Below are 57,671 nucleotides of genomic sequence, written 5' to 3'. Positions count from 1 at the left end.
ATGCGTTCGACCGCCCGGGCCACGGCGCGCTGGTACTGGTCCTGGTTGGGGATCGACGCGATGGTGCGCGGGAAGCGGGCGCGCACCGGCGGCGCTTGCGGGGTTGCGGCGGGCAGGTTGGCCGGGCCGGTCGCCATCATCACGTGCTCGGGAATGAACAGGTGCGCCGGTGCGTCGGCCAGGAAGGGCACGGCGCCGATCATCACCGGCAGCGCGCTGCCGTCACGGCGCGCGCAGCGCAGCAGGGCGCTGGCGGCACCGGCCAGTGCGGACCCGGACTGCGGCGCCAGGATGCTGCGCTTGCCGCTGGCCAGCAGCGTGTGGCCGGGCGACGAAAACAGGGTGGCGCCAGCTTCGTAGTGCGCGCACAGGTCGGCCGCGCTGGAACGGCTCAGGTAGTGGCCGTGCAGTCTGTCATTCATAGTGAATATTCCTTGCGTTAGGAGGGCAGTCGGAGCGATTCGCCGGGTAGGCGGGGCCGAACTATAGATCAAAATGAGAATCATTTACAATGTAAATATTAATGCAAATGAGATTGATTCGCATTTGGCTGTTATGGTATGCTCAAGTTTCACGCCTGTCAACGATGACGAATGTTCATCACACCTGAAAAGACCTATCATGCTCGTACCGCACCTCGCCGCCCGCCAACCGGGCTTGCCACCGCATGCCGCGGCGGCCCTTGCCGTCCACGCCACTACCCGCGGCGGGCACGCATGAAGCGCGACCTCTCTCCGCTCTCGCACGATATTCCCGGCGCGCTGCCGTCGCCCGCCGAATTGCGCGCGCAGCTGCCGCTGCCGGACAGCACGGCGCTGCTCATCGGCGCCGCGCGCCAGAGCGTGCGCGATGTCCTCGACCGGCGCGACCCGCGCCTGATGGTGGTGGTCGGCCCCTGTTCGATCCACGACCTGCATGCGGGGCTCGATTACGCGCGCCGCCTCAAGGCGCTGGCCGATGAAGTGGCCGACACCCTGTTCGTGGTCATGCGCGTGTACTTTGAAAAGCCGCGTACGCGGGTCGGCTGGAAAGGGCTGATCAACGATCCGCGCATGGATGGATCGTTCCGCATCGGCGAGGGCCTGGCGCTGGCGCGGCGCTTCCTGATCGATGTGGCGGCACTGGGTTTGCCGGCGGCCACCGAGACGCTGGACCCGGTGTCGCCGCAGTACGTGGGTGAGTTGATCAGCTGGGCCGCGATCGGCGCGCGCACCACCGAGTCGCAGACGCACCGCGAAATGGCGTCCGGCCTGGGCGTGCCGGTCGGCTTCAAGAACGGCACCGACGGCAAGGTCGATACGGCGGTGAACGCGATCGCATCGAGCTCGCATCCGCATGCCTTCCTCGGCATCGATGCCGATGGCCGCGCGGCCGTGATCCGCACGCCGGGCAATCCGTATGGCCACCTGGTGCTGCGCGGCGGCGGCGGGCGTCCCAATTACGATGCGCACAGCGTGGCGCTGGCCGGGCTGGCGCTGGAAAAGGGCGGCCTGCCGCCGAATATCGTGATCGACTGCGCGCACGATAACTCGAACAAGAACCACACCTTGCAGGCACGCGTGCTGGACGACGTGGTGCGCCAGCGCCTGGCGGGCAACCGCAGCGTGGCGGGGGTGATGATCGAGAGTTTCATTGAGGCCGGCAACCAGGCCATCCCGGCCGAACTGTCCACCTTGCGCTATGGATGCTCGGTGACCGACCCGTGCGTCGACTGGGCCGAGACGGCCGCCATGCTGCGCGGCGCGCGCGCGGCCCTGCGCGCGAGCGTGGCGGCGCTGCGGGAGGGTAGCGATGTCTAAGCCGTCCCGCGCAATCCTGCTGGTCGCGGCGCTGCAGTTCGTGTATCTGGTCGACTTCATGATGGTGCTGCCGCTCGGGCCGGACCTGGCGCGCGAGCATGGCTTTGCACTCGACCGCCTGGGCTGGCTGGCGGCGGCCTACACGCTGGCGTCGGCGGTCTCTGGCCTGGTGACATTCCGCCTGCTCGACCGCTTCGACCGCAAACCGGCGCTGCTGCTCACCTTCGGCCTGCTGGCGCTGGCGACGCTGGCGAGCACCTTGTGCCAGGGCTTGCCGGCGCTGATGGTGGCGCGCGCGCTGACCGGCGCCTTTGGCGGACCGGCGGTGGCGATCGGCATGGCCATCGTGATCGACCTGACCCCGCCCGAACAGCGCGGCAAGGCGATGGCCAAGGTGATGCTGGGCTTTTCGCTGGCGGCGATCGCCGGCGTGCCGCTCGGGCTGGAACTGGCGCGCGCGGGCGGCTGGCAGGCACCGTTTTATATGGTGGCGGCGCTGGCGGCGCTGGTGCTGGTGGCGATGGCGTGCCTGTTGCCGGCGCTGGAAGGGCACCTGAACGCGCGCGAGAAGGTCTCGGCGCGCATCCTGCTGGCGCGCCCTAAAGTGCGCCTGGCGATCCTGCTGCAGGCCGGCAGCGCGTTCTCGGCGTTCCTGGTGATCCCGCATTTTTCCGCGTACTTCCTGCTCAATATGGGCTTTCCGCGCGCGCAGCTGGGCATGCTGTATTTTGCCGGCGGCGTGGTGGCGCTCTTGAGCGTGCAGCTGCTCGGCCGGCTGGCCGACCGCACCGGCCCGCTGCTGGCGGCGGGCCTGGCCACCAGCGCTTTCTGCGCGGGCCTGGCGCCATTCTTCGGGCTGGGCGCGGCGTTGCCGATCCTGTTCTTCGTGCTCTTCATGGCAGGCAATGCGGGGCGCAACGTGACCATGGCGGCCACCGTCAGCCAGGTGCCGTCGCCGCATGAACGGGCCGGCTTCATGTCGCTGCAAAGCCTGGTGCAGGATGTGGCCATCGGCGCGGCCGCGCTGGTGACCAGCTGGCAACTGGGCGAGGCGGCCGACGGCAGGCTCACCGGCATGGCGCCGGTGGCGGCGCTGGCGGCTGTGATCGCGGTATCGGTGGCGTTCGGACTGGCGCGGCTGGCCGGTGCGCGCCGCGCTGTTGCGCTGGAGTGACACGGAACGGGGCGCAGGCATCGCCCCGAAAAATTATCTTTCAATGATGCAATTTTTTGCGGGGACTGGTCTTATAATTATCGGCACTATTGACCACGCCCAAAGCCAGATGGAAAATCACCAGTCCTCGCAAATCCGTACCCTGACCTATGTGGAGAATGAAGACCATCCGGTGTTCGGCACCCTGGTCGAGCAGATTCTCCACCTGCTCAATTCCAAGCTGATTTTCAGCGATATCATCATTCACCAGAACAGTCCGCTGATGCTGCGCCAGCCGAAAGGGCTGGTGGCGGTGACCGACTCGCCGATCACCAAGGAAGAGCTGGAAGAGTTCTTCGAGGTGATCGAGCCGGATTGGGCCGAACGCATTTCCGACCGCGCCTTCGACCGCTCGATCGACCTGCACACGGCGCGCATCCGCGCCAACTGTTTCACGTTCCAGGGCAAGAAGCGGCTCGGCTGCGTGGTGCGGCGCTTTCCGCGCGAACCGCTGCCGCTCAACCAGCTCGGCCTGCGCGCGGCCGAGCAGGATTTTGCCCTGCTCACCAGCGGGCTGGTGCTGATCATCGGCGACACTTGCCAGGGCAAGTCGACCACGATCGCCTCGATGATCGACCAGATCAACAAGACGCGCTCGGGCCACATCATCACTATCGAAGATCCGGTCGAAACCCTGATACCGCAGCGTAAATGCATCATCACCCAGCGCGAAGTGGGCTTTGACGGCGACGTCGAGAGCTATTACCTCGGCGCGCTGGACGCGCTGCGCGAGCGGCCGGACGTGATCGTGATCGGCGAAATCCGCGATGCCCAGACCGCGCAGGAAGCGCTGGCGCTGGCCGAATCGGGTCCGCTGGTGCTGGCGACCCTGCATGCGCGCTCGACCGAACTGGGTTTGCAGAAGATGCTGCGCCTGCTGGGTAATTCAGACGCGCAGGCGCAAGCCCTGGCCAGTGCCCTGCGCGGGGTGCTGTGCCAGGCCTTGCTGCCGTCGCTGGGCGGCGAGCGCTATTACCTGGCCACCGAGTGCCTGAGCTCGAATCCGGAAGTGGTGCGCATGATCGAATCCGGCCGCGTGGCGGAAGTGCGCTCGCTGATGGATGGCGGCACCGGCAAGTTCAACGCGGGCTGCCATTCGATGAACACGGCGCTGGTGAACCTGCTGCGCGAGAAGAAGATCAGCGTCGAGGATGCGCGCAATGCCACCACCGACCGGATCGGGTTTGCCGACGCGTGCTATAGCGGGATGCTGGACGCTGCGTAGGGCTGGTTGCCGTTCTGTGGATCGAACCAGGAGGAGAAGGCGCGCGCGTTTTTCGCTTGCCGCCGCGCTTCGCCTGCCAGCCACTACCATGGGTAGCAGCAATCCCGACATCGTGTGGCTGAGCAAATAGCGCCGATGGCTTATATTGCCCGCCGCGCAGGGCGGCAGACAGGGCATCAGGTACAATGTCTGCGAGCGGCATCGCTGTCGCGCGGGAGTATTGAAATGTTGACTAATGAAATGAAGCGGCAGGTCTTCCTCAAGCTGCGCTCCGAAAACTATCGGGCAAGCCTTCGCCTCGAAGGCTTGGTTCAGCGTCCGCTAAGCGCCAATAAACCTGTGGTTGAACCAACGGCGGCGACGCTCACGAAGAAGAATGTCAGCTAAGTACGGGGTAGGCCAGGACGTTCAATATTGTTATCCGAAATCTAGCGTTCTGGTCAATAAGCTCGGCATCACCGATGAGGATGCCTTGGAAGTCGCTGAAATCGAGCTGACCCAAGCCCGCATCGAGCAGTACGAGCCGAATTTCGATGATATTTCCCTGCCGACCCTGCGCGCAATTCACTTCCATCTTTTTCAAGATATTTATGATTGGGCAGGCGACCTTCGGACGGTCGACATCAGCAAAGGCAGCACACGGTTCGCGCACGTCACCCGGATCGAGGCTGAGGCGGACAAGCTCTTTCTGCAGCTTGAGCAAGAAAACTATCTCATTGGTTTGCCGCGTGCGCACTTCGTCGCCCGGTTGGCGCACTACTACTGTGAGCTCAACGTCATACATCCGTTTCGCGATGGAAATGGGCGTGCGCAACGGTTGATGTTTGAATTGATTGGTATCAATGCTGGCTTCGAACTTCGCTGGGAGCCGATTGGGCGCACGGAATGGGTCGATGCCAACATCGCCGCATATAATTGCCGGCTTGACGCACTTGCCGCTCTCCTGGATCGTGCTCTTACTCCTTTTTGAGCACTGCACGCGAGGCGCACCGTTTTGGGCAAACATTGCGCAAGCCTTGCGCAACGACAGCTTGTTCGATGCGGAGTGCGGCGCATGGCATGCCCCGCCGCAACTCAATCGAGCGGCGCGCTGCGATACCTGTTGACCTCCGACGCCGTCACTGGCGGCGCCTTGTTGCCCCAGCTGCTGCGCAGATAAGTCACCACGGCCGCCACTTCATTGTCGTTCATGCTGTGGCTGTAGGGCGGCATGCCGTACGGGCGCGGATTGCCGGCCGTGCCCGGCGCAAAACCGCCGTTGAGCACGATGCGGATCGGGTTGACCGCTTCCTTCATGGTCAGCGCGCGGTTGCCGGCCAGCGGCGGGTAGTGCGGCGGCAAGCCCTTGCCGTCCGCGCCGTGGCATTCCACACAGCTCGCCTCATACAGCTTCTTGCCCTCCGCAATCACCTGGCCCACGCGCGGATCGCTCGATATCTCCACTGCGGGCACCGGCGTGGCCGGCAGCGACTTGAGATACACCGCCATCGCCGTCACGTCCTCGGTTTTCAAATGCTGCAGGCTGCGCTGGACCACCTCGGCCATCGGTCCGAACACGGTTGCGCGCGGCGAGACGCCGGTCTTGAGCAGGTCGACGATGTGCGGCACTTCCCAGCTGCCCAGGCCGGCTTCGGCGTCGGAGGTCAGCGATGGGGCGTACCAGCCGATCATCGGGATCAGGCCGCCCGCCAGGCCTTCTTCGCTGGCGCCAAAATTGTTGCGCGTGCTGTGGCAGGCGGCGCAGTGACCGAGTCCCTCGACCAGATAAGCGCCGCGGTTCCACTGGGCGTTTTGAGTGCTGCCCGGCACGTATTCGCCCGGTTTGAAATACAGCAGGCGCCAGCCGGCCAGCATGAGCTGCTGGTTGTAGGGGAAGGCGAGACGATGCGGCTGGTTCGGTGCCTTTTGCGCGGGGATGCTTTGCATGAAAGCGTACAGCGCGTCCGAGTCGGCGCGGCTGACCTTGGTGTAATTGGTGTACGGGAAGGCCGGATACAGCAGGCGGCCATCGCGCGATGTGCCGTTGTGCAGCGCGTTCCAGAAATCGTCGGCGCTCCAGGCGCCAATGCCGGTCTCGCGGTCGGAGGTAATGTTGGGCGCGACCAAGCTGCCGAAAGGGGTTTCCAGCGCGCGCCCGCCAGCGTATTCGGGGCCGCCGCGCACCGTGTGGCAGGCCATGCAGTCGCCGGCCTTGGCCAGGTAGGCGCCGCGCGCAATATTGTCGGCGCTCGGTGCGAAGGCGGCCGGCGACGACGCGGCGATGAAGTCCTGGCGCGGCCAGGCGATGGCCACGGCAATGCCGATCACGGCGCTCAGTGTCGCCAGGCTGATGAGTAGTTTGTTTTTCATGAATCGGTTCCTGGCTTAGTCCGGGGCGCTGCCGCATTGGATCGGCAAGGGGCGCGCGATGGCGCTGGCGGGGCGGGCGTCGGGCACTGCCTGCTGGGTGCCGAGCCAGGCGGTCACGGCGGCCACGTCGTCCATGCCGAGACGTTCGGTGATGACGGCCATGCAGTCGGGCGCGTGGGCACGGCGCGTCTTGTTGCGCCAGGCGCCGAACTGGGCATTGAGATAATCGGGCGGCAAGCCGACCAGCCCGGGAATCGATGGCGTCACGCCAGTCAGCTTGTCGCCGTGGCAGGCGATGCAGGCCGGCACCTTGATGGCGGGATCGCCCAGCATGGCGAGCTGGCGGCCGCGCGCGAGCACGGCGGGCGCGACGTTGGCCGCGCGCGCCGGCAGCGGCGGCAAATGGTCGTTGGCGAAGTGCTCGGCGATCTGGTGCAGGTAGGCGTCCGGCAGGTAATCGACCATGTAGGTCATCAGCGGAAACTGGCGCCGGCCCTCGCGAAAATTGACCAACTGGTTGTACAGGTAGCCGGCCGGCTTGCCGGAGATGCGCGGGAAGACGGCGTCGTTGACATCCTTCTTGGCGTGGCAGGAGGCGCAGGCGAGCAGGCGCTGCTGCATGGTATCCGGCAGCACGGCGGGGCGCTCGGCCGCGTGCAGCGGGGCCGACATTGCGGCGAGCGCAAGCGCGCCGAGCACGACCGTGCTGGTGAGGGTGTTTCGCATGGGTGATTCTCTGATAAGGTGACCGGTGACAATATGATAGCGCGTCGGGGCAGGGCGCGACAGGTGCAGTGCGCGGCGAAAAAGCGGATCAGCGCAGGCCTGCGCCAGACGGCGCCATTGAATAGAGGCAGGAATATCGGTCATGATCGACAAGCTGGACATCACGCATTTACGCATCCTGGATGCCTTGTACAAGCTCGGCAAGCTGTCGGCGGCGGCGGAGCACCTGGGCGTGTCGCAGCAGGCGATCAGCCTGCAGTTGAAGAAACTGAGGGAGATCCTGGGTGACCCGCTGTTTGTGCGGACCGGGCACGGCATGCTGGCGACGCCGTACGCGAACCTGATCGAGCCGCATATTCATCAGGTGCTGGTGCGGCTTCATGCTATCCCGCTGCCTGATTCGGCAACGCCCGAGACAATCAGCCGGACGCTGTCGATCTGCGCCACCGATTACACGCAAAAAGTCATCGTGGCCGCCTTGATCCGCGATTTGCGCGTGTCCGCACCGGGGGTGAACATCATCGTGGTGGACATCGAGGTCAATGACCTGACCGCGAAAATGCACCAGGGCGATATTGACGTGACGTTTACCGTCGATGGCTACGTGCCGGCCGGGCTGGTGTCGGAGCCGCTGTTCATTGAACAATACCGCTGCGTGTCGGCCGACAGCGCCATGCTGACGGGCGCGCCCATGGCGCTGGCGACACTGGTCGGGTACGACTTTCTTATCACCTCGCCCGGCACCGGCAGTTTCAAAGGGTCGGCCGACGCGTGGTTCGAGCGGCAGGGCTTGCGCCGCAAGGTGGTGCTCTCCGCGCCGTCCTTTTTCATGGCGCAGGAATTCCTCAGGCAATCGGACATGCTGGCGTTTCTGCCTTCGCGCCTGCTGCCGGCCGCAGGATTGTTCGACATCCCCCTGGAAAAATACCCGCCGGGGTACGAAGTGGTGGCGGCCTGCCATCCGAGCGCAAACAAGGATCCCTTCATGCGCTGGCTGCTGGCGCGGGTGAAGCACTTGCTGGCCGCCTGAATGCCATGCCAGCGCCGGGGCCCTCGCTCACCATGGCGGCGCTTGTATCGCTTACAAGCGCAGCCCGATTGATCGGCCGCGAGCGCGCCAGCATACTGCGGCCTCATTCATTGTCCAGTGAGGTCGCTCATGCACATCAACCACATCAATCCGGCAGCCTTGTATGACGGCGCGCCGTTCGGCATGTCCCAGGCCACGGTCGACCCCGCCAGTGGCCTTGTCTTCGTGTCGGGACAGGTCGACTGGGATAGCAATTACCAGATAAAACACGGCGACATCGAAGCGCAGGCCGACAGTGCGGTGCAAAACCTGCTGACCGTGCTGGAAGCGGCCAATTCGTCGGTCGACCAAGTCCTGCAGCTGCGTGTGTATGTCAGAGGGGAGCTGGGCGAGCACATGGACAAACTGGTTCCTGTGATGGCGAGGTACTTCGGCGCAGCGCGGCCGGCGCTGACCGGGATCGGCGTCGCTTCGCTGGCGTCGCCGGAGACCCTGATTGAAATCGAGGCGGTGGCCCGCGTGCGCGTGCGCTGAGGAAAACCGGAAATTTCTCTGGTCTTATGATTTTTGCATGATTGTGCGCTAAAATCGGGGCCTTTTCGTCCCGCATGCCATCTTCCCATGAGCAACCGCTTCCTGAAGTTATCCGTTCCCCTGTGCGTCCTGCTCGCCGCGTGCGGCAAGTCGCCCACGCCGGCGCCGGCCACTACCAGCCCGGACGCGCCAGCGGCGTCCACCTCGGCCGCCAGCGGCGAGAGCTGGGAAGTGGTGCTGCTCGAACGCGACCAACCGCCCAATCAGCTGATCAGGATGATGCATGACGCGGCTTACCTGCCGTGCGTCGAAGTGGCCAAGCTGCTCAAGGTGGCCGTCAAGCCGTTCCCGGTGGTGCCCGATAACTATGGCCACCGGCGCGTGACCCGGATTACCAATGGCAGCTCGACCGTGGTCAAGACCGAGTCGCTCGGCGGCGACGAGTCGTCCTCGATGGATCCCAGGACCGGTTGCGTGTACAGGCTGCCGTCCGAAAAGATGGTCTCGGTCTCGCTCAGTCACGCCGGCAAGTCGACCCAGATCGACGACGGCAAGGTCACCTCGGGCGAGGAGATTCCCGAGTGGCCAGCCTTTGCGCCGCGCGGCAAGGAAACCACCGAGTACACCCAGGCGCGCACCGTGAACGGTGTCGAGCTGCGCTGCCTGCCGCCGAACTTCTGGACCATGAACACGAATAAGTATCTGGATTTGCGCGAGATGTGCGTCTACAAGACCGACAAGGTGCTGGTCGACGAGTCGGGCGATCCGCTGATCCTGCTGTCGCACGCGTACGCCAACGTCGTCAATCCGAAATATGCCTATACGGCGATCGTGGAGCCGCTCTCGCTGCGCCGCATTCCCAAGAGCGAGAAGGACCCTTACCAGGTGAGTAACTGGGGCAAGTAATGAGCAAGGAATGAGCAAGGAATGAACAAGTAATGCCAAGGCCCGCGCGCGGCGGGCTCGCGATCAGGGCGCGGTTTTGGCCCTTGCCTGGTCCGAACGCCAGCGCCGGTACACGCGCAGCGCCACATGGGCATCGTCCGCGGCGTACAGGATCTGCTTGTCGCTCAGGCGCGGCAGGGACCAGTTGGTGGTGGTGATCTTTTTGGATTTTTGCAGCTTCTGGCCGAAAAAGCGCGCCACCGCAGTCTTGGCGCCCAGGCTGTTGCGCTCACCCTTGCGCAGTGCGTTCGACAGGTCGAGCACGTTGCTGGTGTCGATGCCGAGCTTGCTTTGGAGGCGCAGGATGTCATCCTTCAAGCCGAAACCCACCTTGAGGATGGACTTCGATTCGAGCACGGCCTTGAGCACGTCGAGCGCCGGCTTGGCGCCGATCTGGAACAGGTAAGCGACTTCGTCAGTCGCCAGCTGCACCAGATGCGGGCCGGTCGACTGTTCTCCCTTGAGGAAGGTCGGCTTCGATTCGGTATCGAAGCCGAGCACGTCCGTGGAAGAGAGCGCCGCCAGCGCCTCGGCCGCATCCTGGTCGGACTTGACCATGCGTACGTCGGCGAGCGTGATGCCGTCGTACGGCGGCAGCAGCGCGTCCGGATCGGTGATCATCGGGCCCGGAATCAACCGTTGCGCGAGAACTTGGAGGCGAGCTGGAGCAGCTTTTCCTGGCGCAGGCGGTTCGCTTCGTCCGCCTGGGCGGCGTCGCGTTCGGCTTTCTTGCGCTCGGCTTCTTTCTTGAAGCGCTGCTGCAGCGTTTCCTTGGCGTGGGTGCGGTGGATGTCAGTCACTTCCGCACCGGCCACGCCGTCGAGGTCGTAACGCACCGTGGCTTTTTCCATTGCGCGCAGGTAGCGCAGGGAACCCGTGTGGATGCCCAGCGCGGCGCGCATGGTCTTGCGGTCGAGGCCGGGAACGCGCGCCAGCAGCTGCTTGTCGATGCCGATGGCCAGCGGCAGGCAGTCGCGGAAAGCGGGGAACTGTTGTTGCAATTGCTTGAGCAGGGAGCGCGCGCTTTGCGCGGGTGCCGGAGCCGGGGTCGGCGCGGTGACGGGAACGTCCGCGGACTCGGCGGCAAGACTAGTTGTATTCATTGACTTCATTGTAAGAGCTGGAACCGGAAGGATAGCATGCGACCATAGGCGCGTGCGCGGATTTTATTCGCTGTGGACCTATCCGCAGATGTGCGGATGACCCGGAAATCGTGTATGATCCACCTCTTGCCCTGCGCGCGGGTTGACGAAGCGCAGAAGGTTCAGTCAGTAGGAAGAGGGCGTCACGGCACCGGCGGTGTGGCAAGGGATTATATTCCTGGCTTATATCTGGTATTCGATATATCAATTATCGCGATATCTCGCATTGGTGCATAATAGTGACTGTCTACTCTATTCTTCATCTGAAAATAGATTCAAGCCCGTTTTGCCACGGGCTTTTTTTCGTTCCGCCATGCACAGCGCCATTTTGATCATAGCACACGCACCACTGCACCCCCGCACGGGGCACGCCCGCCAGGGCCATCGATGCATACGGTCGTGCTTGCAATTCGGCTACATCGCCCTTAGCTAGGGCCATCCTGATACACGTTCCATCGAGCGCGGTACGCCGGGCTCGGGTGGATTATTGACTGGAGTTTTAATGAAGAACACCGCTAAGACCTTAACCCTGACCGCCACCAAAGCGCCGCGTAAAAGCAGCGCTCAACTGGCTGTACCGAAAACCGCGACCTCCTACTTCCTCGAAACGGAAGCGGCGGCCAAGGTCACGGTGGTCAAGAAGGGTTCGCGCCTGGCCGCGGTGATGGCTGCCGCCGATCCGGTCGAGCAGGTCGAAGTGGGCATGCCCGCCGAAACCCTGCAGGACGCAGTATCGTACTCCGCCGACGCGTACTCCGCCGACTCCGCGCCTGCGGACGCTGCCGCCGTGCCTGTTGTCGTGCGCAAGCGCTCCAAGCTGGCCGTGCGTCCCGATCTGGCTGCCGAAGTGCATGCCGAGCTGGTGCCGGGCATGAAAGTGGCGCCGAAAGCGCGCACCGCCGTCAAGAAAATGGATCCGGAACCGACCATGATCCTGACCGCCGGCCAGGCCGTCAGCCAGACCACCGACGCCGCCGCGCTGGCCGCGATCGATACGTCCGGCTACCTGCTGCCATCGGTCAAGGTACCGGGCCGCCGTGGCCGCAAGCCTAGCGAATTCACGCCCGAGAACGACGAAGTCGCCGCGCTCAACGCAGTTGAACGCGCCGAACTGAAAGCCGTTTCGAAAGCCAAGGAACGCAAGGCCAAGGGTGGCGTGAACGGCATGCTGGCGGCCGACCCGAAAGCCTCGGAAGCGGATATGGAACGGCGCCGCCAGCAGATCAAGAACCTGATCAACATGGGCAAGGAGCGCGGCTACCTGACCTATGCCGAGATCAACGATCAGCTGCCGGAAAACATCATCGATCCGGAAGCGGTCGAAGGCATCATCGCCACCTTCAACGACATGGGCATCGCCGTCTACGAGCGCGCGCCCGACGCTGAAATGATGCTGCTGACCGACACGGTCGCCACCGCCACCAGCGACGATGAAGTCGAAGCGGCTGCGGCCACGGCGCTGTCGACGGTCGATTCCGACTTCGGCCGCACCACCGACCCGGTCCGTATGTACATGCGTGAAATGGGCGCGGTGGCGCTGCTCACGCGCGAAGGCGAGATCGAAATCGCCAAGCGTATCGAAGGCGGCCTGAAAGACATGGTCCAGGCCATTTCCGCTTGCCCGACCACGATCGCCGAAATCATCGCGCTGTCGCACAAGATCGCCAACGACGACCTCAAGGTCGACGAAGTGGTCGATGGCTTCGTGGACCACAACGAGAGCTCGGCCCCGGCCGCGCCCGTGGTGCACGCCGCGCCATCGGAAGATGACGAGGAAGAGGAAGAAGAAGTCGAGGAAGAAGACGGCGACGCGAATGGCGGCGCGGCCGGCTTCTCGGCCGAACAGCTGGTCCAGCTGCGCAAGAACGCGCTCGACAAGTTCAAGATCATCGAAGTCGAATTCGACAAGATGGCCAAGGCCTTCGAGAAGGAAGGCTACGGCACCAAGAACTACGTCAAGGCGCAGGAAGTCATTTCCAACGAGCTGCTGGGCATCCGCTTCACCGCCAAGGTCGTCGAGAAGCTGTGCGACACCCTGCGCGGCCAGATGGATGAAGTGCGGCATATCGAAAAAGCCGTGCTGGCGATCTGCGTGGACCGCTGCGGCATGCCGCGCGCCCACTTCATCAAGGTGTTCCCGGGCAACGAGACGGACCTGGCCTGGGTCGACCGCGAAGTCGACTGCGCTTATCCGTACAGCGTGGTGCTGAGCCGTAATGTACCGGCGATCAAGGAACTGCAACAGCGCATGATCGACCTGCAGGCACGCGTGGCGCTGCCGCTGGCCGACCTGCGCAAGATTAACAAGCAGATGGCCGCCGGCGAAAAGCGTGCGCGCCACGCCAAGCGCGAAATGACGGTTGCCAACTTGCGTCTGGTGATTTCGATTGCCAAGAAGTACATCAACCGTGGCCTGCAATTCCTCGATCTGATCCAGGAAGGCAATATCGGCCTGTTGAAAGCGGTCGACAAGTTCGAGTACCGCCGCGGCTACAAGTTCTCCACGTATGCCACCTGGTGGATTCGCCAGGCCATCACGCGTTCGATCGCCGACATGGCGCGCACCATCCGCGTGCCGGTGCACATGATCGAAACGATCAACAAGATGAACCGCATTTCGCGTCAAATCATGCAGGAAACGGGCAGCGAGCCGGACCTGGCGACCCTGGCCTTGAAGATGGAAATGCCGGAGAACAAGGTTCGCGAGATCATGAAGATCGCGAAAGAGCCGATTTCGATGGAAACGCCGATGGGCGAGGATGGCGATTCGCAACTGGGCGACTTCATCGAAGACAATGCGACCCTGGCGCCACTGGATGCCGCATTGCACGCCTCGATGCGCAATGTGATCAAGGAAGTGCTCGATTCGCTGACCCCGCGCGAGGCAAAAGTGTTGCGTATGCGCTACGGTGTTGAAATGTCGAACGACCACACGCTGGAAGAAGTGGGCAAGCAGTTCGACGTGACGCGCGAGCGGATTCGCCAGATCGAAGCGAAGGCCATGAGCAAGCTGCGCCAGCCATCGCGTTCGGACAAGCTCAAGAGCTTCCTGCACAACCATTAAGGTACGTTTTCCGTGTCGGCCCTTGGCCGCTGCGGCAGCAAAAAACCGTGTCCATCCTTCGGGGTGCGCACGGTTTTTTTACGTTCTTGCCAAAGCTTCTCGCGCGCGCGGTCAGCGTCGCCTTTTCCTGCGAACGTCGCTGCACCCAGCCCAGCCCAGCCCAGCCCAGCCCCGTCGCTCCCGCGAAGGCGGGAGTCCAAGTTCGATACCCATGTGCTGCTTGGCGCGCATAAAGGCATTCCGGAAACCATCCCCAACGATCCCGAGATAGAAACCTGGCTCTGGCGTCCCCCTTTTCGGCCGCAAGGCGATACCACTGGAGCGCGATCTTATGATTGGCTGGCACCCCGTACCCACCGGGTACAGATACCCCAGCCGCCTTGCCGACGCCACGCCGCCTGCGTTGGCCTTGGCGGTCAGTTCGCGCTGGACCGTCGCGTAGTCCTGAACCATTAAAGCCGATTCGCCTGCGCTCCGGCGGGAGAGGGCCTGGCCGGCGGACAGGAACAGTGAGAGAGGTCGATCATAGTGTCGCCCTAGGTTCAAGCCGGGACGCAAGAATATTTGTGGGCCTATTACCCGAAATCATGGATTGATGGTTACTATGTTGAGCTTCACCTTAACCCCACAGATCGATGCCTATGCCACACACTAGCCCATCCGCGCCACACTCCCGCCGCGTCACACCGCTTGGTGCGCTGCTGGCGGCAGCCTCACTCTATGCGCTGGCGCTGGCGCCGGCGGCCATGGCGGAGACGACCATGAAATGGGCGGCCGCCGCGTTTAGCGTCAAGGATCAGCAACCGGTGGACGGTGTCGAATTTACGTTCGAGTTGACCGATACCCGCTCAGGTCTCAAGACGCTCAGAAACTGCGTCACGCCCGCCGATGGCGTGTGTTCGCTGACCGTGCCGGCGTCGAGCAGCTTCTTTGCCGGCAAAGCCAACATGAACGCCGTGGTGACGTATAAGAAGGCAGGATTTCAGGACACGGCACACATCAGCTGGAAGGATACCGACAAAGGCAAGACGGCTTTCTTCATGCTCACCCCCGTCGGCTATGCTGAGGAACAGTCCCAGGCTGCGTTGATGCGCGAACAAGAGCAGGCGCGTGCCTCAGCGGCGGCCCAGCTGGCACGGGCCGAGCGCAGCCGGCGCATAGCCAGCGCGCACGAGGCCGCAGCGGTCGTCTGCAAGAACAAGGCGCAGTGCGACAAGGTCTTTGCGCTGGCCGAGATCTATGTCAGCGAGCACTCCGCGACCAAGATCCAGACGGCGACGGCGACCACCATCACCACCTACAACCCGACTTCGGCCGAGCGGGCGTCGCTCAACGCGCGCCGGCTGCCGGGCAAGGGGGACAGCTCGACGGTTTCGCTGCAGGCGCTCTGCAAGGATGAGCTGCTTTACCCCTCCGATGCGTGCGTGGATGGCGCGATCGCGACGTTGAACGGCTTCGCCGGGTATGTGCAATCGATGCTCAAAAACTGATGAACGGCATGGGTGGTCGAGGAGACAGCGTTCTCAAGCGACTCGTACTATGAACTGAAAAGTACAAGCGATGCGGCATGGCAAGACGAATGGCATTCATTCGAAAGCGCGCTCAAAACTGAGGCGCGCTACTTCAGTTGCAAGGCAGCCGCGCAGTTCGCTTCAATTTTTTGAAATCTGGATGAGCTTCGACCGATGTATCACGAAGCATATGGCGTGTGAGCGTTGTGGCCTCAGCTCTCAATCGTTTCCAACGAGATCGACCAAGCGGCTTCACCGTGTCTGTCATAAGGCACCGCATTTTGGTTTGATCCTGAGACCAGATTAGCGCACTTCTGGTGCTTATCGCCTTGTTGAATAGGGTATGCGTGCATTGCCCCGAACCCTGGGCGGGTGTGATGCCCCCAAAGTGCACTTCCTGGCACTGCCGTGCGTAATGCCGATGACATCGGTGGTGTTTCCTGACGATCACTGCGAACGCAGCCACAGGCGGCTCAATGAACTTGGGGGGGCGCATGCGTTCCCGCCTTCGCGGGAGTGACGGTAGAGGCGGAGCAACGGTGGGAAGTGACGGTGTAAGCGGGACCAACACCCAAAAAAATGCGCATCCGGAAGTCCGGACGCGCAAACAGGGGTAGTCGATAAAGCAGGCCGAACCTGTCGCGCCTGCGCTATCTGCTTTCATTGTACATACGTTTTTGCAGCGACCTCATCGAAATATTATATTTTTTGAATTGTTGTATTCACGCCAATCCAGCTTCCGTCGCATGGCTTTCCAGCGGAATCATCATGGCCAGGGTGGTTCCGCCGCCCGGCCGGCTGTCGATCACCATCTGCCCGCCGAACACATCGACCCGCTCACGGATGCCGCGCAGCCCGAACGAGGCCACCTTGGCTGCATCTCCCGGTCCCATGCCCACGCCATTGTCGACGATGGTAATGGTCAGGTATTCCACACCGATGTCCAGCCCCACCTCCACATGGGTCGCTTTCGCGTGCCGCAAGATATTGAGCAGGCACTCCTGGATGATGCGGAAAATGACTTCGGTACGATGACTGTCCGGCGGCGGTCCTTCGCCCTCGCTCACGCTCAGCGAGGTGGCAATCCCGCTGCGTTTCTCGAACTGCTGCACCAGCCACTCGGCGGCCGCCGGCAAGCCCAGTTCCAGGGTGCTTGGATGCAGGTCGTTCATGATCGCGCGCACCGAGCGGATGGTCAGGTCGATGGTGTCGAGCACGTCGCCGACCTTGCGCTTGAGCAGGGGATGGCGCTGGCCGGCGCGCGCGTGCAGCATTTCCACGTCGAGCTTGAGTGCCATCAGGTTTTGCCCCAGCTCGTCGTGGATGCCCTTGGCGATGCGCTTGCGTTCTTCTTCCTTGATCGTTTCAAGATGGGAACTGAGCTGGCGCAGCTCGCGGAACGATTCGGCCAGCGCATGTTCGGCCATCTGGCGCTCGGCCACTTCGATGCGCAACTGGGTGTTGCTGTGCTCCAGTTCGGCCGTGCGCATGCGGATGCGCACTTCCAGCCCGATCTGTACCGCCGCCAGTTCCAGCTCGGCCGCCTTGCGTTCGGTGATGTCGGTCAGCATCAGCAACGTGCCCTCGGCCACGCCTTCGTCGCCCAGCATCGGGCGCCCGCTGACGATGGCCCAGCCGATGCTGCCGTCCACCCGGCGGTACGACAGGTCGTAGGTGCAGCCGACATGGGCGGCGTCGGCGCTGATCATTTCGTCCAGGTCACGGCGCGGATTGTCGCCCAGGAAGTCTTTCATCGGCAGCCCCCTCATGCGGCCCGGCGTGGTGCCGAACATCTGGGCCAGGCGGGCATTGGCAAAGGTGGTGCTCGATTCGCCATCGAGCGTCCAGACCCCTTCGTGGGCGGTGTCGATGAAGTGGCGGTAGCGGCTCTGGGCGGTGTTGCGCGCCATGGCCAGCGCGCGGATGCGCAGGCTGACCACGAGGGCGGTGCCGGCCAGCGCAATGGTGAGGGAAAACAGCCAGCGCGGTACGGCGTGCGCGTCGCTCAGGGCAATCAGCGCCACCACCGACGCCAGGATCAGGACGATGGCGGCTACGGTCAGGCAAAGCGACTCCACGCTCCACGTTTTCATGCGCACCCCCCCTCGTGTTTCAGTCAGGTTGTCGGTCGGTTCATTCTATGCCAGCTTTTGGGAAACAGCATTATTTGTATTCGACAAGCGAATCAGGCGTATGCCTGGTGCATGGCAGGCCCGGCGCGTTGGAAAATTGCATAGAGGAAAGTTGTTGATTGCTCAAAAGGGGTTTGCTGCCAAACTTCACGGCGCATCCCCCTTCCACGCCAACCAGAGCCAGATTGCCACCATGATTCCACGTCCGCTTTACGTCGCCCTGATCCTCGCCGCTGCCCATGGCGCAGCTCACGCCCAGGTCATCAAGTGCAAGGACGCCAGCGGCCGCACGAGCTATCAATGTACGCCTTGCGCCCCGGAGCAGGGGGCGCGCGAGCAGAAAATGGCGGCGCCCGCGCAGAAGGCGGCCAGCGCCGCCGCGCCGAACAAGGAGCCGGTGTCGTCCGGGCAGGCGGACCTGGCGGCCGTCAACGAACGCATGCGGGTGCGCATGTGCGAGATCTATCGCAAGAATGTGAGTGTGCTGAAGGATTCTGAAAAAATGATTGTCCCTGATGGCAAAGGGGCCTTGCAGGTGGCCGATGCCAGGCGCCGGGCGGCGGAGATCGCGCAGGCCGAGCAACGCGTCGCCGAGAACTGCAAGTGACAAGCGGGCGGCGCGCCAAGGCGGCGCGCCAAGGCGGCGCGCCGCCCGGGGCAGGCGCTTAACCCGTATTGCGCAGGCCGGCGGCCACGCCGTTGATCGACAGGTGGATGCCGCGGTGGACCCGTTCGTCGACCTTGCCCGGTTCGCCCGACAGCGCGCGGTGGCGGTGGATCAGCTCGACCTGCAAGTGATTGAGCGGATCGAGGTAGGCGAAGCGGTTCTGGATCGAGCGCGCCAGCAGCGGGTTGCCGGCCAGGCGTTCATGGGCGCCGGTGATCATCTCCAGGCAGCGCAAGGTGGTGCCGTGTTCGGCCGCAATGCGCTTGAAGATGCGCTCGCGCAGTTCCACGTCGGCCACCAGGCCGGCGTAACGCGAGGCGATCGCCAGGTCGGTCTTGGCCAGCACCATGTCCATGTTCGACAGCAGCGTGGCGAAGAACGGCCACTCCTTGAACATGGCTTGCAGGGTCGCGATTTTTTCTTCGCGCTCGCCTTCCTCGATCCATTGCGTGATGGCCGAGCCGAAGCCGTACCAGCCCGGCAGCAGCAGGCGGCACTGGCCCCATGAGAAGCCCCAGGGAATGGCGCGCAAGTCTTCGATGCGCTTGGTCGACTTGCGCGAGGCCGGACGCGAACCGAGATTGAGTTCGGCGATTTCGGCGATCGGCGTGGCCGAGAAGAAGTAGTCGGTGAAGCCCGGCGTTTCGTAGACCAGGTTGCGGTAAGCCTTGTAGGCGCGTTCGGACAGGCCGGCCATGATGGCTTCGAAGCCGGCCAGCTGCTTGGCCTTGGCGCCTTCGGCGGCGTGCGGCATCAGGCTCGCTTCGAGCGTGGCGGCGACCAGCAGCTCCAGGTTGCGGCGGCCGATTTCGGCGTTCGAGAACTTGGAGGCGATGATTTCGCCCTGCTCGGTCAGGCGGATCTGGCCATTCACGGTGCCCGGCGGCTGCGCCAGGATCGCTTCGTAGCTTGGACCGCCGCCGCGTCCGACCGTGCCGCCCCGGCCATGGAACAGGCGCAGCTTGACGCCGGCATCAAGGAACACCTTGACCAGGTGGATTTCAGCCTTGTACAGCTCCCAGTTGGAGGTCAGGAAGCCGCCATCCTTGTTCGAGTCCGAGTAGCCGAGCATGACTTCCTGCAGCTGGCCCTGGTGCGCGATCAGTTCCTTGACCAGCGGCAGCGCCATCCACTCGTTCATGATGCCGGCCGCGCGCTGCAGGTCGGGAATGGTCTCGAACAGCGGGATGACCATGGCGTCGAGCTGCTTCTCGCGTGTTCGCAAGAGCCCCGTTTCCTTTTGCAGCAGCAGCACTTCGAGCAGGTCGGACACGGTTTCGGTGTGCGAGATGATGTAGTTGCGGATCGCGCGCTTGCCGTAGCGCTGGCGGATATCCTTGGCCGCGCGCAGGATCGCCAGTTCGGACGCGGTTTCGTCGCTCAATTCGGCGTACGGCGAATACAGCAGGCGCGGTTGCGCCAGTTCGGCCAGCAGCAGCTGCACCTTTTGTTCTTCGGTAAGCTGGGTGTAGTCGGCTTCGACGCCGGCGCCGGCAAACAGCTCGGCTAGCACGCGTTCGTGCACGTCGGAGGTCTGGCGCATGTCGAGCGAGGCCAGATGGAAGCCGAAGATGGCGGCGGCGCGCTGCACCGTGGACAGGCGCGGGCGGACCAGGAGCGTGCCGTGGTTGGCGCGCAGCGAGTCGGCCAGCACTTGCAGGTCGGTGCAGAATTCGGTGGCGTCCAGGTAGGGCGCGGCGTGCCCGACTTCCTTGCGCAGGATGTTGGTCGCGCCCAGCGCGCGCGCGCTGGCGGCCAGGCGCGCGTAGATGCCGATCAGGGCGCGCCGGTATGGCTCGTCGCTGCGGTGCGGCGACTGGTCGGGCGAGGCGTCGGCCAGCGCTTGCAGGGCCGGGCTGGCGCCCACCATCAGGGTCGAAATCGACAGTTCGGCGCCGAGCGCGTGCACTTCGTCGAGGTAGAAGTCGAGGATGGTGGTGGCTTGGCGCACCAGCGCGTGCTGCATGGTGCCGGCGTTGACGTTCGGGTTGCCATCGCGGTCGCCGCCGATCCAGCTGCCCATCTGCACATACGAGTTGTCGTTGTCGGGCGCCGCGCCGTCGGGATAGTGTGCGGCGATTTCTTCTTCGATGTCGTCGTACAGGCCGGGCAGCTCGCGCAGGAAGGTGATGCGGTAGTAGGACAGGGCGTTATCGATTTCGTCGGCCACGGTCAGCTTGGAATAGCGCAGCATGCGCGTCTGCCACAAGGTCGCGATGCGCGCGTGCAGCAGGTGCATATTGGCCACGCGCTCGCGCGGGGTGAGCGGCAGGTCGCGTTCGGCCAGCAGGCGCGCGATGTCATGCTCGGCGTCGAGAATGCTCTTGCGCTGCACTTCGGTCGGGTGGGCCGTCAGGACCGGCGCGATCAGGGCGTCGCCGAAAAAGGTGCGCACGGTGTCGCTGCCCACGCCGGCCGCTTTCAGCTTGGACAGCGCGAAGCTCACGCTGCCCTGCTGCGGCGCCGAGCCGGCCAGCAGGTGGGCGCGGCGGCGGCGGATGTGGTGCTGGTCCTCGGCGATGTTGGCCAGGTGCGAAAAATACGAAAACGCGCGCACCACCGAAATGGTTTGCTCGCGCGTGAGCTTGTGCAGCAGGGCGGTCAGGTCCTGGCCGGCCTGGGCGTCGTCTTCGCGCCGGAAACGCACCGCAGTCTGGCGGATGGTCTCGACGACGTCGAACACGGCTTCGCCTTCCTGGTCGCGCAGCACGTCACCGAGCAGGCGGCCGAGCAGGCGGATATCTTCTTTCAGCGGAGCGTCCTTGTCGAGGACTGGAGGGTTTTCTTGTGCAGCGGATGAATTTACCATGTTGGACCACAGAGTGAAAGTTGGTGCAAAGGCTTCTGGCCAGGTTCTGCAAAGGGGACGCATGATAAAATTTGTGATCTTATGCAGGCGCCGATGACTGCCATAACCGGTTTGAGGTTTTACGACAGTGAAAGAATCCGTTTTGAAAGCAACTGAATTGAACCAGCAGCCCTCCAAGCTCATTATCGCTTCGCGCGAAAGCCGGCTCGCCATGTGGCAGGCCGAGCATGTCCGCGCGCAATTGGCTTTATTATATCCGCAGTGCAGCATCGAGATTCTCGGAATGACGACGCGCGGCGACCAGATCCTCGACCGCACTTTATCAAAGGTCGGCGGCAAGGGCTTGTTCGTCAAGGAGCTGGAGGTGGCGATGGCCGAAGGGCGCGCCGACCTGGCCGTGCATTCGCTCAAGGATGTGCCGATGGACTTGCCGGAAGGTTTCGAACTGGCCGCCGTGCTGGAACGCGAAGACCCGCGCGACGCCTTTGTGTCGAACGATTTCGGCAGCCTGGACGAGCTGCCGCCGGGCGCGGTGGTGGGCACCAGCAGCCTGCGGCGCCAGTCGCTGATCGCGGCGCGCCATCCGCACCTGGTGATCAAGCCGCTGCGCGGCAATCTCGATACGCGCCTGGGCAAGCTCGATCGCGGCGAGTATGCCGCCATCATCCTGGCCGCCGCCGGTCTCAAGCGCCTCGGTTTGCCCGAGCGCATCCGCTCGCTGCTGGACCCCGAGCACTCGCTGCCGGCGGCCGGACAGGGCGCGATGGCGATTGAAATCGTCTCCAGCCGCACCGATGGCGTCGACCTGCGTGCCGTGCTGGCGCCGCTGAACCATTTGCCGACCGCGCAACGCGTGGCGGCCGAACGCAAGGTGTCGAAAGTGTTCGGCGGCAGTTGCCAGATTCCGCTGGCGGCGTTCGCCACCATCGACGACGGCGTGATGCACTTGCGCGCCATGGTCGCCACGCCGGACGGCAAGCGCAGCGCGCATGCCGAGCTGCGCGGCCCGGCCGACGATCCGGAGCTGCTGGGCCAGCAGGTGTCGGACTTGCTCGACAACCAGGATGCGCGCGCGATCCTGGCCGCCTGCAAGGTCGATGCCGGCGCCGATGCCTGACGCGGTCATCATCACGCGCCCGCTGGCGCAGGCCGGCGCCCTGGCCGCGCAGGTGAGGGCGCTCGGGCGCGAGGCGGTGCTGCTGCCGCTGCTCGAGATAGCGGCGCTGGACGACCAGGGGCCGCTCAAGGCGGCGCTGGCCGGCATGCACGATTGCGCCATGGTGGCGTTTGTGTCGCCCAACGCGATCGATGCCGCGTTTGCCCACATCAGCGTGTGGCCGACCTGGGTGACCCTGGCGGTGCTGGGCGAGGGTAGCCGCGCCGCGCTGGAACGGCATGGCATCAACGACCATACGGCGACCATCGTCAGCCCGCGCGATCCAGCCCGCAGCGACTCGGAAAACCTGCTTGAGACGCTCGACCTGGCGGCCCTGGCCGGCCAGAAAGTGCTGATCGTGCGCGGCGAGAGCGGGCGCGAACTGATGGCCGATGGCTTGCGCGCGGCCGGTGTGCTGGTCACCACCGTGGCCGCTTACCGGCGCCATGTGCCGGTGCTGACCCCGGAACTGGCGCAGCAGCTGCGCGTGCTGATGGAAGGCGACAACGACTGGATCATCACCAGTTCCGAGGCGCTGCGCGGACTGGTGGCGCTGGTGCGGGAGATGGACGATCCCGCCCTTGTGGAAAAAATGCAACAACAGCATCTGATCGTGCCGCATGCCCGTATTGCCGAAACGGCAAGCACGCTGGGCCTGTGCCGTTTGACGCTGTGCGGATCAGGCGACGAACGTCTGCTTGCCGCGTTACAATCACGAGCATGAACGAATTGCCTACATTACCTGAACACAGTGCAGCGCCCGGCGCTGCTCCCCATGCCGACCAATACAGTGCACCAGCGGGGGCGCGCGCGCGCTCGTCCGGTGGCGACAGCATGACTGAAATCCTGCAGCGTCCGATGACGGTGGTGGTGATCCTGCTGGCGCTGCTGCTGGCCGCGCACGCCTGGTCGACGCGCAGCAACCTGCTCAAGCTGCGCATGGAAATGGCCAACCGCCTGCAAAAGGGCGAAGTGGTCAATACCGAAACCAGCACCCTGGTGCGCACGGTGCAGGACCAGACCAAGGATTTGCAGGCCAAGGTCAGCCTGCTGGAAAACCGCCAGGTCGAAGCCCAGAGCCAGCAATTGGCGCTGGAACAGCTGTACCAGGATTTGTCGAAGAACCGCGACGAATGGGCGCTGGCTGAAATCGAGCAGGTACTGTCGACCGCCAGCCAGCAGCTGCAACTGGCCGGCAATGTGCAGGGCGCGCTGATCGCGCTGCAAAACGCCGACCGTTCGCTGTCGCGCTCGGACAAGCCGCAATTCATCACGATCCGGCGCGCGATTGCGGCCGATATCGACAAGCTCAAGGCCCTGCCGGCGCTGGACCTGACCGGCGTGGCGCTGCGCCTGGACAATGTGATTACCCAGGTTAATACCCTGCCGATGCTGGCCGACGAAAAACCAGCCCTGCCGGCCAAGCCGGTCAAGGTGGCGGCCGCCCCGGTGGCGCCGAAAGCGGGCGCCGCGCCGGCCACGGCAGCGGCCCCGGCGCCGGTCAAGGACTCGATGCTGGTGCGGGTGCAGGACGTGTGGCAGAGCTGGACCGGCGAAATGTGGGATGAAATGCGCCAGCTGATCCGGGTGCGCCGCGTCGATACGCCGGAAGCGCTGATGCTGTCGCCCTCGGAAACCTATTTTGTGCGCGAAAACGTCAAGCTGCGCCTGCTGAATGCACGCATGGCGCTGCTGGCGCGCAATGAAGTGGCTTTCCGCAACGACCTGGTGGCGGCGCAAGATGCCCTCGCCAAGTATTTCGACACGCGCGCCGGCACCACCCAGGCTGCGCAAGCGCTGCTGCGCCAGGTCCAGGCCAGCAACCTCGCCATCGAGATGCCGTCCCTGTCCGACAGCCTGAACGCCGTGCGCAACTACAAAGCGAAGCCATAACATGCGTCTTCTTCTCTGGTTAGTCGCGCTGATGGCCGCGGCCATCGGCATTGCCGTGACGGCACGCTTCAATCCGGGCAACGTGGTGTTTTTCTACCCGCCGCACCGGATCGACATGTCGCTCAATTTCTTCGTGGTGGTGGTGGTACTGCTGTTCATCGTCATGTACGCCTTGCTGCGCGCGCTGCGCGCCACGGTCGGCATGCCGGGCCGGGTCGCCGCCTACCGCCAGCGCAAACGCGAGCGCGATGGCAACAAGGGCTTGCGCGATGCGCTCAAGGCCCTGTTCGAGGGCCGCTTCGGGCACGCCGAAAAAGCCGCTATCCGGGCCGCCGAACTGCCGGAAAACGCCGGCATTGCGGCCCTGATCGGCGCCCGCGCCGCGCACCGCATGCGCCAGGGCGCGCGGCGCGACAACTGGCTGGCCGGCGTGGTGCATGACAATTCGCTGAAAACCGCGCGCCTGATGACGATGACCGAACTGCTGGTCGACGACCACCAGCCGCAGGCGGCGCTCGACGCCGTGGCCGAACTCAATGCCAGCGGTACGCGCCACATCCACGCGCTGCAATGGTCGATGAAGGCGCACCAGCAAGCCAAGAACTGGCCGGAAGTGCTGCGCCTGGTGCGTTCGCTCGACAAGCACAAGGCGCTGCATCCGGCCCTGTCGGCGCGCCTGCGCGAACTGGCCTACGACGCCTTGCTGTCCGATAGTTCGCACGATGCCGAATCGATCCTGCGGGTGTGGTCCACCGTGCCGAGCGCCGACCGGGTCAAGCCGTACGTGGCGGCGCGCGCGGCGGCGGCCCTGAATGCACGCGGCCTGCACGATGAAGCGCGCGCCAGCGCCGAGGAAGCGCTGCGCGCCGACTGGGACGACCGCGTGGTGCGGGCTTACCGCGATGCGGCGGCGCAGGCCGGTTCGCCGGCGCTGCTGGCCCAGATCGAGCATTGCGAAACCTGGATGAAGCAGCGCCCGACCGATGCCGAACTGGCGCTGACGCTCGGTTCGCTGTGCCTGAAGCAGAAACTGTGGGGCAAGGCCCAGCGCTATCTGGAACAGGCCCTGTCGGACGCGACCGAGCCGCGCATGGTGCGCGAGGCGCACCTGAAGCTGGCGCAGATGCACGAAGCGCTTGGCCAGCAGGAAGAGGCGAATGCGCATTTCAGGCAGTGCGCGCTGGCCAGTATTTTGTAGGCCTTGCGGTTGACCGAAGGCCGCTTGTTCAGTCGATACGGCGAATTCGTCGCCCGCGCAAGGCGGTCCCGGGTGGCGAACTCCGCAGTCAACGGCTGAACGACGAACTTGGGCCCCCGCCTGCGCGGGGGCGACGGTTTGGAGGTCGGCGGTACTGTGTGGTTCGCCGATTTTTGTGCGTTCGCCGGGCGTTTCCGGGCGTCGCCGCCGGTTTCCTGGGCGTCGCCGACCGATTCCTGAGCGTTTTCGACCGATTCCTGGGCGTTCCCGGCCGATTCCTGAGCGTCCCCGGCCGATTCCCGGGCGCCTTGAGCCGATTTCGTGGGCCTCTCCAAGCGATTTCGTGCCCGCTTCCAAGCGATTTCCTGCTCTCCTCCAGCCGATTTCCGGTGGCACGACAGCCGATCCTGCCGAGCAAGGCGCGCGACTGCGCTTGCTGCAATGCACAAGCCCGCGTGAAACTTCGTTATAATGTCGGCCATTGACCCCCTCAGCAATCTAAGGATATCCCATGAGTTTGAATAAAGTCTCCGCCGGCCGCGATGTGCCGAATGATTTCAACGTGATCATCGAAATCCCGATGAATGCCGATCCGATCAAGTACGAAGTGGACAAGGAATCGGGCGCGATTTTCGTCGACCGTTTCATGGGCACCGCCATGCACTACCCGTGCAACTACGGTTACGTGCCGAACACGATCGCCGACGACGGCGACCCGTGCGATGTGCTGGTCATCACCCCGTTCCCGCTGATTCCTGGCGTCGTGGTACGTTGCCGCGCCATCGGCGTGCTGAAAATGACCGACGAAGCCGGCGGCGACGCCAAGGTGCTGGCGGTTCCTGTCGATAAGATCTTGCCGATCTATAAACACTGGCAAAAGCCGGAAGACATGAACGAACTGCGCCTGCAGCAGATCCAGCACTTCTTCGAGCACTACAAAGACCTGGAGCCAGGCAAGTGGGTCAAGGTCGAAGGCTGGGGTGGTCCTGAGGATGCCAAGGCAGAGATCATGAACGGCATCGCCGCGTTCGACAAAGACAAAGCCGCCAAGGCGTAAGCCTTTCAGCGCGTGGCCAATGGCAGCGAGCTGCCATTGGCCACGGCTGCGGTGGTATCCGACGCGCTCCCCAGGGAGCGCGTCGTGCGTTTACAGCCCGGTTTTCAGCAGTTGCGCATGCTTCACCAGCTGCGCATGCTTCACCAGCCGCGCATGCTGCACCAGTCCCGCATGCTGCACCAGCCGCGCTTGCTTCACCAGCTCCGCATGCGCGCACCGCGCATTGAGCAGCGGGGCAATCACCAGCCTATATCCTGCAGCAACGGGTACGTCAGGTCGTGCGGCGGGATGACGTCGTGCAGAAGGTCGGTGTTGATGGCCGGCTCCATCAGCTGGTTCGGCCTGGTATCGACGGAATAGTGCGACACCGACGAGCCCGGCGAATATTCTTCCGGACTGTACATGCGTATCCGCCTGACCAGGTCGGTGCCGGCCAGTTTGTCGGGATTGAGGCCGAGGCTGGCCGTCACGCCCGACGAGGTGCGCGAACGACGGAGCATGACCGACTTGAGTTGCTCGCCAGTCGCCTTGTCGATGCGCACGGCGGGAATGCGCACGGCCGGGTCGATGCCGCCCAGCGGGCTGACGGGGTCGCTCGTGTTTTCCATCACCACCATGCCGCGCGCGCCCGCGTTCTGCAAGATGCGGGCCTTGGTCACGAAGGTGCAGGCGCCACGGTCGACCAGGGCGATGTTGCCCCGGACCGCCAGCGCGTTGGCGGGACTGAGCGGGGTGCAGGCCAGGCCGCTGCCACTGGCCTGGTCGACCACCGGCATCAATTCGCCCGCTACCGCGTTTTGCCCCAGTTGCGGCCCGAACGAGGCCTCGCCCACGTCATGGCTGCCGCCGGCCTTGCCCGCAGCCATGCCGCTGACCATCAGGTTGGGCTGGGCGGCGAGCACCTGCGCCGTGACTTTGTAGACGCGTTCGCCGTTCCACGACAGGGTAGCGCCGCCAATGGCCGAGCGGCGGCGCTCGTCATCTTTCATGTTGATCCAGGCTTTGTTATTCCGGGTATCGATCAGGAAATAATCCCAGATCGATGGGATGCCAAGGAAGAACTCGCCGGTGCTCTCGTCGGTGAAGTTCTGGAAGCCCAGGCCATGCGCCAGTTCGTGCAGCAGTACCGCCACCAGGTCGATCTGGTCGCCCGCCTTGCGGTCCAGCCCCAGGTAAAAGCCGGAGCCGGGCATGCAGTCGGGAAACAAGCCGAGGCGCGAGTTGAAACGCGCGCGGATATGCGCTTCGCCCGGCGTGGCCAAGTCGGTGCGGGCCAGCTTGCTCGCCAGCGCACCCGGATACCAGGTGTTCGCCTTGGGTGCGTTGGGGAAGTCGGCAAACACTTCCAGCGCACCCGCCGAGCCGAGCACCGCGCCATCGGCGTTGCACGGCAGCGGCTCGAACGAGGCGGCCACCCGCACCGGGGCCGGGCTGGTGATGGTGCGGCCCCAGATGTCCGCCGCCTGCTGGAACGCGATGAGGCGTTGGGCGCCCAGCGTGCGCCCGCTGTTGCCCCCGACCGGCTGTACCGGCGTGGGATCGTTGAAGCCGATGTTGGGCGCGTTGGTATTGACGATCGTGATGGTGGCGGCCGCGTGGGCGCCACCGATGGCGCAGCAGGACAAGGCCAGAGCCAGGGCGGCGGCGGCCTGCCGCAGGAGGGGACGCTCATTGCTCATTGCTGTGCTCCTCCACGGGTGCCGCATGCTCGTGGACGGCGTGCCGCGCGGCGGCTTCGCCTTCCACGCAGCGCTGGACCAGCTTGCCGTCGGCCGTGCGCGAGACGACCGAATACACCACGCCGCGCCCGCCCAGGGGCGCGCTGCGGGTACCGTCGGCACGCACCCGGACCTGCGGCTGGGGATGCGCGATCTGTGGCTGCACCAGGCTGCCGTCCATGGCGCGCAGCTCGGCCGCGGTGGCCGGGCGCAGTTGCCCGGTTTGCTTGTCGCGCACCACGGCCATGCCGTCCGTTTGCGCTGCGACCGTGGCCGCCGTCGAGAAGGCAGCCAGCGCGCAGCAGGTGATCAGAGTTTTACTCAACATGTCGGAAGTCTCCTGGTTTCGTTCATTGTTAACTGCCGTCGGCGCAGCAATGCCAGACTGCCCACCCCGACCAGCAGCATCAGCCAGGTGCCAGGTTCGGGCACCGTAGTGACTAAGACAGCGTCAAGGCCGATATAGTTCGCCGCCGAGGCGTCGCCAACGTAACGAAAGGCGAAACGGCCCTGGCCGTTATAGTCGATGCTGGAAATGACCTGTTGCCACACCGTGGGATAGTCTGCAATGCCGCCGAGAATGCCGAGCACGGTATTGAAGCCGCCGGGGTCGCTGCCGCCGCCAGGGGAAAAGCGCACTTCGAGCGTGTCGCCAAAGCCGGACGCGCTGGCCGAGCGCGTGAAAAACGAGAGTTCGCTGGGGCCGATCAGGGTCACGACCGGGGTGATCAGCCAGTTGTCGATGCTGCCCATGCCGTTTTGCGCGCTCAGGTAATTGGCCGCGATATAGGAGGAGGGCGGACCCGAGGGAGCCGGAAAGACGCCGGGGTTGCCTTGCGACCAAGGCTGGCCCGGCGGGACGCTGTTGTTGGTGAAGGCCCAGTTGTTGAGGGTGCCGATATCGTTGAAGTTTTCGTTGATGACTACGATGGGTTCGATGGCGTGCGACGCAGCGGGCAGCGCGGCGGCCACGGCGAAGGCCGCCGTGGCAAGCAGGGTAGGAGGTAGTTTCATCGTCGTTCTTTCAGCAGTTGCCAGCAGGATGGCACTTCCACGCGCTCTGGCAGGCAGCGAGGCCACGGTTCATCCCATGATAGGAGTGGAACAGGCGCCAGCATTGATGTGTGCTTAATGTGCGAAGCAGATTGAAGGGCAATTGCAGGGAACGTCATCGAAGATGCGCGGCGAAGCGGGTTCAACCGGCGAGGGATGGGGTGGAACTGCACGTCCCCGGCGCGGCGGGGACGTGCGCGGGAATGTTCAGTTACCGGCTGGCCGTGCAGCAAGCTTTCGCAAACGCAGTTTCCCCACGATGCCGACAGGGAAAAAGTAGATCGACAGCACGAACAGCACGCCCAGCCACAGCATCCAGCGGTCGGGATGCAGCGCCTGCGCCAGCAAGGGCACGCCTTGCAGGGCGGCCGAACCCTCGGCCATCAGCGCCTTGAGGTAATTCTGCGCAATGATGAACAGGGTCGCGCCGACCACCGCGCCATACATGGTGCCCATGCCGCCGATCACCACGATCAGCAGGATGTCGGTCATCACCTCGAAGCCGAGCATGGTTTTCGGCCCCACGTAGTGCAGCCACAGCGCCATCAGCGCGCCGGCCAGGGCTGCCACCAGCGCCGCCAGCACGTTGGCCCAGATCCGGTACAGCACCGTGCGGTAGCCCAGCGCCTCGGCGCGGAATTCGTTTTCGCGGATCGCTTGCAGCACCCGGCCGAACGGCGAATTGACCAGCCGCAGCAGGAACAGGAATAGCAGCAGGCAGCCGCCGAACACGATGTAGTAGGTAATCAGCTTGCCATCGATGGCGCGCCCGAACAGGTCGGACTCGAACAGGCGAAAGCCCGGCGTGAGCAATTCCGGCACGCTGAAGGTCTTGCCGTCCTCGCCGCCGGTCAGGTCGGACAGTTGCGAGGCCAGTACGGCAAACGAGGAGGCCACCGCGAGCGTGATCATGGCGTAGAAAATGGCGCGCACGCGCAGCGCGAACAAGCCCACCACCAGGGCCAGCACCAGCGTCAGCAGCAGGGCCAGCAGCAGGCCGGTGAAGGCCGCGCCCCAGGTCGGCTCGCCGCTCGCCAGCCCCAGCCCGACCCCGTACGCGCCGATGCCGAAGAACATGGTGTGGGCGAAGGAAACGATGCCGGTGTAGCCGAGCAGCAAGTCGTAGGAAGCCACCAGCACGATGTAGATGCAGATGGTGGCGGCGGTGTTGAGCGGACGCGCGCCGCTGGTGAGAAATGGCGCCAGCGCCAGTCCCAGCAGGATCAGCAGCAGGGTGGCGGACAAGGCCCGGCTGCGCGGCAAGTCGCCGGATAATAATTGATTGAGCATCGTGCTTCCTTAACGCCTCAGGTTGGAATACAGGCCGGCCGGGCGCCATAGCAAGATGGCGATCATCAGCGCGATGTGCGACACCAGCGCGAACTTGGGCGCCAGGAAGCCGGCATAGTTGGCCACCAGCGCCATCAGCAGCGCGCCGATGAAGCAGCCGCCGACCGAGCCCAGCCCGCCGATGATGATGACGATAAAAATCATCACCATGATTTCGCCACCCATGGCCGCGTTCAGGGTTTCCTTGTACAGCCCCCACAGCACGCCGCCCAGGCCGGCCAGCGCCGAACCGGCCGCGAACACGGCCACGAACAGGCGCCGGATGCGGTAGCCCATGGCCTCGACCATCTCGCGGTTTTCGACGCCGGCGCGGATCAGCAGGCCGATCTTGGTGCGGTTGAGCACCAGGAACATGGCCACGAACACCAGCAGGCCGATCACGACCGCCACCAGCCGGTATTTCTCGACCGCCGCGTCGCCCAGCATCACGGCCCCGCGCAGGCTGGCCGGCAGCGGCAGGGGAATCTGCTCGGCGCCCCAGATCACGTTGATCAGCTGCTCGGCCACGATCATGCCGCCCATGGTGATCAGGATTTGCTTGAGATGCTGGCCGTACACGGGCGCGATGATGATGCGCTCGAAGGCCCAGCCGAGCAGCGCGGTGGCGAGCATGGCCACCGTGATCGCCAGGCCCAGCACGCCCAGGTTGATCAGCAGCGAATCGACCTCGAGCCAGCCGCGCATGGGAATCAACACCATGGTGGCGGCGTAGGCGCCGACCGAGACGAAGGCGCCGTGGCCGAAGTTGAGCACGTCCATCAGCCCGAACACGAGCGTCAGGCCGCTGGCCATGATGAAGATCATCATGCCCATCGCCAGGCCGGCGATGGTCAGGGTGACCCAGGTGGGAAAGCTGCCCACCAGCGGCAGCATGAGCAGGATCAGCGCCGGCACCAGCAGCAGCGGCGCGAGGTCGCGCCTGGCGGCCGGCAAGGGCGCGTCGGCCGGGGCAGCCGGGACGGCGGGCAGCGCGGTGGCGGCGCTCACCGGAGGCGATTTGGTGGTCACGTGACGGGTCTCCGTTTTCATGATGGATGCAGGTTCATTGATGGGAGCTCAGTGCCAGCCCGAGCAGGCGTTGCTGCAAGTCCTCGTTCTCGACCAGCTCGCGCATGGCGCCGGCGTGGACCACGCGCCCGTCATCCATCACCGACACCGTGTCGCCCAGGTGCTTGACGAAGCTGAAATTCTGCTCGACCAGCAGGATGGTGGTGTCGGTCTGCTTGAGTTCGCGGAAGGCGGCGATCAGGCTCTGGATGATGGCCGGGGCCAGGCCCTTGGTCGGCTCGTCGATCAGCAGCAGCTTGCGCGGTTCGACGATGGCGCGCGCGATCGCCACCATCTGCTTTTGCCCGCCGGACAGGTTGCCGGCCGGGTAATGCCAGAATTTCTTGAGTGCCGGAAAGAAGCCGAAAATCCACTCGACCCGCTGCTCGTCGAGCGGCCCGCTGCGCGCGGCCAGGTAGAGGTTGTCGCGCACGGTCAGGTCGGAAAACACGGCCATCGATTCGGGCACGTAGGCGATGCCGAGGCGGGCGATGTCGGGCGTGGGCAGGGCGGCGATGTCGTGCCCGTCGAAGCGCACCGTGCCGGCGCTGGCTTTCCACAAGCCCATGATGGTGCGCAAGGTGGTGGTCTTGCCGGCGCCGTTGCGTCCCAGCAGCACCGACAGGCCGCCGCGCGGCACCGTCAGGTCCACCCCTTGCAGGATGTGGTACTCGCCGATGTGGGTGTGGACCCCGCTCAGCTGGAGGAGTGGTTCAGGCATGGCTTCACGCATGTTCGGGCGTCCCCAGATAAGCTTCCTGGACGATGGCCGAGGCCATCACCTCGGCCGGATTGCCGTCGGCGACCAGGGCGCCGTTGTGCAGGACGATGATGCGGTCGGCCAGCGAGCGCACCACGTCCATCTTGTGTTCGACCAGCAAGATGGTCTTGTTGCGCTCGGCCTTGACCTGGTGGATCAGGTCGAGCACGACCGGCACTTCGTCCACGCTCATGCCGGCGGTCGGTTCGTCGAACATCATCACCGTCGGTTCCAGCGCCAGCAAGATCGCCACTTCCAGCTTGCGCTTGTCGCCGTGCGACAGGGCCGCCACGCGCGTGTCGCGGCGGCCGGCCATGGCGACCCGCTCCAGGTAATAGTCGGCGCGCACGATCAGGTCGCTGTGGCTGGACCAGCGCGAAAACATGTTCATGCCGATGCGCGCCCGGCTTTGCACCGCCAGGCGCACGTTTTCGGCCACCGTCAGGTGCGGGAACAGGTTAGTCAGCTGGAAGGCGCGCCCGATGCCGAGTGCGGTGCGTTTGGCCGCGCCGTGGCGGGTGATGTCGGCGCCATCGAGCAAGACCGTGCCCGATGTGGCCGGCAGCTGGCCCGACATCAGGTTGAAGTAGGTGGTCTTGCCGGCGCCGTTGGGGCCGACAATCACGGTCAGGGTGCCGGGATAGAAATCGGCGCTGACCTTGTCGACCGCCACGTGCCCGCCGAAGCGGATGGAAAGGTCGCGCGTCGACAGCGACGGCATGGCCGCCGGCGTCATCGCTTGTTCCTCACCGGAAGCGGCATCTCGCTGGCCGGGATTTCGCGCACCAGTTCCAGCAAGTCCCACTCGTTCTTCTGGTCTTTCTTGATGCGGAAGTGGTACATCGGCTGCAGCGCCTGGTGGTCTTCCTTGCGGAAGCTCATCTTGCCCTTGGGCGTCTCGAAGTCCATGCCTTCCATGGCCGTGATTAGTTTCTCGGTATCGCCCGAGTTGGCCTTGGTCAATGCCGTGACCACCGCGCTGGCCGCCGCGAAACCGCCGGCGGTGAACATGTCGGGCGGGGCCTTGAAGCGCTTGCTGTGTTCAGCCACGAACCAGTCGTTCATCTTGTTTTTCGGGAAGCCGTGATAGTAATAGATGGTGCCCTGGGTGCCGGCGAAGTTCTTCCAGGTTTTCATCACCGGCAAGATGTTGCCGCCGGGCGCCAGATTGACACCGTAGCGCTCGGGCTTCATGTCGGCCAGCTTGTTCATCGGGTTCGGCCCGGCCCAGACGATTTGCAGCAGGCGCGGCTGCGGCTTGTCCTTCAGGGCGTCGAAGATGCGCTGGGCCGGCGCGGTGAAGTCGCTGGTGGCCTGGGGCGCATATTCCTCGTGCACCACCTGGGCCTTGCTGCCGGTCGCCGCCAGCGCTTCGCGCCCGGCCTTGACCGCATCCTTGCCGAAGGCGTAGTCCTGCGCCAAAAAGGCCACGCTGCCGGCCTTGAGGGTGCTGGCGGCGGCCAGCGCATCTTGCATCGAGCTGCGCGCGGTGCGGAAAATGTAGCGGTTCCATTTGTCGCCGGTGATGGCGTCGGCCACGGCCGGCTCGACGATCAGGATTTTCTTGTATTCCAGCGCCACCGGCAGCATGGCAATCGCCGAGCCGGACGAGGTGGTGCCGACCGCGATATCGGCCTTGTCGTCGCCGTAGGCTTCGGCCAGCAGGGTGCGTCCCAGGTCGGGCTTGCCCTGGTCATCCTTGACGATCACCTTGAGCTTGCGCCCGTTGATTTCCATCTTGCCGCCGGTGAGGTACTCCAGGCCCATCATGAAGCCGGTTTCGGTTTCCTTGGCATAGGTTTCGAGGATCCCGGTCTTGCCCGCGATAAGGGCGATTTTCAGGTCGGGCGCGGCCATGGCCGGCGCTGCCAGGGTGGTCGCGAGGGTGGCCAGGACGGCGGCTGCCAGGGTGTTGAGTTTGTACATCGTGTCTCCTCTTGGGAATGCTGCTTTATACTTATGTGGTGGGGCTGATACGGTTCAGTCTACCTGGCTCAGGAAGCGTTCGATCGCTTGCCGGGCCGGGGCTTCGGTCAGCATCGGCGCGTGGCCGACGCCGGGCACTTCGGCGTACTGCATGCGCGGCGCGGCGCGCTGCATGTAGCTGGCCTGCTCCTGCTCGACCAGGTCGGACAGGCTGCCGCGCACCAGCAGGGTGGGGCGGTTGCGCGCCAGGCGCCGGAACGCCAGGCGCGACATCCACGACGATGGTTTGAGCTTGCCGGTTTGCAGGGGCAGGGCGATATTGGGGTCGTAGTGCAGCACCAGCTGGCCGGCATCGTTTTCGCTGAACGCGCGGCGGGCCCACTTGTTCCACTCGGCCATGTCGTTCGATGGAAAGGCGGGCTGGTTGATGTCGCGCATGTACTCGGCCGCCTGTTCCCACGTTCCCATGGTGGCGCCCTTGCCGGCATAGGTGGCGATGCGCGACAAGCCTTTTTGCGAGATCACCGGGCCGACATCGTTGAGCACGGCGGCGGCGATCAGGTTCAGGCGGCGCAGGGCCAAGGTCATGGTGATGATGCCGCCCATCGAGGTGCCGACGAACACGGCGCGCTCGATGCCCAGGTCGTGCGCCAGCTTGATCACGTCGCCCGCGTAGACCGCCGGGTTGTAGTGGGCCGGGTCGGGGTCGCGCGCGGACTGGCCGCGCCCGCGCACGTCGAGCGCCAGCACGCGCCGGCCCTGGCTGGCGATCCATGGCGCCAGCTCGTCGAAGTCGCCCGAGTTGCGCGTCAGCCCATGGATGCAGATGACGGGCAAGCGCGCCGGCCCGCTGTGGCCCGGATAGTCGCGCGCGTACAGGGTCAGGCCGTCGTCGCTGGTGTAGCTGACGTCGTTGAACTGCCTGGCCGCGCCCGCTGCGTCAATGGCGTGGAGCTGGCGGGTGGCCTGCGCGCCATCCTGTTCGTGTACGTGTACTCCCATGCTCAGAACCGGTATTCGAGCGTTGCCGACACGGTGCGCGGGGCGCCGTAGAAGGCCGTCAATACACCCTCCTTGCCGAGGTTCGGGAACACGTAGCCGCCGGTGCGATAGCGTTTGTCGCCCAGGTTCTTGCCGTGCAGGCCGGCGCGGATCTTGTTGTCGGCGCTGGTCCACGTCAGGCTCAGGTCGTACAAGGTATAGGCCGGCTGGTCGAGCACCGACACGTACTCGAACTGGCTGGTCTCGTCCTTGTAGGAGGCGTTGCCGCTGACGCTGAAGGTGCCGCCGCGGCCCATCATCGGCAGTGCCATATCGTAGGTGGCGCGCAGGTTGGCCGAGTTCTTCGGCGTGTTCTGGAAGTAGCGCTCGCTGGCCACGTTGACCAGGGCCGGCACGCCGCCGACCAGTTGCGAGGTCAGGAACTGGGTGTATTCGGCGTTGATGTGGCTGACCATGCCGGTGACGCTGAAGGCATTGCTCACGCGCGCGCTCGCTTCCAGTTCGATGCCGCGGATCTTGGCCTTGCCGGCATTGGTGGTCACGCCGGCGAAGCTGTCGGGGCGGCCGTCGCCGTTGGTGTCGACCTCCACCGAGCCGGGAATCTGCACATCCTTGTATTTGCTGTCGAACAGGGCGATGTTGGTCAGGATGCGGTTATTGTTGTACGACGATTTCAAGCCCAGTTCCAGCGTGTCGATGGTTTCCGGCAGGAAGCCGGCGCGCGCGGTGGCGTTGCTGATCCTGGTGCCCACCACGTTCATGCGCGGGTCGAAGCCGCCGCCCTTGAAGCCGCGCGCCCAGCTGGCGTAGATATTCTGGCTGGCGCTGGCCTTGTAGGCCAGGCCCACTTTCGGGGTGAACTTCTTGTCTTCGCGTTCCAGTTCGCCGTGGGTGAAGTCGGTATCGGTGCGGAACAGCACGGCGTTGGGGTTGCCCATCCCGGGCGTACCGTTCAGGCCCAGGTAGATCTGGCGCAGCACGCTCGCTTCGCGCTTGTCGGCCGTGTAGCGCCCGCCCAGCGAAAAGCTGAGGGCATCGTTGACTTTGTAGTTGGCGTCGGCGAACACGGCCCAGGCCTTGGTGTCGATGTCGCCCAGGGTGTAGGTCGAGCTGGGGAAGGCGCCGGCCAGCACGGTGTCGAAGATGTTGAAGGCGTTGGCGTCGATGTAGTACACGCCGGCCACGCCCTGCACCTTGTCGCCGGTGTAGGTCAGCTGGAATTCCTGGCTGAACTGCTTGTTCTTGTATAGCGCGGGCACTTCGAAGTCGACCATCTGCAGCGAATCGAAATCGATCGGCGCGTACGATTTGTCGCGGCGCGCGGCGGTCACCGACTTGACGCTCAGTTGCGGGCTGACTGTGTATTCGAGCAGCGCCGACCAGCCGTGGGCCTTGACCTCCTGCTCGTGCCCGAGCGCGCGGGTCAGGTTGGCGCGGGTATCGTACACATTCGACAGGATTTGCGCGCCGCTGGTGCGCCCGACCGTCACGCGGTGGCCGTTGCGCGGGCTGGAATCGTCTTGCGTGGCGTCGCCCGCGAGGCGGATGAACAGTTCCGGCGTGGGCGTGAATTCGGCCGACAGGCGCGCGGCGGTCATGTCCTTGTCGTAGTTGTGGGCGCCGGTGACGAGGTTGCGCCCGTAGCCGTCGCGCTTGAAGCGGGCGATCGAGCCGCCCACCCGCACCGCGTCGGAGATCGGGGTGCTGGCGGTGAGTACCGCTTCGCGCTGGCTGTAGTTGCCCAGGGCGAGGCGGGCGCGGATATCGGTCTTGGAGCCGAGCTTGCGGGTGACGTACTTGACCGCGCCGCCGATGGTGTTGCGCCCGTACAGGGTGCCTTGCGGGCCGCGCAGCACTTCGATGCGCTCGACGTCGTAGATGTCGGTCACGGCGGCCTGCGGGCGCGCCAGGTAAATATCGTCGAGGTAGATGCCGACGCCGGCCTCGAAGCCGGCCAGCGGGTCTTGCTGGCCGACGCCGCGGATAAACGCGGTCAGGGTCGAGTTGGTGGCGCGCGAGGCCTTGAGCGTGGTGTTCGGAATCGACAGGGCGAGGGCGGTGATGTCGGGCGTGCCCTGCTTGGACAACTGGTCGCCGCCGAAGGCGGTGACCGACACCGGGACGTCTTGCAGGTTTTCCGGACGGCGCCGCGCGCTCACCGTCACCACGCCGGCGTCCTGGATGGCACCGGCGGCGGGTGCGCCCGATTCGGTCTGCGCCTGTGCCGTGCCGATCGCCCCACCGGACAGGGCCAGCACGGCAGCGGCAATACGATGTAAGGGAAAATGTCGGATGGTCAGGCGCATGGTGTATCTCCTAGGATTTTTTTGGACAATGCGGGAAGCCAGAAATGATCGCCATGCAGTGTGCCCCCATTTAAATTTGCGCGAAAGATAACGAAACGCCCACCCACTGTGCAAATTTGCACAGTGGTTTATTGTTCAACTTCTTCGTTGCGCACGGGCTAATTCCTGTGGGACTTTGCGTTTTATCAATATCAAAAAACGAAAAGTTTGCGTGCACGATGTGCACTGGTGCACAATATCCGCCACGGATAGCGGATATGGATTCCATGAATACCTTGCCCGAATGGACAGACCTGCGCTTCTTTCTGGAGCTGGCGCGCGCCGGCACCTTGTCGGGCGCGTCGCGCCGCCTGGCGGTGGAGCACACCACGGTGGCACGCCGCATCGACCGCCTCGAAATCCAGCTCGCCACCACCTTGTTCGACCGCAGCCGCGAGGGCTATGAGCTGACCGAGATGGGGCAGGCGCTGCTGCCGCACGCGGAAGCGATGGAAAGCGCGGCGCTGGCCGCCACCGAGCAGCTGGGCGGCACCGAAGTGGCGGCGCACGGCGTGGTGCGGCTCGGCGTGCCGGAAGTGTTCGGCGTGCGCGTGGTGGCGCCGCTGCTGGTCGGCTTGCTGCAGACCCATCCGGACCTGAGCATCGACCTGCTGGTGCTGCCGCGCTTTGCCAATTTGGCCAACCGCGAGGCCGACCTGGGCGTGATGCTCGATCCGCCCAGCACCGGGCGCTACATGATCACGCGGCTGGCGTCGTTCCGTTTCTATCTGTACGCCTCGCCCGCCTACCTGGCGCGCCATCCGCCGATCCGCGAGCATGCCGACCTGGCGCGCCACGATTTTGTCGATTACGTGCAGGACCGGCTGGCCAGCCGCGAGCTCAGTTATCTCAATGAACTGGGGTTCACGCCAAGGCGCCGCTTGTGCTGCACCGGGATGACCGCGCAGGTCGAGGCGGCGTCGCTGGGGATGGGGCTGATCATGGCGCCGCCGTATGCGGTGCCGGACGATGGACGGCTGGTGCCGGTGCTCGATCAGTTCTTCGCGGAGCGCTCGTTCTGGCTGGCCGCGCCGACCGATTTGTACCGCCTGCAGCGGGTGCGCGCGGTGTGGAATTTGCTGCGGGAGTATTCGGACCGGCAGCCGTCGCTGTTTGTGCATGGGCGCGAGGAGCGGCGGTAAACTGTCGAGATCGCGAATCTGTAGGGGGCCTCGACAATTGCGCCGCGCAGTAGGTTTTTCGAGGTCCCCTGTAGACCGTCGCTCCCGCCTGCGCGGCAGCGACGGTGTGAAGGCTAACGCCGTTAGCCAGCGTGGTCGCTTCAGCGCTCCGGACGATCGTCAATCACCAGCGGTGGAATCAGGATGGTTTCCTCCTGGTCCGCCGGTGTCGCCAGGGCGGGAAAGGCGATGTCGGTGCCATCATCGAGCACCATCAGCGTGGTCGGCACGCGATAGATCCATGCCGCGCCCTCGGGGGTTCCTTCCATCGGCGTGCTCTGGTTGACCAACTGGACTTCGCGGTTCAGGTCGGCCAGTAACCGGTCGGCCGGCACCACTGCGATGTCGGAGACAATCCCGGTTTGCAGGTACAGCGCGGCTGCATCCTCATATCCGCTGCGCACCGGCAGGATCACCGACGCGAAACCGGCGTTCAGGAAAGCGGTGAACACGCTGTCGCCCTGCTGCTCGAACCTGGACGCGGCCCACTGCTGCGCACCTTCGCTCCAGAAGTAGGGGAAGAAGGTATAGGTCAGCTGATCCCACTCGAAGGCGTACTCGAAAAAGCGCACTTCGCGCGCCGCCCGCTCCAGCCGCTCCGGTGCGATGGCCGGGGCGCTGCTGATGACGATGGCCGGGGCCGGTACTGCCTGGCCGCTGCCGCTGCGCACGATTTCCAGTACCGCACGCTTGAGTTCGGTACGTTCGATGGTGCGCATCTGTTCTTCGCCGAGCGCCGCGTATGGGCCGTCTTCGTCGGCACGCGCCGCGGCCAGGCGGGCGTGGTGCTGTTTCAGCTCGCTTTCGTACTGGTCCATGATGATCTGGTGGCACGCCAGCTGCCACTTCTCGAGCGCCACCTTGGTGCGGGTCCAGACCAGGTAGAAATTGACCGTGAACTGGTCCAGCAAGCCCCAGCCGCTGGCGTTGTAGCTGACCGCGCCGCTATTGGTGCCGATGGCCTGGGCCGCAATCGGCGTGTTGCCGGCCGGGTTGCTCGAGAACAGTTTGGTGCCGACGCTGGCGCTGATGCCCGACTGGTGCTCGACCCCGTACCAGGCCATCGAGACGCCCGCCGCCGCCGCCGCGTAACCCTGTTCCAGCGCCTTGGGCGAATTGAACACGCCGCTGACGCTGGGCGCGCCGCTGGCGCCGGTTGGGTAGGTGAGGCTGGCGTATTCGGTGATGGCGGCCGTCGGTGGCGGCGGCAGGGTCACGCCGAAGCGTTCGGCGAGCGCCAGCCAGCTGGCGTCGGTGATCTCGGCCGGGCGCAGGGTGGGTTTCAGCGGCGCCGGTCCGGCATGCCCGCCGAAGCCCGGCTGGCGCGCCAGCAGGTGGCGGAACATGGCCGCCGGGGCCGGCACCATGACTTCGTACATGGCGCGCGCGCCGTAGGTGAACACCTGCGCCTGGTAGACCTTGTCGACCCAGCGGTACTGGGCGCGCAGGCTGGCCGCCGGCGCGCTGTGGCGCACCACATCGCTTTCGTACACTTCGGCGCTGCGCGTGAGGAAGCGCTGGCGCCCGACCCGTTCGCGCACCACGGCCACGGCGCGCTCGACCAGTTCGCGCGACTGGCGCAAATCATTGCCGCGCGACTGGTCGCCGCCTTTCGAGCTGTTCATGAAGGTCGAGGCCTGCGCGCTGACAGTGCCATAGTTGGAGGTCAGGTTGATGCTGGCGTTGCGGTCCTGCTGGTTGCGCGCGGTCTGGAAGGCCGACTGGCCCAGCTCGAAGCGGCTAAAGCCCGTTTCTTCCTGCGACACCTCGGCCTCGCCGTCGTTGTAGTTGCCCTGGCTTTCTTCGGCGCGGCTCAGGTAGGAGCGGAAGTGCTCGTGCTCTTCGCCCTGCAGGATGTTGTGGATGTTGGCCAGTTCCCCCTTTTCGTAGCCGACCAGCACCTGGCGCACCACGCGCAGGTCGGCCACGCCGACCGGACGGATGCCGAATTTCATGCTCGGCGCCGGGGCCGGTTTGGAGACTGGAGCGGCGGGCAGCAGCTTGCCCAGTTCCGGGCAGGCGGCCAGCATGGCGGCCGCTTCCGGACCGCTGGCGGGCATGCCGGCGGCGCTGGCGACGCCGCTCGAAATGCGGCGCCGTAGGTCGTCGAGCAGCGCGTAGGCGCTCAGCGTGTCGGTGGGCACCTTGGCGTCGGCCAGTTCCTGCAGCAGGTTCGCGTTGTCGGCGCGGAACTGCGCGTCGATGTCGGCGGCGGGCTGGGTGCGGAACACTTTTTGCAGGTCGGACGGGCTGCCGCTACCAGGCGTGCCGGGTGCGCGCGTGCCGCCGCCGGCCATCTGGTCGAGGGCCGCGGCCAGGCGCTGTTCGAGCTGGATCAGGTTGTCGATCTGCTTGAGCAGGTCGCGCAGGATCGTATCGTCGTCCCCGGCGGCGTTGGCGCCGGCGCTGTTTTGCTGGGCGCCTTGCTGCTCGCGGCGCAGGCGCATCTGTTCCTCGAACGCGGCGGGCAGCTTGAGCGCAGGCGCGAGCGCGGCCTGCAAGGAGGCGGGCGCGAGGGCGTCCTGTTCGCCGCCCAGGAGTTTTTGCAGCAGGGTGATCTGGCCCAGCAACTGGCGCGCGCGCTGCAACTCGCCGTTGCCGGCTTTGCCGGAGGCGATGCCTTGCAGGTAGAACTGCCAGAGGTCGCTTTGCAGGGGCGTGATCGCGGCCGGTGCACTCTGGGTGATGGGGAACAGGGTCTCGGCGGCCAGCGTCAGGCGGCCCTCGCGCGCGGCGTTGAGGTCGGCCTCGATGGCTTCCGGCGTGCGCTCGGCCAGGGCGCTCCAGCGTGCCGTCAGGGCATCGATCCAGGCCGTGAAGTCCTGTTCGGCGGCGGAGGCGACCCACGCCGCGACGTGCGACTGGTCCGGCAGTTCAAGGAGTGCCGCTGGCGCCGGCGTGGGGTTGGGTGCCCGAATGCTGGCGAAGCGAAACAGTTCCTCTGCATTGGCGGTAGCTTGCGTCATGATATCTCCCGGTGATGAGGTGGAAGTTCATCATGGGCCGGGATGGCGCGCCGGAGTTCAGCCTGCGTCAGTGTTAAAACCGAGCTGCGTCAAGGTGGGGGGGTGTTTGGAATGTCGCGACGCAAGTGTTATGGACTTTCCACTTCCAGCTGGAACAAGGTTTCGACCGGGACATTGAAAGTCGCCGCCAGTTTCAATGCCAGCGCGACAAAAATTTAGCTGTCCATCTCTTTATTCATGGCAGCAGACGCATAGTTTGTTGCCTTCGGAATCGCGGAAGTAGGCGCCGTAATAGCGCGCGTGGTATTCGGGCCGCAGGCCGGGCGCGCCTTCGCAGCTGGCACCGTGGGCGAGGGCGGTGGCATGGGCGCGCTCGACCGCCGCGCGCGACGGCGCCAGCAGGGCGGTCATCTGGCCGTTGCCGGCGGCATGCTGGCCGGCGAAGGGATGGCCGATCAGGAACAGCGGGCGCGGACTGTCCGGCTTCATCCAGCCGGCCCACGGCTTGGCCGGATCGCTGAACTTGAGCGCCAGGCCCAGTTCGGGCATCAGGGCCGCGTAAAAATCGAAGGCGCGCGCGAAGTTGGCGACGCCGATGAAGACATGCGAGATCATGCCGGGTCCTTGAATGGATTGCGGTCGTTCAGTTCATCGATGTACTCGTCGATGCCACCGCTTTCGCGCTCCAGGAAGCGCTCGATGGCGTCCGAAAACGCGGGGTGGGCCAGCCAGTGCGCCGACCAGGTGCGGGTCGGCAGGAAACCGCGCGCCATTTTGTGCTCGCCCTGGGCGCCGCCCTCGAATACGCCGATTTTTTGCTCGATGCAGAATTCGAGCGGCTGGTAGTAGGCGGTCTCGAAGTGCAGGCAGGGCACGTGTTCGAGTTCGCCCCAGTAGCGCCCGAACAGGGTGTCGGCGCTGTGGATCACCAGCGAGGCGGCGATCGGCTCGCCTTCGCGCTCGGCGATCACCAGCAGGATATTGCCAGGCATGGTGCGTCCGATGCGCTGGAAAAAATCCAGGTTGAGGTAAGGCGAGGAGCGGTGCGCCGCGTAGGTGCGCTGGTAGCAGCGGTTGAACAGGCGCCAGTCGGCGTCCGTCGCGTCGGCTCCGCGCACGCGGCGCAGCGTGACGCCGGCTTCACGCACCTTGCGCCGCTCGGCGCGGATGTTCTTGCGCTTCTTTTGCTCCAGCGTGGCGAGGAAGTCCTCGAAATCGCGGTAGCCGGCGTTCAGCCAGTGGAACTGCACGCCGCTGCGCAGCATGAAGCCAGCTTCTTCCAGCTGCTTCACCTGGTCTTCGGGCGGGTACAGGATGTGGGTCGAGGAGACGTCGGAGGCTTTTTGCGTGGACACCAGCGCGGCCAGGAGCGCGCTGCGTGCTGCCGCGTCGCGCGCCAGCAGGCGCGGGCCGCTCACCGGCGTGAACGGAATCGCCGAGAGCAGCTTGGGATAGTAATCGACGCCGTTGCGCTGGTAAGCGTCGGCCCAGGCCCAGTCGAACACGTACTCGCCGTAGGAGTGCATCTTGACGTACAGCGGCATGGCGGCGGCCAGGTCGGCGCCGTCGTACAGGGCCAGGAACTGGGGCTGCCAGCCGGTATCAAGGCAGGCACTGCCCGATTCGTGCAGCGCGTCGAGAAACGCGAAGGAAAGGAAGGGATTGGTCTCGGCCTGGGAGGACGCCAGGGCGTCCCAGGCGGGTTGGCCGATCTCGCTCAGAGAGGATACGATATGCGTGCGATAATTCATTCTTGTCGAATCGGCTATTCCATTATTTTGGCGGGCGACGCCGGGCGGCGCCTCGGGTCGGCCATTGCATTCTACGCAAAAAGACGCAATGCGTTCGGACGCCGCGCCGCCACCCTACGAAAGACACTGCATGCAGAACGACTTCTTTAACCTCTATTCGCACGGTTTCGCCCGGGTCGCGGTGGCCACGCCACGCTGCAAGATCGCCGATCCTGTGTTCAACGCGGCCCAGACCATCGCGCTGGCCGAAGCGGCCGCGCAGCAGGGTGCGGCGCTGGTGGCGTTTCCCGAGCTGGGATTGTCGGCCTACAGCTGCGACGACCTGTTTCACCAGGCCGCGCTGCTCGACGCCTGCGAAGCGGGCTTGCGCACGGTGGTGGAAGCGAGCGCGCAGCTGCCGCTGGCGCTGGTGGTCGGGCTGCCGCTGCGGGTCGGGCATCAGCTGTTCAATTGCGGGGTGGCCGTCGCTGGCGGGAAAATCCTGGGCGTGGTCCCGAAAAGCTATCTGCCGAACTATGGCGAGTTTTACGAAGCGCGCCAGTTCAGCGCCGCCGATAGCGCGCCGTGCGGCCAGATCGACTTGCTGGGGCAGAGCGTGCCGTTCGGCGCCGGCCTGCTGTTCGAGGCCGAGGGCGTGGCGCTGCTGCGCTTTCATGTGGAGATCTGCGAGGATGTGTGGGTGCCGATTCCGCCGTCGTCGTTTGCGGCGCTGGCCGGGGCCACGGTGCTGGTCAACCTGTCGGCGTCGAACGTTTTGGTGGGCAAGAGCGGCTACCGGCACCAGCTGGTGTCGCAGCAGTCGGCGCGCTGCCTGGCGGCGTATCTGTACACCTCGGCCGGGCGCGGCGAATCGTCAACCGACATGGCGTGGGATGGCCAGACCCTGATCTACGAAAAAGGCGACTTGCTGGCCGAGGCCGAGCGCTTCCAGGACGATTCGCACATCATTTATGGCGACGTGGACCTGGAGCGCCTCTCGCGCGAGCGCATGCACACCACTACCTTCGCGCAGCAGGTGCGGCACCATGCGCAGCAGGTGGCGGCGTTCCGCGTGGTGCGGTTTGCCTTGCCGGGCGCGCCGGGTGGCGGCAAGACGCTGGCCTTGGGCCGCGCGGTCGAGCGCTTTCCGTATGTGCCGTCGGACCCGCAGCGGCGCGACGAGCGCTGCACCGAGGTATATCACATCCAGGTGCAGGCGCTGGTGCAGCGGCTCTCGCAAAGCGGCATGCAGAAGGTGATCATCGGGGTGTCGGGCGGGCTCGATTCGACCCACGCGCTGCTGGTGTGCGCCAAGGCGATGGACCGTTTGAAGCTGCCGCGCACGAATATCCTGGCCTATACCATGCCGGGCTTTGCGACCAGCGAGCGCACGTTGCGCCAGGCGCGCGCGCTGATGGAGGCGGTGGGCTGCGAGGCGCACGAAATCGACATCCGGCCGAGCTGCATCCAGATGCTCAAGGACCTGGGCCATCCGTATGCGCAAGGGCAGGAGACGTACGACATCACGTTCGAGAACGTGCAGGCGGGCGAGCGCACCAGCCATCTGTTCCGGCTGGCGAACTTCCATAACGGGATCGTGATCGGCACGGGCGACCTGAGCGAGCTGGCGCTGGGCTGGTGTACGTACGGGGTGGGCGACCATATGTCGCACTACAACGTCAACGCCAGCGTGCCCAAGACCCTGATCAGCCACCTGGTGCGCTGGGTGGCCGAGTCGGGCGTGATCGGTACCAGCGGTTCGGACGTGCTGCTGCAAGTGCTGGCGACCGAAATCAGCCCCGAGCTGGTGCCGGGCAAGGCTGGCGAAGACAAGCCGGCGCAGAGCACGGAAAGTTCGATCGGGCCCTACGAGCTGCAGGATTTCAACCTGTATTACATCCTGCGCTACGGGTTTGCGCCATCGAAGGTGGCGTTCCTGGCGTGGTCGGCGTGGAACGACCGCGAGCAGGGCGCGTGGCCGGACGCGGTTCATGCCAGCCGCAACCAGTATGCGCTGGCCGATATCAAGAAACACCTGGCCACCTTCGTGTACCGCTTCTTCAAGATCAGCCAGTTCAAGCGCTCGTGCGTGCCGAACGGGCCGAAGGTCGGCAATGGCGGATCGCTGTCGCCACGGGGCGACTGGCGCGCGCCGAGCGACGCCGAGGCGGTGGTGTGGCAGGCCGATCTGGACAGGATTCCGGATGAAGCCGCGAAATAGCACTGCCGTTCGTTTAGAATAGCGGCAACAGCAATTCCATCGCGTGACGAGCAACTATTTAGGAGTAGCCATGAAACAAATTACCTGTGTTATCAAACCGTTCAAGCTGGATGAAGTGCGCGAAGCGCTGGCCGACGTCAATGTGACGGGGCTGACGGTCACCGAGGTCAAGGGTTTCGGCCGTCAGAAGGGTCATACCGAGCTGTACCGTGGCGCGGAGTATGTGGTTGATTTCCTGCCGAAGGTCAAGATTGAAGTGGTGGTGGACGACAGCATGGCGGACCAGGTGGTCGATGCCATCATCAAGGCTGCGCGCACCGGCAAGATCGGCGACGGCAAGATTTTCGTGCAGGATGTGGAGCAGGTGATCCGGATTCGCACTGGCGAGACGGGTCCGGAAGCAGTTTAAGGCGGGCTGTGCCGTCGCCCCCGCGCCAAGGCGGCACTCGGCGGGGGCCCAAGTTCGCTCCGTAGCCTCCGGCTGAGCTGGGAAACTTGGGCCCCCGCCTGCGCGCTATGCTATGCCCATATCTTTGCAAGTTTCCAGCCTTGCATCATGCCGTCGAAGCGCTGTAGTCCATGCAGCATGGTGATCGGGCCGGGCTTGGCCTCGCCGCCGACCGTACCTCCTGCACCAGCTTTCTCGCCAATTGCATGCGCCTGTTGCTGCACGCGGCGGCCTACATCCTGCACCAGCAACTGCGCACCGAAGGGCTGCGGCATACCGCGTTGTCGCAGGCGCAGCCATCAACGGTCATTTCCAAACTGTTCAAAATCGCCGTGCAGGTCAGGCAGTACAAGAACAAGATCGTTCTACATTTACCAAGTGCCTGTCCAGTCAGAGATCTGCTGCAGACGTTGACCGAAAGACTATGTTTGCCAACGCCGGCCAGGTCCTTGAACTCGTCCTGAATAAGACAGGTCCGGTCTGCCGAGAATTGACCACTCCGTCGCCAACATCAACCTCATACCTCTCCATTTGATATGCCGATTGATCGGGTAGGCGGGCTATTGCCCGCGATATCGTGATCGTCACCGAGGAGCTCATGGATCGCCGAACCGGCACTGCGGCAGCAGTTTATGAAACATTCAGGCTAGTAAGTTGCTGGTTCAAATAATTTCATTTTGACAATTATGCTATAATAGAATTCATGTTGTGTATGACTTGCGCTATACCTTTTCTTTGTTGAAAGGGCGTGCTGCGCATTTCCCTCATCGCACTGTACGAATGGAGAACGTATGAGCCTTCAAGATCTGGTCGGCGACCGTCAGCATGACCGCTTGTTGCGTTTGTCCTTTCCCAACGGCGACGGCCCTTCGTCGCAGCTTCTGGTCAACAGCATCGAGGCATTCGAATGCCTGTCGCGGCCGTTCGAATTCACCGTAGAATTGCTGTCGGACGACCCGAACATTGAGCTGAAAGAGTTGCAGGGAAAAATGATGTGCGTTGAGCTCGTGCGGCGGGACGGCACCATGCGTTATTTTACCGGCCGCGTGTTCGGTTTTGGCTTGAAGACCGTGGACGGCGGGGTGTCCTATTACCAGGCGACGCTCGGCCCTTGGTACAAGTATCTGACCATGCGCAAGGACAACTACTTGTTCCACTACACCACCATGTACGACCAGACCGCCAGCATTTTCGGGGATTACGGCGGCTTGGCGGACTGGGACTGGCGCGTGCAGGGCGCGACTGATGTGCTAACGGATTGTTGCCAGTTCGACGAGAGCGACCGAAATTTTCTGGAGCGGCGTTGGGTTGCATCCGGGATTTTCTACTGGTTTGAACACACTGCCTCGGGACACAAGCTTGTGCTCTCGGATGATTCGACCGCGACATCGCCGATCGATGGCAATCCGGAGATTCCGTTTCAGCGCCATGCGGGGTCGGCCCACGAAGACGGCCTGGGCGAATGGTCGCCGGGACGACAGATAGTGACCGGCAGCGTGGCGCTGGCGTCGTTTGATTTCAAGGCGCCGCATCCCGCAATGACCTCGCTGCCGACGGTCAACCAGCAGGGCGACGTGCCGAACATCGAATCATACGAATATACGGGTGCGCTGGGTTTCAAGAGCGGGGCGGGGCGCACGCTGGCGCAACTGCGCATGGAGGAGGTGGAGGCGAGCGGCAAGCAGTTCACCGGAAGCGGCAACTGTCGCAGCGCGATGCCGGGCCGCTGGTTCCGCCTGACCGGGCATTTCGATGCGAGCGACACCGGGGGCGACGCCCAAGCGGGGAAATTTCTGATCACGGAAGTGTCGCACAGCGCGTCGAACAATTATCATATTCGGCAAACCTCGGAATCGCATTACGAGAACCGGCTGGCAAGCATCCGCAAGATCATTCCGTTCCGTCCAGGGCGCGATCATAGCAGCGTTGAAACGAAGATCCACGGCATCCAGACAGCCACAGTGGTGGGGCCGACGGGCGAGGAAATCCACACGGACGAGTACGGGCGGGTGCGGGTGCAGTTCCACTGGGACCGCGCCGGCACCAATGACGAAAAAAGTTCGGCATGGATTCGCGTCGCTACGCCCTGGGCGGGCGGCAATTTTGGGATGACGTTTATTCCGCGCATCGGGACCGAAGTGCTCGTCCAATTCCTGGACGGGAATCCAAATCGTCCGATCATCACCGGCATGGTCCCCAATGCGAGCACCATGCCGCCTTGGACGCTGCCAGCGAACAAAACGCAGAGTGGCGTGTTGACGCGCTCGACACCCAAGGGCAGCTACGACAACGCCAACGCACTGCGCTTCGAGGACAAGAAGGGGCAGGAGCAGCTGTGGCTGCACGCGGAGAAGGACCAGCTCACCGAGGTCGAGCACGACGAAGACAAGTGGGTGGGCAACGACCGACGCAAGACGATTGACCGTGACGAGACCAATCACATCAAGCGAGACCGCACCGAGACGGTGGACCGGGACGAGACGATCACGGTCCACAACAACCGCACCGAGCGGGTCGACCATAACGAGAAGATTAGTATCGGCGACAACCGCACGGAAGATGTGGGCAAGGACGAGACCATCAGCATCGGCGGCAACCGCACTGAGGATGTGGGCAAGAACGAGACCATCAGCATCGGCCAGAACCGGACCGAGGATGTTGGCAAGAACGAGACCATTTCCATTGGGGGCAGCCGCAGCGTGACGATCGGTCGCATGAAGACGGAGACGATCGCGCTGGCCAAGATGGTGACGATCGGCGGCGCCTACCAGACCACTGTCGGGGCTGCGATGAACACGTCCGTCGGCTTGATGCAGGCCGAGCAGGTGGGATTGTCGAAGAGTGTCGTGGTGGGGCAGAAGATTTCGTTTACGGCAGGGGACGAGTTCCGCATCGAAGTCGGCGACAGTACCTTCGTGATGAAGAAGGATGGGCGCATCGAGATTACGGGCAAGGAAATCATCATCAAGGGCTCGAAGAAGGTCGAGCTCCATGGTGACGATGTCGACACCAACCCGAAGGGGTGAGGCTTGTTTCCTTCGATCCCCAGCCTGCGCTTCGACAACCGCACGGGTCTCGACGCCCTGCATTTCGACACGATCGATCAGAACGGGGTGGCGTTCCATGTCGTCGTGGCCAAGACGGCATACCGGTTCGACGGCTGCGACGAACACGGCCATGCGCGCCTGGTTTCTTTGGAGGATCCGGCGCCGCTCTACACGGATGACATGTGCTACCAGGACGACACCGAGCAGAGCGTGCGCTGCGAAAGCGATTTGGCACCGTACAAGCCACATTGCGATGTGATCGTGGTGGGCAGCGCGCATGCGCCGGGCGGCAAGCCGGTGCGGCGCTTTGGCGTGCGCCTGCATCTCCAGCTGCCGGACCAGCCAGCGCCCCTGCCCGAGCGCCCCTTTCCATTGAATCCCATGCAGCCGCTGTCGTTCGACACCGAACAGGCGTGGAAGGAAGAACTCGCGTTGGCGGAGCGGACGATGGTGCCTGGACGGGTACTGATCGATAAGGTATTGACGGTGACTGGCGAGCGCGAGCTGCAGCGGCGCCTGGCCCCGGTGCGCCTGGCGCAGCTGATGGTCGCCGTCGTCACCTTGGGACTGGTGCAACTCAATCGCTGGCGGCTGACCACGAGCGCGCCGTCCACGTCTGTTCCCCTGCGCTATGAATACGCGCAAGGGGGGCAGTGCGTGATCCCGGCGGACGGGAAGGGCGCCAAACGGGTGCCGAAGCGCCACCGCTTGACGAGAGCGCAGCAGGAACAGTATTCCTATCTTCTTGTGCCTCCGGCGGCGCTCGACGCCAGCCAGGTCAATCCGATTGGCTGCGGTTTTGCGCCGCGCTGGTACTTGCGCGCGTCCGGGCTGAAGCGCTTGCCGGCGCCCCGCATCGAGTATGCGCATGCGCCGTTCACGGCGCGCCGGTTCTGGCAGAGCGCGGTCGGTCGGCCCGTCTTGGTGCCGGCCGGATTCGGTTACGTTGGGCGGGCATGGCTGCCGCGGCGCTCTCTGGTGGGGACGATCGAGACCAAGTCCCATTGGGAGCCGGACGAGGTGCCGGCCTTGCCCAAGGATTTTGATTTCGCCTACTGGAACGGCGCGCCGCAGGACCAGCAGTGCGAGCACCTGGCCGGCGGCGAGCGACTGACCTTGACGAATCTGTGCGCGCCTGGCGCGCCGTTCGCGCGGGCCGACAGCGCGGATAACACAGTTCTCTCGTTCGCCTTGCCGCAGCAATCGCCGTTCTTGCTTGCCACAAATGCGGTCGGCGCCGTCGCTGCCATGCCGCTGGCGATCGATACCGTGTTGATAGACGCCGAGGCCGGCCAGGTCGAGCTGTCGTGGCGCCTCTGCATCGTCGCCGACGGCGAGTTTGCCGATGCGCGCCTGCTGCAAGCCGCGAATGAGGAACAGCTTGGCCGACTGGCGGCCTGGAACACCCCTCCGGACCGCGCCGCAGCACCGACCTCTCCTCACGCCGCAACTACTGTGTAATCGATATGGCCCACGAAACCGTCACCAAGTCCAAGCGCTTTTACTGTGTCAGCCTGATTCCCGACTTTTGCAAGACGCCCGTCGGCAACAGCGTGGTAGTCATCCCCTACAACATCAAGGGCGAGTTCATCACGTCGCAAGCGGTGTCGAAAAGTGTGAAGACGCACAGCGAGCCCGTTTTTCTGCATAACCGGAGCTACATTCCCAGTGTGACGGGCGACTCGCTCGGGAAGCTGGGCGGGGTCAAGAGCGGCACGTTTCTGAAGCGGGTCGAATCGAACCAGTTCAGTTCGACAAAGGGATCGAACGGCACGCAAACCATCCAGGAATCGCGCTTCGTGTGGATGAACAATAAGAATACCTATGGCCGCGTTCTGGAGACGCAGGGGCAGGCGCCCCGTGGGCGCTTGACGATCCTGGGCTGGGAAGTGCCGACGGCAAAAGAAGCCGCGCAGGCGTACCGGGACAAGTATTCGGAATCGTTGCACCAGTTCGGCGGCGATGCCATGGATGTCGGCGGGAAGATCGGCAAGGGCAGCGCCGTGCTCGGCGTGGCCGGGGCCGGGGTGGCGGCCACCGGCGTCGGCCTGCCTGCGGCCGCCGCGATGGAAGTGGGGGCGGCCGCCGGCGGGATCACGGCGGGCGCCGTGGGCGGGACCGGGCTGGTGGTCGATTCGGTCGCTACGGTCGGGGACATGGCAGCCGATTATTTCATCGACGGGAAGGTGCCCGATGCCGTAGGCGCAGCTGGCGACATGGCGCTCAACGCGGCAGAAAATATGCTGTTCAAGAAGATTCCCGGCGGTGGCAAGCTGTTCGACCGCTTGTTCAAGAAAAAGAATGTGCCCGGCAAGACACCGGAACTGCCGAAAAAGCCCGCACCGGACAAGGGCAAGGGTGATGATGGTACGGACGGTGGCAAGGTCAAGCAGGAAAAACCCGCCAAGAAAGACAAGCCTTCTGCCTGCTGCCCGAAGAGCGGCGCGCCCGGGAACAAAGGGGTTCATACCCCCAAGCCAGTGCATATCGGCACCGGCGAGGAAATTCTCAGTCAGGTCGATTTCGTCCTCGAAGGTCCCACGCGGCTTAGCTGGGAGCGGACCTACCGTTCTGGATCTGAAACGGAGGATTGGGGAGCGTTCGGCGCTCGGTGGGGAACCGAATTCACCTCCGCCGTGTCGACTTGCCAGCACGGTATTGTGTATCACGATGCGACCGGCCGCGCGGTGCGCCTGCCGAATTTGGGCATAGGCGCCGCATACGATTGTCGCGCTGAAGGATTTACGCTTCACTACGACCACGAGCGGCAACTTCGCCTACTTTGGCGCGACGGTACTGTTGACACATTCCATCTCGCAGGTTCGGGCTGTCTGCCCCACGGCTACGAAGGGGTGAACGCCGTGATGAAGCCGCGTGCCCTGACTCCTACTCGACGGTATGCTCTGGCTCGTCGGGCATATGCCGGTGGAAAAGGGTACACCGTTGTGCAGGTGGCGGACGCTGCGCCAGGTGAGGTGTTGTTCAGGATCGCAACGGACGATGGTGCGGTGCTCGAAGCGTTGCGGGCCGATTGGCTCCCCGGTGAACTTGATCGGGAGAATGTCCCCGCCAGGATTGGTCGAGTGGAGCAAGTGCTGGGTGATGGAACCCGCCTTGCGCACGTCACCTATCGATTCGAGTTCAATCCGGACAGGGTTGCAAGTGATGGGTCGGAACGCGCATTTGATCGATTGCCGCAGCGCTGCTTGCTCGTAGCACAGGCGGGCATCACGGGTGATACGCGCAGATACCAGTATGAACATTGCCTGCTGACGGCTTATACGAATTATGCGGGGTTTGTGCAGCAACTGGAATGGATCAGCCTGGAAGCATTGCAGGATCGGTGGGGAGGTCGCGCGCTCGGCGACCACGAGCTTGCGCGCCGCTACCCACTCAGTCTCGACAACAGCTATCGCGCACGGGTCACGCGCACTGTCGGCGCCGACGGCAGCGGAGAGACCAGGTTGGCGTATCTGAACTCCGATACGACGCGCTTGACCGAAGCGGGCGGGGGAGTACTGGAATACACGTTCAACGCCTCCTGGCTTGCCACGGATGTGCGTCGGCTGGAAGCAGACGGGCGGCTTCGTTCGCTGGGCCGCAGGGAGTGGGATAGTGACGGCATGTTGCTCACTGAGGTCGATGGAGCAGGAAACGCCACGCGCTACACCTATGATCTGGCCGGAAACTTGACTTCCATCACCGACGCTCGCCTCAACAGTACGCGGATCAGTTATACCGCCAACAATCAGCAGGCAAGCTTCACCGATGCCCTGGGCCATACGAGCCGACGTGCATACGATGATGCGGGACGTCTCAGCGAGAAGCGCAATGCGCTTGGGCACGGAACAACGTTCGGATATGACGCCGATGGTAGGTTGATCGCGATAACCGATGCGCGAGGCGGTGTGAGCCGTGTTGGCTATGACACGGTAGGCAGAGTGGCGGCGCACACTGACTGCTCGGGCTTTACACGACGCTATGCTTATGATGGCCTCAACAGGCTGAACGCAACGACGGATGCCGCTGGCAATACCAAGCAATATCGCTACGATGCACTTGGCCGCGTCAGCGAGCTGATTCATCCGGGTGGCGTCGTCGAGCTTTTCTTGCACGACGCCTCGGGCAATCTGGTAGAACATACCGATCCTGCAGGCCGGGTCACGCGTTACCGCTACAACGGGTATGGCCTGCCTGTCGTGCGGACCGACGCTAACGGTCAAGAGCTACGCTATCAATACGATGAGGCGCTGCGATTGGTGGCACTCATCAATGCCAAGGGCGAGCGGTATCAGCTGACTTATGATCTGGAACACCGTCTGACTTCTGAAATCGGATTTGACGGGAAGATCACGAAGTATGTCTACGACGGGGCAGGGCAATTGGTTGCGAGCGAGTTCAATGGCGTTCGTACCGATTTCGCACGTGACAGCTTGGGACAATTGCAGGCAAAAGTTGGCGTAGATGGCAGCACACGCTATGCCTATGATGCATTGGGCCAACTGACGGCAGTCTCGGTGGCTTGTTCTGAGCACCGCTTCACGTATGACGCAGTCGGTCAATTGCTGGACGAGCGCGCTGCATATTCACTTGGCGAGCTGGGCGGCGCTGCCGGTATCGCCCCGACCGCCGCGTTTGCACTATCCCACGCCTATGATGAACTGGGTAATCGTATTCGCACGACGATGCCCAATGGCCGCATCCTCGATACGCAGCGTTATGGTGCCGGCCATTGGCACGGGATGCTGTGGCAGGGCGAATCCTTCATTGATGTTGAACGAGACAAGTCGCACCGTGAGGTACGTCGTGATTTCGGCTCTGCGCAACTACACCTGCAGGAAAGACGCGCGTACGATCCACAGTCGCGCCTGAGCTCGCTCACCCTCGCCCAGGGGAACAAGAACCTTCGCATGCGGCGCTACACTTACGACGTTGTCGGCAATCTCAATCAGATCGAAGACTCGATCCGCGGTGTGACTTCGTATCGCTACGATCCGGTGGGACAATTACTGTCCTCAATTCAGCCAGATCTGACGGAGCTTTTCGCATTTGACCCGGCCGGAAATTTGATCGACGCCGCGCCGGCACCGGCGGAGTCGACGGGGAATGCGTACCGTGATGGATGGCATCAATTCGCCGCACAGCCTTTGTCAACATCGGAGCGTCCCGATCTGGCGCCCGTGACGCTCAAACTGTTGGCGCAGTATGCGGGCTGTGAATATCAATACGACGAGCAGGGCAACACAGTTGCGGTGCGGCCGCGCGTAGCGGGCGCAGCAAACGATCCAGGCGAGTTAGTTCTTGCCTACGATAGCTGCAATCGCCTGACCAGTTCAGTACGGCACGACAGGCATTCAAAGCAAGTGACGCGCTATGGATACGACGCGTTCGGCCGGCGCGCATTCAAGCAGACTTATGAGACGCTGTCCGCCTCCGACGACGGGGACGACGCACCTGTGGCCAGCTTGACGTTCTTTGTGTGGGACGGTGACGTTTTGTTGCAGGAAATCAGTGCAACCGGCACTGCAACGTATGTGTACGAACCGGAAACAGCGGTTCCAGTTGCGCGGATCGTGTCTCCAGAGGGAAGGAATTCGTTCCCGGCCTCGTCGGTCCATTGCGCGGACGTTGAGGACTGGCGCTTGCCGCAGATGGGCGGCGACGCGATCGAGCACACCAAGGCATGGCGGGCTTACCTCCGCGAGAAACTGGAGACGCAGTACCGCCAATCGTGCGGCGACCGATTGGCATCTGCGATTGCAGCGTCTGTCAACGACGTCATTTACTACTACCACTGCGATCACCTCGGCACCCCTCTCGACCTGCTCGACTCGTCCGGTACTCTGGTCTGGTCCGTCCGTTATCGTGCATGGGGTAGCGTTTTCGCCCAAAAAGATAGTGCGGTCGATCAGCCTTTGAGATTCCAGGGGCAATACGCCGACAAGGAAACTGGTTTCCACTATAATCGGCACCGTTACTATGATCCTCAGGCTGGCCGCTACCTGACGCAAGATCCGGTGAGACTGCAGGGCGGTACGAACTTATATCGCTATGCGCCAAATCCTGTCGGTTGGGTCGACCCGCTTGGATTGACGTGCAAGGCCTACCGCGTCATTCGTCCGGATGAGGATCCGGCGGCGGGGCTGTTCCCAAAGGATCCAGCCGCAACGTACAAGCCTGAGGGCCACGTATTGCACGGCAGCAGACCAGGTTTTGCGTCGCAGTTCATTTCGGCAACGAAGAGTCTGGCAGTGGCCCAGACCTGGGCGGCGCAAACCGGTAATCGCATCGTCGAAATAGATCTTGATCAGGTCAATGGCTCCGTGATCGATGTGTCCGGGGACTGTAGTCCCCTAAAGGGGCGTACGGCGAAAGCGTGGGCGAACAAATCGCAGGAAGTACTCATTTTAGGAAATGTCCCGCCGAGTGCGTTGCGGGTTTTATAGGATTGATCATGAGCAGTGTTCTGGACCAGTTTTTTATGTTGAGCGATGCGGTTTTTATGGCTGTGCGTGAAGGCGGCGTGCCCTCAAATGATGCGATCGAGTCCCTCCTCAGTGCATTGGATGAGCTCGCAAAAGAGTATGGGAGCCAAAATAGTCTTCCCAAGGATCTAGTAGGCGTCATGTTGGACATGTCGACGGCATTGTACTCCGCTGCCGCAGCTCAAGCGGAGCCGGTGCGCACCACGCTTTATGAGCAATTCGATGTCATTACCGACAAGATGCGCGACCTGTGTTCTTGAGGGCGAATTGAATGGCTGTCAGACCCCTGTTCGTTGCGAAAGATCAAGCCTTGCCGGGCGTGGAGGTATATCCGATAACCTTTCAATGGTTTGCAGGTTTATCGACTTCGCAGAAACGTAAATCGATTGCTGAGCTACACAGTGCCGCAGTCGGGGAAGGACGATGTTCTCGTCCATTGGAAATATCCAGTCAGTCGGAGAATCCGCTGGGCGTTGCGCTGAGCGCCTTTAACCTTCAGATTGTTGTCGAACTTGGACTGGCGTCCAGCGTCGAGTCGGTTTTCCAGTCGTCAAAATATTTTGATGGCGCCGGACCGTTCCGCGACTTGCTCCGTGCAAGCGCCCGTGAGGCGAAGAAAGATGAGCGTCTCCGAAACAGCGGCATGCTGCGTGGATTTAACTTCGGCGGCAGAGAGTGGCCGCTGCTTCCGCGAACGGTTTTCTATGATTGGCTCTATATCGCCGCTCTACAAGAGTCAAATTATTGCGATGCCTTGCTTACATACGATGGGTTCACTGATATCGAGTTCAATCCAGCCAAGTCCGTGAATTGCCAAGCCCAAGCGGCTGCGGTCTTTGTCTCCTTGTCTAAGACAGGAGAGATATTCCCTGTACGGAACAACCCAGATAGATTTTTGGAGGTTGCACTTCGGATGGAGCACCGGGCCATCTGACGCGTATCAGTCCTGGTTTTTGGCACCTATCCGCTCCTGCTAGTGTGGAGAGTCAGAAATTCGCAGACAAGATCGCTCGATGCTTGCGAGGATGGCATCGGCCAATATTGTCCAGGCGAAAGGCTTTGGTTCGGCGTTATTAATTGCCCGATAGGGGAGAATTGCATCTTCCAACCAACGTGTGGATCGGTCGGTCTCGCGTAAGCGGCCAGCCAGTCCACTTTCGCCCATACAGCTTGTGCAATACGTAGACCAGAACTTTAATCTATTTGCGAGTGACCGTGATGACAAGTTCCCTGCAAACCTCATTGGGCAAGTTTCTGGCCCATCATGGGCCGCTATTCGACGTGAGGAGGGGTTTGCCATCGTCTTCAAAGGAAGGAACGAATTGTTCGGCGGCGACGGCGAAAACGCGGACCTCATGTTTCTTCACGTGCTTCCAGAGTTCCAGGGGAAGGGCATTGGCACACAGATCATCGAAGAGGCCAAGGCCATGTCGTCATACACATCTTTTTTTATAATAAAATCAACGACTTGCGCCTGACATCGCTAGGGCGCCGTCGACATGAAACGACAGAGAATCAGTGCGGTTGATCTTAAAATACCCGCATTTCGCCTAATTTTTAGGCAAAACCTCATGGAAATCGCCGCCCCGGGCTGAAATGACGTTGCGCGGAAAAAGATGTGTATAACGATATGGGCCAAGGCAGCCGTACCATTAGGCAGATCGATTGATGTGACATGCGAAGGTGAGAAGCGTATGGTCTTTTTTCGGCGGTGTGGATTTACCTTGCTAAAACACGACGATAGGTGCAATCTTTACCAAATGCAATGTACGCCAACGGCCGTCGAGTAAAACAGTGAGCCAAGGAAAATCCGTCGTTCGTTCAACAACGCGATTGAACCTGTACAATTCCACGACAGCTTGATTGTATTTATTCGCCATAATGTCCTGCCAGTATTTATTTTCTCCAAATACCCAACAGGACAATGCCATGCAACGACTAT

47 protein-coding genes and 1 pseudogene (1 of these 48 running past the window's edge) are annotated in these 57,671 nt (G+C 63.5%); 26 read left to right on the top strand and 22 right to left on the bottom strand.

Features of this window, described 5'->3' with window-relative positions:
• Positions 1 to 422, bottom strand: the 5' portion of a protein-coding gene (locus tag PO883_RS21565; protein WP_289311568.1) for an isochorismate synthase. Its footprint begins 787 nt before the window's first position; 422 of the gene's 1,209 nt are visible here — the first part of the coding sequence; its start codon is at positions 420 to 422; its stop codon lies beyond the left edge, outside the window.
• 294 nt (positions 423 to 716) lie between these two features.
• Here PO883_RS21565 and PO883_RS21560 point away from each other — a divergent pair, with 294 nt between their 5' ends.
• The 5 genes from PO883_RS21560 to PO883_RS21540 all read left to right on the top strand — a co-directional run bounded on the left by PO883_RS21560 (position 717) and on the right by PO883_RS21540 (position 5,207).
• Entirely contained in the window at positions 717 to 1,799 is a 1,083-nt protein-coding gene (locus tag PO883_RS21560; RefSeq protein ID WP_289311567.1) for a 3-deoxy-7-phosphoheptulonate synthase, read from the top strand.
• Positions 1,792 to 2,973 (top strand): MFS transporter, encoded by a 1,182-nt coding sequence (locus PO883_RS21555; protein WP_289311566.1) that lies wholly within the window; start codon positions 1,792 to 1,794, stop codon positions 2,971 to 2,973. The genes PO883_RS21560 and PO883_RS21555 overlap by 8 nt, the downstream gene beginning before the upstream one ends.
• 109 nt (positions 2,974 to 3,082) lie before the next feature.
• A complete protein-coding gene (locus tag PO883_RS21550; RefSeq protein WP_167086767.1) occupies positions 3,083 to 4,237 on the top strand; it encodes a type IV pilus twitching motility protein PilT in 1,155 nt (384 codons plus the stop codon).
• Between the two features lie 135 nt (positions 4,238 to 4,372).
• Positions 4,373 to 4,624 (top strand): YhfG family protein, encoded by a 252-nt coding sequence (locus PO883_RS21545; protein WP_167086768.1) that lies wholly within the window; start codon positions 4,373 to 4,375, stop codon positions 4,622 to 4,624.
• Positions 4,614 to 5,207: a putative adenosine monophosphate-protein transferase Fic gene (locus PO883_RS21540; RefSeq protein WP_167086769.1), complete on the top strand. Its 594-nt coding sequence runs from the start codon at positions 4,614 to 4,616 to the stop codon at positions 5,205 to 5,207. The genes PO883_RS21545 and PO883_RS21540 overlap by 11 nt, the downstream gene beginning before the upstream one ends.
• Positions 5,208 to 5,311: 104 nt before the next feature.
• On the opposite strand, the gene PO883_RS21535 is transcribed toward PO883_RS21540, so the two are convergent.
• On the bottom strand, positions 5,312 to 6,586 hold the full coding sequence (locus tag PO883_RS21535; protein WP_289311565.1) for a cytochrome c: 1,275 nt from the start codon (positions 6,584 to 6,586) through the stop codon (positions 5,312 to 5,314).
• A gap of 15 nt (positions 6,587 to 6,601) precedes the next feature.
• Positions 6,602 to 7,312: a c-type cytochrome gene (locus PO883_RS21530; protein ID WP_289311564.1), complete on the bottom strand. Its 711-nt coding sequence runs from the start codon at positions 7,310 to 7,312 to the stop codon at positions 6,602 to 6,604.
• Positions 7,313 to 7,454: 142 nt separating this feature from the next.
• On the opposite strand from PO883_RS21530, the gene PO883_RS21525 reads away from it, so the two are divergent.
• From PO883_RS21525 to PO883_RS21515, 3 genes are all read left to right on the top strand, one after another.
• Complete coding sequence (locus PO883_RS21525; protein WP_289311563.1) at positions 7,455 to 8,342, top strand: LysR family transcriptional regulator; 888 nt, start codon at positions 7,455 to 7,457, stop codon at positions 8,340 to 8,342.
• A 129-nt stretch (positions 8,343 to 8,471) separates the two neighbouring features.
• Complete coding sequence (locus PO883_RS21520) at positions 8,472 to 8,876, top strand: RidA family protein (RefSeq protein ID WP_289311562.1); 405 nt, start codon at positions 8,472 to 8,474, stop codon at positions 8,874 to 8,876.
• An 87-nt stretch (positions 8,877 to 8,963) separates the two neighbouring features.
• A complete protein-coding gene (locus PO883_RS21515) occupies positions 8,964 to 9,782 on the top strand; it encodes a hypothetical protein (RefSeq protein ID WP_289311561.1) in 819 nt (272 codons plus the stop codon).
• A 63-nt stretch (positions 9,783 to 9,845) separates the two neighbouring features.
• Here PO883_RS21515 and PO883_RS21510 read toward each other — a convergent pair whose 3' ends face one another.
• Both PO883_RS21510 and PO883_RS21505 read right to left on the bottom strand, forming a co-directional pair.
• A complete protein-coding gene (locus PO883_RS21510; RefSeq protein WP_289311560.1) occupies positions 9,846 to 10,442 on the bottom strand; it encodes a 3'-5' exonuclease in 597 nt (198 codons plus the stop codon).
• Positions 10,443 to 10,453: 11 nt separating this feature from the next.
• The gene (locus PO883_RS21505; RefSeq protein ID WP_289311559.1) at positions 10,454 to 10,924 is read right to left on the bottom strand and encodes a ProQ/FinO family protein; all 471 of its coding nucleotides are present in this window, start codon (positions 10,922 to 10,924) and stop codon (positions 10,454 to 10,456) included.
• A 541-nt stretch (positions 10,925 to 11,465) separates the two neighbouring features.
• Between PO883_RS21505 and rpoD the strand changes: the two genes are divergently transcribed.
• Both rpoD and PO883_RS21495 read left to right on the top strand, forming a co-directional pair.
• A complete protein-coding gene (gene rpoD, locus PO883_RS21500; RefSeq protein ID WP_289311558.1) occupies positions 11,466 to 14,027 on the top strand; it encodes an RNA polymerase sigma factor RpoD in 2,562 nt (853 codons plus the stop codon).
• Positions 14,028 to 14,788: 761 nt separating this feature from the next.
• Entirely contained in the window at positions 14,789 to 15,517 is a 729-nt protein-coding gene (locus tag PO883_RS21495; protein ID WP_289311557.1) for a hypothetical protein, read from the top strand.
• A gap of 743 nt (positions 15,518 to 16,260) precedes the next feature.
• Here the strand turns inward: PO883_RS21495 and PO883_RS21490 are convergent.
• Positions 16,261 to 17,631, bottom strand: coding sequence for a PAS domain-containing sensor histidine kinase (locus tag PO883_RS21490; RefSeq protein ID WP_289311556.1), 1,371 nt, complete (start codon positions 17,629 to 17,631; stop codon positions 16,261 to 16,263).
• A 151-nt stretch (positions 17,632 to 17,782) separates the two neighbouring features.
• On the opposite strand from PO883_RS21490, the gene PO883_RS21485 reads away from it, so the two are divergent.
• Positions 17,783 to 18,277 (top strand): DUF4124 domain-containing protein, encoded by a 495-nt coding sequence (locus tag PO883_RS21485; protein ID WP_289311555.1) that lies wholly within the window; start codon positions 17,783 to 17,785, stop codon positions 18,275 to 18,277.
• Positions 18,278 to 18,335: 58 nt separating this feature from the next.
• Here the strand turns inward: PO883_RS21485 and ppc are convergent, their stop codons facing one another.
• Positions 18,336 to 21,146: a phosphoenolpyruvate carboxylase gene (gene ppc, locus PO883_RS21480; protein ID WP_289311554.1), complete on the bottom strand. Its 2,811-nt coding sequence runs from the start codon at positions 21,144 to 21,146 to the stop codon at positions 18,336 to 18,338.
• A 142-nt stretch (positions 21,147 to 21,288) separates the two neighbouring features.
• Between ppc and hemC the strand changes: the two genes are divergently transcribed.
• The 5 genes from hemC (at position 21,289) to ppa (ending at position 26,450) form a co-directional block, all read left to right on the top strand.
• Positions 21,289 to 22,263: a hydroxymethylbilane synthase gene (gene hemC, locus PO883_RS21475; protein WP_289311553.1), complete on the top strand. Its 975-nt coding sequence runs from the start codon at positions 21,289 to 21,291 to the stop codon at positions 22,261 to 22,263.
• A complete protein-coding gene (locus PO883_RS21470; RefSeq protein ID WP_289311552.1) occupies positions 22,256 to 23,026 on the top strand; it encodes a uroporphyrinogen-III synthase in 771 nt (256 codons plus the stop codon). Before hemC ends, PO883_RS21470 begins: the two co-directional genes overlap by 8 nt.
• A 110-nt stretch (positions 23,027 to 23,136) precedes the next feature.
• The gene (locus PO883_RS21465; RefSeq protein WP_373890093.1) at positions 23,137 to 24,195 is read left to right on the top strand and encodes a uroporphyrinogen-III C-methyltransferase; all 1,059 of its coding nucleotides are present in this window, start codon (positions 23,137 to 23,139) and stop codon (positions 24,193 to 24,195) included.
• A 1-nt stretch (position 24,196) separates the two neighbouring features.
• The gene (locus PO883_RS21460; protein WP_289311550.1) at positions 24,197 to 25,393 is read left to right on the top strand and encodes a heme biosynthesis protein HemY; all 1,197 of its coding nucleotides are present in this window, start codon (positions 24,197 to 24,199) and stop codon (positions 25,391 to 25,393) included.
• Positions 25,394 to 25,904: 511 nt separating this feature from the next.
• Complete coding sequence (ppa, locus tag PO883_RS21455) at positions 25,905 to 26,450, top strand: inorganic diphosphatase (RefSeq protein WP_054263314.1); 546 nt, start codon at positions 25,905 to 25,907, stop codon at positions 26,448 to 26,450.
• 90 nt (positions 26,451 to 26,540) lie between these two features.
• Here the strand turns inward: ppa and PO883_RS21450 are convergent, their stop codons facing one another.
• From PO883_RS21450 to PO883_RS21400, 11 genes are all read right to left on the bottom strand, one after another.
• Positions 26,541 to 26,693, bottom strand: coding sequence for a hypothetical protein (locus tag PO883_RS21450; protein WP_289311549.1), 153 nt, complete (start codon positions 26,691 to 26,693; stop codon positions 26,541 to 26,543).
• On the bottom strand, positions 26,690 to 28,129 hold the full coding sequence (locus PO883_RS21445) for a PA domain-containing protein (protein ID WP_289311548.1): 1,440 nt from the start codon (positions 28,127 to 28,129) through the stop codon (positions 26,690 to 26,692). Before PO883_RS21445 ends, PO883_RS21450 begins: the two co-directional genes overlap by 4 nt.
• Entirely contained in the window at positions 28,119 to 28,496 is a 378-nt protein-coding gene (locus PO883_RS21440; RefSeq protein ID WP_289311547.1) for a post-PEP-CTERM-1 domain-containing protein, read from the bottom strand. The genes PO883_RS21445 and PO883_RS21440 overlap by 11 nt, the downstream gene beginning before the upstream one ends.
• Positions 28,490 to 29,182 (bottom strand): choice-of-anchor J family PEP-CTERM protein, encoded by a 693-nt coding sequence (locus PO883_RS21435; protein ID WP_289311546.1) that lies wholly within the window; start codon positions 29,180 to 29,182, stop codon positions 28,490 to 28,492. The genes PO883_RS21440 and PO883_RS21435 overlap by 7 nt, the downstream gene beginning before the upstream one ends.
• 246 nt (positions 29,183 to 29,428) lie before the next feature.
• Positions 29,429 to 30,511 (bottom strand): branched-chain amino acid ABC transporter permease, encoded by a 1,083-nt coding sequence (locus tag PO883_RS21430; protein ID WP_289311545.1) that lies wholly within the window; start codon positions 30,509 to 30,511, stop codon positions 29,429 to 29,431.
• A gap of 9 nt (positions 30,512 to 30,520) precedes the next feature.
• Positions 30,521 to 31,558, bottom strand: a complete 1,038-nt coding sequence (locus PO883_RS21425) for a branched-chain amino acid ABC transporter permease (RefSeq protein ID WP_289311583.1) — start codon at positions 31,556 to 31,558, stop codon at positions 30,521 to 30,523.
• Positions 31,559 to 31,613: 55 nt separating this feature from the next.
• Positions 31,614 to 32,339: an ABC transporter ATP-binding protein gene (locus tag PO883_RS21420; RefSeq protein WP_289311544.1), complete on the bottom strand. Its 726-nt coding sequence runs from the start codon at positions 32,337 to 32,339 to the stop codon at positions 31,614 to 31,616.
• A gap of 4 nt (positions 32,340 to 32,343) precedes the next feature.
• The gene (locus tag PO883_RS21415) at positions 32,344 to 33,114 is read right to left on the bottom strand and encodes an ABC transporter ATP-binding protein (RefSeq protein WP_289311543.1); all 771 of its coding nucleotides are present in this window, start codon (positions 33,112 to 33,114) and stop codon (positions 32,344 to 32,346) included.
• Positions 33,111 to 34,304: a substrate-binding domain-containing protein gene (locus tag PO883_RS21410; RefSeq protein ID WP_289311542.1), complete on the bottom strand. Its 1,194-nt coding sequence runs from the start codon at positions 34,302 to 34,304 to the stop codon at positions 33,111 to 33,113. Before PO883_RS21410 ends, PO883_RS21415 begins: the two co-directional genes overlap by 4 nt.
• A gap of 54 nt (positions 34,305 to 34,358) precedes the next feature.
• Positions 34,359 to 35,306 (bottom strand): alpha/beta fold hydrolase, encoded by a 948-nt coding sequence (locus PO883_RS21405; RefSeq protein WP_289311541.1) that lies wholly within the window; start codon positions 35,304 to 35,306, stop codon positions 34,359 to 34,361.
• 2 nt (positions 35,307 to 35,308) lie between these two features.
• Positions 35,309 to 37,612 carry a TonB-dependent receptor gene (locus PO883_RS21400; protein ID WP_289311540.1) on the bottom strand — a complete coding sequence of 768 codons (2,304 nt, stop codon included), beginning with the start codon at positions 37,610 to 37,612 and terminating at the stop codon, positions 35,309 to 35,311.
• 257 nt (positions 37,613 to 37,869) lie between these two features.
• Here PO883_RS21400 and PO883_RS21395 point away from each other — a divergent pair, with 257 nt between their 5' ends.
• Positions 37,870 to 38,793: a LysR family transcriptional regulator gene (locus tag PO883_RS21395; RefSeq protein ID WP_289311539.1), complete on the top strand. Its 924-nt coding sequence runs from the start codon at positions 37,870 to 37,872 to the stop codon at positions 38,791 to 38,793.
• 140 nt (positions 38,794 to 38,933) lie between these two features.
• Here the strand turns inward: PO883_RS21395 and PO883_RS21390 are convergent, their stop codons facing one another.
• From PO883_RS21390 to PO883_RS21380, 3 genes are all read right to left on the bottom strand, one after another.
• Positions 38,934 to 41,798, bottom strand: coding sequence for a hypothetical protein (locus tag PO883_RS21390; protein ID WP_289311538.1), 2,865 nt, complete (start codon positions 41,796 to 41,798; stop codon positions 38,934 to 38,936).
• A 231-nt stretch (positions 41,799 to 42,029) separates the two neighbouring features.
• Positions 42,030 to 42,413: a VOC family protein gene (locus PO883_RS21385; protein WP_289311537.1), complete on the bottom strand. Its 384-nt coding sequence runs from the start codon at positions 42,411 to 42,413 to the stop codon at positions 42,030 to 42,032.
• Positions 42,410 to 43,549 (bottom strand): GNAT family N-acetyltransferase, encoded by a 1,140-nt coding sequence (locus tag PO883_RS21380; RefSeq protein ID WP_289311536.1) that lies wholly within the window; start codon positions 43,547 to 43,549, stop codon positions 42,410 to 42,412. Before PO883_RS21380 ends, PO883_RS21385 begins: the two co-directional genes overlap by 4 nt.
• A 130-nt stretch (positions 43,550 to 43,679) precedes the next feature.
• Here PO883_RS21380 and PO883_RS21375 point away from each other — a divergent pair, with 130 nt between their 5' ends.
• The 9 genes and pseudogenes from PO883_RS21375 to PO883_RS35170 all read left to right on the top strand — a co-directional run bounded on the left by PO883_RS21375 (position 43,680) and on the right by PO883_RS35170 (position 57,207).
• Positions 43,680 to 45,749 carry an NAD(+) synthase gene (locus tag PO883_RS21375; RefSeq protein ID WP_289311535.1) on the top strand — a complete coding sequence of 690 codons (2,070 nt, stop codon included), beginning with the start codon at positions 43,680 to 43,682 and terminating at the stop codon, positions 45,747 to 45,749.
• Positions 45,750 to 45,819: 70 nt separating this feature from the next.
• Entirely contained in the window at positions 45,820 to 46,158 is a 339-nt protein-coding gene (locus PO883_RS21370; RefSeq protein ID WP_054263304.1) for a P-II family nitrogen regulator, read from the top strand.
• A 200-nt stretch (positions 46,159 to 46,358) separates the two neighbouring features.
• A pseudogene (locus PO883_RS21365) lies at positions 46,359 to 46,661 on the top strand (transposase); the annotation flags it as partial.
• Positions 46,662 to 46,988: 327 nt separating this feature from the next.
• Positions 46,989 to 49,223, top strand: coding sequence for a type VI secretion system Vgr family protein (locus tag PO883_RS21360; protein WP_289311534.1), 2,235 nt, complete (start codon positions 46,989 to 46,991; stop codon positions 49,221 to 49,223).
• A gap of 3 nt (positions 49,224 to 49,226) precedes the next feature.
• Complete coding sequence (locus PO883_RS21355; RefSeq protein WP_289311533.1) at positions 49,227 to 50,705, top strand: DUF2169 domain-containing protein; 1,479 nt, start codon at positions 49,227 to 49,229, stop codon at positions 50,703 to 50,705.
• A gap of 5 nt (positions 50,706 to 50,710) precedes the next feature.
• The gene (locus tag PO883_RS21350) at positions 50,711 to 55,690 is read left to right on the top strand and encodes an RHS repeat-associated core domain-containing protein (protein WP_289311532.1); all 4,980 of its coding nucleotides are present in this window, start codon (positions 50,711 to 50,713) and stop codon (positions 55,688 to 55,690) included.
• An 8-nt stretch (positions 55,691 to 55,698) separates the two neighbouring features.
• Positions 55,699 to 55,989 carry a hypothetical protein gene (locus PO883_RS21345; RefSeq protein ID WP_289311531.1) on the top strand — a complete coding sequence of 97 codons (291 nt, stop codon included), beginning with the start codon at positions 55,699 to 55,701 and terminating at the stop codon, positions 55,987 to 55,989.
• A gap of 11 nt (positions 55,990 to 56,000) precedes the next feature.
• The gene (locus tag PO883_RS21340; RefSeq protein WP_289311530.1) at positions 56,001 to 56,663 is read left to right on the top strand and encodes a hypothetical protein; all 663 of its coding nucleotides are present in this window, start codon (positions 56,001 to 56,003) and stop codon (positions 56,661 to 56,663) included.
• Positions 56,664 to 56,844: 181 nt separating this feature from the next.
• Positions 56,845 to 57,207, top strand: a complete 363-nt coding sequence (locus PO883_RS35170) for a GNAT family N-acetyltransferase (RefSeq protein ID WP_373890092.1) — start codon at positions 56,845 to 56,847, stop codon at positions 57,205 to 57,207.
• Positions 57,208 to 57,456: 249 nt separating this feature from the next.
• On the opposite strand, the gene PO883_RS21335 is transcribed toward PO883_RS35170, so the two are convergent.
• The coding region (locus PO883_RS21335) for a hypothetical protein (RefSeq protein ID WP_289311529.1) at positions 57,457 to 57,671 on the bottom strand (215 nt) is incomplete at its 5' end.

This window comes from Massilia sp. DJPM01 (genome assembly GCF_030348125.1).
Classification (GTDB): Bacteria; Pseudomonadota; Gammaproteobacteria; order Burkholderiales; family Burkholderiaceae_D; genus Telluria_A; species Telluria_A frigida.
Note: the sequence above shows the minus strand (reverse complement) of the source record. Positions and strands in the feature narration are given on the sequence as shown.

Bases quoted from the DNA above. Each gene is read 5' to 3' on its own strand.
- PO883_RS21540 (WP_167086769.1), top strand. From the start codon at position 4,614: ATGTCAGCTAAGTACGGGGTAGGCCAGGACGTTCAATATTGTTATCCG.
- PO883_RS21550 (WP_167086767.1), top strand. From the start codon at position 3,083: ATGGAAAATCACCAGTCCTCGCAAATCCGTACCCTGACCTATGTGGAG.
- PO883_RS21420 (WP_289311544.1), bottom strand. From the start codon at position 32,339: ATGCCTGAACCACTCCTCCAGCTGAGCGGGGTCCACACCCACATCGGC.
- PO883_RS21375 (WP_289311535.1), top strand. From the start codon at position 43,680: ATGCAGAACGACTTCTTTAACCTCTATTCGCACGGTTTCGCCCGGGTC.
- PO883_RS21465 (WP_373890093.1), top strand. From the start codon at position 23,137: ATGACTGAAATCCTGCAGCGTCCGATGACGGTGGTGGTGATCCTGCTG.
- PO883_RS21395 (WP_289311539.1), top strand. From the start codon at position 37,870: ATGGATTCCATGAATACCTTGCCCGAATGGACAGACCTGCGCTTCTTT.
- PO883_RS21360 (WP_289311534.1), top strand. From the start codon at position 46,989: ATGAGCCTTCAAGATCTGGTCGGCGACCGTCAGCATGACCGCTTGTTG.
- PO883_RS21410 (WP_289311542.1), bottom strand. From the start codon at position 34,304: ATGTACAAACTCAACACCCTGGCAGCCGCCGTCCTGGCCACCCTCGCG.
- PO883_RS21430 (WP_289311545.1), bottom strand. From the start codon at position 30,511: ATGCTCAATCAATTATTATCCGGCGACTTGCCGCGCAGCCGGGCCTTG.
- PO883_RS21535 (WP_289311565.1), bottom strand. From the start codon at position 6,586: ATGAAAAACAAACTACTCATCAGCCTGGCGACACTGAGCGCCGTGATC.
- PO883_RS21445 (WP_289311548.1), bottom strand. From the start codon at position 28,129: ATGAGCAATGAGCGTCCCCTCCTGCGGCAGGCCGCCGCCGCCCTGGCT.
- PO883_RS21545 (WP_167086768.1), top strand. From the start codon at position 4,373: ATGGCTTATATTGCCCGCCGCGCAGGGCGGCAGACAGGGCATCAGGTA.
- PO883_RS21555 (WP_289311566.1), top strand. From the start codon at position 1,792: ATGTCTAAGCCGTCCCGCGCAATCCTGCTGGTCGCGGCGCTGCAGTTC.
- PO883_RS21385 (WP_289311537.1), bottom strand. From the start codon at position 42,413: ATGATCTCGCATGTCTTCATCGGCGTCGCCAACTTCGCGCGCGCCTTC.
- PO883_RS21515 (WP_289311561.1), top strand. From the start codon at position 8,964: ATGAGCAACCGCTTCCTGAAGTTATCCGTTCCCCTGTGCGTCCTGCTC.
- ppa (WP_054263314.1), top strand. From the start codon at position 25,905: ATGAGTTTGAATAAAGTCTCCGCCGGCCGCGATGTGCCGAATGATTTC.
- PO883_RS21405 (WP_289311541.1), bottom strand. From the start codon at position 35,306: ATGGGAGTACACGTACACGAACAGGATGGCGCGCAGGCCACCCGCCAG.
- PO883_RS21350 (WP_289311532.1), top strand. From the start codon at position 50,711: ATGGCCCACGAAACCGTCACCAAGTCCAAGCGCTTTTACTGTGTCAGC.
- PO883_RS21510 (WP_289311560.1), bottom strand. From the start codon at position 10,442: ATGATCACCGATCCGGACGCGCTGCTGCCGCCGTACGACGGCATCACG.
- PO883_RS21525 (WP_289311563.1), top strand. From the start codon at position 7,455: ATGATCGACAAGCTGGACATCACGCATTTACGCATCCTGGATGCCTTG.
- PO883_RS21415 (WP_289311543.1), bottom strand. From the start codon at position 33,114: ATGACGCCGGCGGCCATGCCGTCGCTGTCGACGCGCGACCTTTCCATC.
- PO883_RS21505 (WP_289311559.1), bottom strand. From the start codon at position 10,924: ATGAATACAACTAGTCTTGCCGCCGAGTCCGCGGACGTTCCCGTCACC.
- rpoD (WP_289311558.1), top strand. From the start codon at position 11,466: ATGAAGAACACCGCTAAGACCTTAACCCTGACCGCCACCAAAGCGCCG.
- PO883_RS21495 (WP_289311557.1), top strand. From the start codon at position 14,789: ATGAAATGGGCGGCCGCCGCGTTTAGCGTCAAGGATCAGCAACCGGTG.
- PO883_RS21460 (WP_289311550.1), top strand. From the start codon at position 24,197: ATGCGTCTTCTTCTCTGGTTAGTCGCGCTGATGGCCGCGGCCATCGGC.
- PO883_RS21530 (WP_289311564.1), bottom strand. From the start codon at position 7,312: ATGCGAAACACCCTCACCAGCACGGTCGTGCTCGGCGCGCTTGCGCTC.
- PO883_RS21435 (WP_289311546.1), bottom strand. From the start codon at position 29,182: ATGAAACTACCTCCTACCCTGCTTGCCACGGCGGCCTTCGCCGTGGCC.
- PO883_RS21380 (WP_289311536.1), bottom strand. From the start codon at position 43,549: ATGAATTATCGCACGCATATCGTATCCTCTCTGAGCGAGATCGGCCAA.
- PO883_RS21470 (WP_289311552.1), top strand. From the start codon at position 22,256: ATGCCTGACGCGGTCATCATCACGCGCCCGCTGGCGCAGGCCGGCGCC.
- PO883_RS21490 (WP_289311556.1), bottom strand. From the start codon at position 17,631: ATGAAAACGTGGAGCGTGGAGTCGCTTTGCCTGACCGTAGCCGCCATC.
- PO883_RS21520 (WP_289311562.1), top strand. From the start codon at position 8,472: ATGCACATCAACCACATCAATCCGGCAGCCTTGTATGACGGCGCGCCG.
- PO883_RS21400 (WP_289311540.1), bottom strand. From the start codon at position 37,612: ATGCGCCTGACCATCCGACATTTTCCCTTACATCGTATTGCCGCTGCC.
- PO883_RS21440 (WP_289311547.1), bottom strand. From the start codon at position 28,496: ATGTTGAGTAAAACTCTGATCACCTGCTGCGCGCTGGCTGCCTTCTCG.
- PO883_RS21370 (WP_054263304.1), top strand. From the start codon at position 45,820: ATGAAACAAATTACCTGTGTTATCAAACCGTTCAAGCTGGATGAAGTG.
- ppc (WP_289311554.1), bottom strand. From the start codon at position 21,146: ATGGTAAATTCATCCGCTGCACAAGAAAACCCTCCAGTCCTCGACAAG.
- PO883_RS21390 (WP_289311538.1), bottom strand. From the start codon at position 41,798: ATGACGCAAGCTACCGCCAATGCAGAGGAACTGTTTCGCTTCGCCAGC.
- PO883_RS21345 (WP_289311531.1), top strand. From the start codon at position 55,699: ATGAGCAGTGTTCTGGACCAGTTTTTTATGTTGAGCGATGCGGTTTTT.
- PO883_RS21340 (WP_289311530.1), top strand. From the start codon at position 56,001: ATGGCTGTCAGACCCCTGTTCGTTGCGAAAGATCAAGCCTTGCCGGGC.
- PO883_RS21560 (WP_289311567.1), top strand. From the start codon at position 717: ATGAAGCGCGACCTCTCTCCGCTCTCGCACGATATTCCCGGCGCGCTG.